The organism is Acidovorax sp. Leaf160 (assembly GCF_001424265.1).
Classification (GTDB): Bacteria; Pseudomonadota; Gammaproteobacteria; order Burkholderiales; family Burkholderiaceae_C; genus Paracidovorax.
The window spans coordinates 1-51396 of record NZ_LMOV01000013.1; the positions used below are offsets into that span (position 1 = coordinate 1).

At 69.9% G+C, this 51396-nt stretch carries 50 protein-coding genes; 26 read left to right on the top strand and 24 right to left on the bottom strand.

Annotation, left to right across the window (positions count from 1 at the left end; translation table 11 throughout):
• From ASF94_RS22000 to ASF94_RS09540, 4 genes are all read right to left on the bottom strand, one after another.
• The coding region (locus ASF94_RS22000) for a transposase (RefSeq protein WP_369818642.1) at positions 1-78 on the bottom strand (78 nt) is incomplete at its 3' end.
• A 128-nt stretch (positions 79-206) separates the two neighbouring features.
• A complete protein-coding gene (locus ASF94_RS09530; RefSeq protein ID WP_056664990.1) occupies positions 207-1631 on the bottom strand; it encodes an ammonium transporter in 1425 nt (474 codons plus the stop codon).
• Between the two features lie 47 nt (positions 1632-1678).
• Positions 1679-2017 carry a P-II family nitrogen regulator gene (gene glnK, locus ASF94_RS09535; RefSeq protein WP_056664993.1) on the bottom strand — a complete coding sequence of 113 codons (339 nt, stop codon included), beginning with the start codon at positions 2015-2017 and terminating at the stop codon, positions 1679-1681.
• A gap of 51 nt (positions 2018-2068) precedes the next feature.
• On the bottom strand, positions 2069-2800 hold the full coding sequence (locus tag ASF94_RS09540) for a TorF family putative porin (protein ID WP_056664996.1): 732 nt from the start codon (positions 2798-2800) through the stop codon (positions 2069-2071).
• Between the two features lie 216 nt (positions 2801-3016).
• On the opposite strand from ASF94_RS09540, the gene ASF94_RS09545 reads away from it, so the two are divergent.
• Together ASF94_RS09545 and ASF94_RS09550 are read left to right on the top strand one after the other, a co-directional pair.
• Positions 3017-4564: a YifB family Mg chelatase-like AAA ATPase gene (locus ASF94_RS09545; protein WP_056664999.1), complete on the top strand. Its 1548-nt coding sequence runs from the start codon at positions 3017-3019 to the stop codon at positions 4562-4564.
• A gap of 209 nt (positions 4565-4773) precedes the next feature.
• Positions 4774-6582 (top strand): methyl-accepting chemotaxis protein, encoded by a 1809-nt coding sequence (locus tag ASF94_RS09550; protein WP_056665002.1) that lies wholly within the window; start codon positions 4774-4776, stop codon positions 6580-6582.
• A 143-nt stretch (positions 6583-6725) separates the two neighbouring features.
• On the opposite strand, the gene ASF94_RS09555 is transcribed toward ASF94_RS09550, so the two are convergent.
• Positions 6726-7541, bottom strand: coding sequence for an SDR family NAD(P)-dependent oxidoreductase (locus tag ASF94_RS09555; protein ID WP_082493129.1), 816 nt, complete (start codon positions 7539-7541; stop codon positions 6726-6728).
• 118 nt (positions 7542-7659) lie between these two features.
• Between ASF94_RS09555 and ASF94_RS09560 the strand changes: the two genes are divergently transcribed.
• Entirely contained in the window at positions 7660-8619 is a 960-nt protein-coding gene (locus ASF94_RS09560) for a LysR family transcriptional regulator (RefSeq protein WP_056665005.1), read from the top strand.
• 90 nt (positions 8620-8709) lie between these two features.
• On the opposite strand, the gene ASF94_RS09565 is transcribed toward ASF94_RS09560, so the two are convergent.
• A complete protein-coding gene (locus ASF94_RS09565; RefSeq protein ID WP_056665008.1) occupies positions 8710-10164 on the bottom strand; it encodes a sensor histidine kinase in 1455 nt (484 codons plus the stop codon).
• The gene (locus ASF94_RS09570; protein ID WP_369818658.1) at positions 10151-10825 is read right to left on the bottom strand and encodes a response regulator transcription factor; all 675 of its coding nucleotides are present in this window, start codon (positions 10823-10825) and stop codon (positions 10151-10153) included. The genes ASF94_RS09565 and ASF94_RS09570 overlap by 14 nt, the downstream gene beginning before the upstream one ends.
• A gap of 168 nt (positions 10826-10993) precedes the next feature.
• Here ASF94_RS09570 and phnD point away from each other — a divergent pair, with 168 nt between their 5' ends.
• The 4 genes from phnD (at position 10994) to phnE (ASF94_RS09590) (ending at position 14417) form a co-directional block, all read left to right on the top strand.
• The gene (gene phnD / locus ASF94_RS09575) at positions 10994-11992 is read left to right on the top strand and encodes a phosphate/phosphite/phosphonate ABC transporter substrate-binding protein (RefSeq protein ID WP_056665010.1); all 999 of its coding nucleotides are present in this window, start codon (positions 10994-10996) and stop codon (positions 11990-11992) included.
• A 10-nt stretch (positions 11993-12002) separates the two neighbouring features.
• Entirely contained in the window at positions 12003-12788 is a 786-nt protein-coding gene (gene phnC, locus ASF94_RS09580; RefSeq protein WP_056665013.1) for a phosphonate ABC transporter ATP-binding protein, read from the top strand.
• Positions 12785-13594 (top strand): phosphonate ABC transporter, permease protein PhnE, encoded by an 810-nt coding sequence (gene phnE / locus ASF94_RS09585; RefSeq protein WP_056665015.1) that lies wholly within the window; start codon positions 12785-12787, stop codon positions 13592-13594. The genes phnC and phnE (ASF94_RS09585) overlap by 4 nt, the downstream gene beginning before the upstream one ends.
• Before the next feature lie 73 nt (positions 13595-13667).
• Positions 13668-14417 carry a phosphonate ABC transporter, permease protein PhnE gene (gene phnE / locus ASF94_RS09590; RefSeq protein ID WP_235505324.1) on the top strand — a complete coding sequence of 250 codons (750 nt, stop codon included), beginning with the start codon at positions 13668-13670 and terminating at the stop codon, positions 14415-14417.
• A gap of 21 nt (positions 14418-14438) precedes the next feature.
• On the opposite strand, the gene ASF94_RS09595 is transcribed toward phnE (ASF94_RS09590), so the two are convergent.
• The 4 genes from ASF94_RS09595 to ASF94_RS09610 are packed head-to-tail and all read right to left on the bottom strand — an operon-like array spanning position 14439 to position 19123.
• The gene (locus ASF94_RS09595; protein WP_056665018.1) at positions 14439-15176 is read right to left on the bottom strand and encodes an ABC transporter ATP-binding protein; all 738 of its coding nucleotides are present in this window, start codon (positions 15174-15176) and stop codon (positions 14439-14441) included.
• Complete coding sequence (locus ASF94_RS09600) at positions 15173-15958, bottom strand: ABC transporter ATP-binding protein (protein ID WP_056665021.1); 786 nt, start codon at positions 15956-15958, stop codon at positions 15173-15175. Before ASF94_RS09600 ends, ASF94_RS09595 begins: the two co-directional genes overlap by 4 nt.
• Positions 15955-17865 (bottom strand): ABC transporter permease, encoded by a 1911-nt coding sequence (locus ASF94_RS09605; protein WP_056665024.1) that lies wholly within the window; start codon positions 17863-17865, stop codon positions 15955-15957. The genes ASF94_RS09600 and ASF94_RS09605 overlap by 4 nt, the downstream gene beginning before the upstream one ends.
• A gap of 25 nt (positions 17866-17890) precedes the next feature.
• Positions 17891-19123, bottom strand: coding sequence for an ABC transporter substrate-binding protein (locus tag ASF94_RS09610; RefSeq protein WP_056665026.1), 1233 nt, complete (start codon positions 19121-19123; stop codon positions 17891-17893).
• 217 nt (positions 19124-19340) lie between these two features.
• On the opposite strand from ASF94_RS09610, the gene ASF94_RS09615 reads away from it, so the two are divergent.
• Positions 19341-20114, top strand: coding sequence for a ferredoxin--NADP reductase (locus ASF94_RS09615; RefSeq protein WP_056665029.1), 774 nt, complete (start codon positions 19341-19343; stop codon positions 20112-20114).
• A 142-nt stretch (positions 20115-20256) separates the two neighbouring features.
• Here ASF94_RS09615 and ASF94_RS09620 read toward each other — a convergent pair whose 3' ends face one another.
• Both ASF94_RS09620 and ASF94_RS09625 read right to left on the bottom strand, forming a co-directional pair.
• Entirely contained in the window at positions 20257-21066 is an 810-nt protein-coding gene (locus tag ASF94_RS09620; RefSeq protein WP_056665032.1) for a glycine zipper 2TM domain-containing protein, read from the bottom strand.
• A 241-nt stretch (positions 21067-21307) separates the two neighbouring features.
• On the bottom strand, positions 21308-22294 hold the full coding sequence (locus ASF94_RS09625) for a YihY/virulence factor BrkB family protein (protein ID WP_082493134.1): 987 nt from the start codon (positions 22292-22294) through the stop codon (positions 21308-21310).
• Between the two features lie 151 nt (positions 22295-22445).
• Here ASF94_RS09625 and ASF94_RS09630 point away from each other — a divergent pair, with 151 nt between their 5' ends.
• The gene (locus tag ASF94_RS09630; protein ID WP_056665035.1) at positions 22446-22964 is read left to right on the top strand and encodes a shikimate kinase; all 519 of its coding nucleotides are present in this window, start codon (positions 22446-22448) and stop codon (positions 22962-22964) included.
• A gap of 60 nt (positions 22965-23024) precedes the next feature.
• Positions 23025-24431, top strand: coding sequence for a GntP family permease (locus ASF94_RS09635; protein WP_056665038.1), 1407 nt, complete (start codon positions 23025-23027; stop codon positions 24429-24431).
• 151 nt (positions 24432-24582) lie between these two features.
• On the opposite strand, the gene ASF94_RS09640 is transcribed toward ASF94_RS09635, so the two are convergent.
• The 7 genes from ASF94_RS09640 to ASF94_RS09660 form a co-directional block, all read right to left on the bottom strand.
• Positions 24583-24945 (bottom strand): HdeA/HdeB family chaperone, encoded by a 363-nt coding sequence (locus tag ASF94_RS09640; RefSeq protein ID WP_056665041.1) that lies wholly within the window; start codon positions 24943-24945, stop codon positions 24583-24585.
• Between the two features lie 193 nt (positions 24946-25138).
• The gene (locus tag ASF94_RS09645; RefSeq protein WP_056665044.1) at positions 25139-25519 is read right to left on the bottom strand and encodes a PH domain-containing protein; all 381 of its coding nucleotides are present in this window, start codon (positions 25517-25519) and stop codon (positions 25139-25141) included.
• 76 nt (positions 25520-25595) lie between these two features.
• Positions 25596-25937: an energy transducer TonB gene (locus ASF94_RS09650; protein ID WP_056665045.1), complete on the bottom strand. Its 342-nt coding sequence runs from the start codon at positions 25935-25937 to the stop codon at positions 25596-25598.
• A gap of 128 nt (positions 25938-26065) precedes the next feature.
• A complete protein-coding gene (locus tag ASF94_RS21225; RefSeq protein WP_156382489.1) occupies positions 26066-26497 on the bottom strand; it encodes a hypothetical protein in 432 nt (143 codons plus the stop codon).
• 43 nt (positions 26498-26540) lie between these two features.
• On the bottom strand, positions 26541-27017 hold the full coding sequence (locus ASF94_RS21230; RefSeq protein WP_156382490.1) for a HEAT repeat domain-containing protein: 477 nt from the start codon (positions 27015-27017) through the stop codon (positions 26541-26543).
• Positions 27018-27791: 774 nt separating this feature from the next.
• A complete protein-coding gene (locus ASF94_RS09655; RefSeq protein ID WP_056665105.1) occupies positions 27792-29216 on the bottom strand; it encodes an FAD-binding oxidoreductase in 1425 nt (474 codons plus the stop codon).
• Between the two features lie 292 nt (positions 29217-29508).
• On the bottom strand, positions 29509-30435 hold the full coding sequence (locus tag ASF94_RS09660) for a LysR family transcriptional regulator (RefSeq protein WP_056665048.1): 927 nt from the start codon (positions 30433-30435) through the stop codon (positions 29509-29511).
• A 187-nt stretch (positions 30436-30622) separates the two neighbouring features.
• Here ASF94_RS09660 and ASF94_RS09665 point away from each other — a divergent pair, with 187 nt between their 5' ends.
• The 7 genes from ASF94_RS09665 (at position 30623) to ASF94_RS09695 (ending at position 36959) form a co-directional block, all read left to right on the top strand.
• Complete coding sequence (locus tag ASF94_RS09665) at positions 30623-31348, top strand: orotate phosphoribosyltransferase (RefSeq protein WP_056665051.1); 726 nt, start codon at positions 30623-30625, stop codon at positions 31346-31348.
• Entirely contained in the window at positions 31345-32604 is a 1260-nt protein-coding gene (locus tag ASF94_RS09670) for a hydantoinase/carbamoylase family amidase (RefSeq protein WP_056665054.1), read from the top strand. Before ASF94_RS09665 ends, ASF94_RS09670 begins: the two co-directional genes overlap by 4 nt.
• Before the next feature lie 302 nt (positions 32605-32906).
• Positions 32907-33707, top strand: coding sequence for a GntR family transcriptional regulator (locus ASF94_RS09675; protein WP_255355248.1), 801 nt, complete (start codon positions 32907-32909; stop codon positions 33705-33707).
• A gap of 47 nt (positions 33708-33754) precedes the next feature.
• On the top strand, positions 33755-34564 hold the full coding sequence (locus tag ASF94_RS09680) for a transporter substrate-binding domain-containing protein (protein WP_056665061.1): 810 nt from the start codon (positions 33755-33757) through the stop codon (positions 34562-34564).
• Positions 34565-34845: 281 nt separating this feature from the next.
• Positions 34846-35508 (top strand): amino acid ABC transporter permease, encoded by a 663-nt coding sequence (locus ASF94_RS09685; protein ID WP_056665064.1) that lies wholly within the window; start codon positions 34846-34848, stop codon positions 35506-35508.
• Between the two features lie 13 nt (positions 35509-35521).
• Positions 35522-36178, top strand: a complete 657-nt coding sequence (locus ASF94_RS09690) for an amino acid ABC transporter permease (protein WP_056665067.1) — start codon at positions 35522-35524, stop codon at positions 36176-36178.
• Positions 36162-36959 (top strand): amino acid ABC transporter ATP-binding protein, encoded by a 798-nt coding sequence (locus ASF94_RS09695; protein WP_082493139.1) that lies wholly within the window; start codon positions 36162-36164, stop codon positions 36957-36959. Before ASF94_RS09690 ends, ASF94_RS09695 begins: the two co-directional genes overlap by 17 nt.
• A 145-nt stretch (positions 36960-37104) precedes the next feature.
• On the opposite strand, the gene ASF94_RS21235 is transcribed toward ASF94_RS09695, so the two are convergent.
• Entirely contained in the window at positions 37105-37446 is a 342-nt protein-coding gene (locus ASF94_RS21235; RefSeq protein WP_156382491.1) for a hypothetical protein, read from the bottom strand.
• A 159-nt stretch (positions 37447-37605) separates the two neighbouring features.
• Between ASF94_RS21235 and ASF94_RS09705 the strand changes: the two genes are divergently transcribed.
• Positions 37606-38169 (top strand): cob(I)yrinic acid a,c-diamide adenosyltransferase, encoded by a 564-nt coding sequence (locus ASF94_RS09705; RefSeq protein WP_056665073.1) that lies wholly within the window; start codon positions 37606-37608, stop codon positions 38167-38169.
• A 46-nt stretch (positions 38170-38215) separates the two neighbouring features.
• Here ASF94_RS09705 and ASF94_RS09710 read toward each other — a convergent pair whose 3' ends face one another.
• The gene (locus ASF94_RS09710) at positions 38216-39241 is read right to left on the bottom strand and encodes a YihY/virulence factor BrkB family protein (RefSeq protein WP_056665076.1); all 1026 of its coding nucleotides are present in this window, start codon (positions 39239-39241) and stop codon (positions 38216-38218) included.
• A gap of 414 nt (positions 39242-39655) precedes the next feature.
• Here ASF94_RS09710 and ASF94_RS09715 point away from each other — a divergent pair, with 414 nt between their 5' ends.
• From ASF94_RS09715 to ASF94_RS09735, 5 genes are read left to right on the top strand one after another with little or no spacing between them, the layout of a single operon-like run.
• Entirely contained in the window at positions 39656-40348 is a 693-nt protein-coding gene (locus tag ASF94_RS09715) for a glycosyltransferase family 2 protein (RefSeq protein WP_056665079.1), read from the top strand.
• A gap of 14 nt (positions 40349-40362) precedes the next feature.
• The gene (locus ASF94_RS09720; protein ID WP_156382492.1) at positions 40363-41487 is read left to right on the top strand and encodes an acyl-CoA dehydrogenase family protein; all 1125 of its coding nucleotides are present in this window, start codon (positions 40363-40365) and stop codon (positions 41485-41487) included.
• Positions 41475-42332: a PIG-L deacetylase family protein gene (locus ASF94_RS09725; RefSeq protein ID WP_235505322.1), complete on the top strand. Its 858-nt coding sequence runs from the start codon at positions 41475-41477 to the stop codon at positions 42330-42332. Before ASF94_RS09720 ends, ASF94_RS09725 begins: the two co-directional genes overlap by 13 nt.
• Positions 42333-42339: 7 nt before the next feature.
• Positions 42340-43059: a methyltransferase gene (locus tag ASF94_RS09730; RefSeq protein WP_082493142.1), complete on the top strand. Its 720-nt coding sequence runs from the start codon at positions 42340-42342 to the stop codon at positions 43057-43059.
• A 42-nt stretch (positions 43060-43101) separates the two neighbouring features.
• Entirely contained in the window at positions 43102-43710 is a 609-nt protein-coding gene (locus ASF94_RS09735; RefSeq protein ID WP_056665084.1) for a sugar O-acetyltransferase, read from the top strand.
• Between the two features lie 156 nt (positions 43711-43866).
• Here ASF94_RS09735 and ASF94_RS09740 read toward each other — a convergent pair whose 3' ends face one another.
• Positions 43867-44289, bottom strand: coding sequence for a hotdog fold thioesterase (locus tag ASF94_RS09740; protein ID WP_056665115.1), 423 nt, complete (start codon positions 44287-44289; stop codon positions 43867-43869).
• Positions 44290-44519: 230 nt separating this feature from the next.
• On the opposite strand from ASF94_RS09740, the gene ASF94_RS09745 reads away from it, so the two are divergent.
• Positions 44520-45290 (top strand): zf-TFIIB domain-containing protein, encoded by a 771-nt coding sequence (locus ASF94_RS09745; protein WP_056665087.1) that lies wholly within the window; start codon positions 44520-44522, stop codon positions 45288-45290.
• Positions 45291-45357: 67 nt separating this feature from the next.
• On the opposite strand, the gene ASF94_RS09750 is transcribed toward ASF94_RS09745, so the two are convergent.
• Positions 45358-46641, bottom strand: coding sequence for a solute carrier family 23 protein (locus ASF94_RS09750; protein WP_056665090.1), 1284 nt, complete (start codon positions 46639-46641; stop codon positions 45358-45360).
• Between the two features lie 355 nt (positions 46642-46996).
• Between ASF94_RS09750 and ASF94_RS09755 the strand changes: the two genes are divergently transcribed.
• Both ASF94_RS09755 and ASF94_RS09760 read left to right on the top strand, forming a co-directional pair.
• Positions 46997-48337, top strand: coding sequence for a hypothetical protein (locus ASF94_RS09755; RefSeq protein ID WP_056665092.1), 1341 nt, complete (start codon positions 46997-46999; stop codon positions 48335-48337).
• 56 nt (positions 48338-48393) lie between these two features.
• Positions 48394-51003 (top strand): PAS domain-containing protein, encoded by a 2610-nt coding sequence (locus ASF94_RS09760; RefSeq protein ID WP_082493143.1) that lies wholly within the window; start codon positions 48394-48396, stop codon positions 51001-51003.
• The last annotated feature ends 393 nt before the right edge of the window (positions 51004-51396 follow it).

The following is a 51396-nucleotide window of genomic DNA, read 5'->3' on the forward strand; positions in this document are numbered from 1 at the left end:
GTCCATCAGGGTCAGGTACGGCGCAGCGAAGCTCCATTCTTCGTCGCTGACATCTGTCGGGTAGGGCTTGCGGGGCATCTGCAAACTCTACCCTTGGCTTCGTGATCAGGGAGCAAAGTTCATAACACGCTCTAGCAAAATCAGGGAGGGAGCCATCCGCCCTGTCCCGGTGCCACCAGACACCAGGGACGGGGCGGCTCCGCCTGTCAACGGTGGTAGGCGGTCTCGCCGTGCGAGCTGATGTCGAGGCCTTCGCGCTCGGCTTCTTCGCTGACACGCAGGCCCACCAGCAGGTCGGCGATCTTGTAGGCGATGAAGGCCACCACGCCCGACCAGACGATGGTGAACAGCACGCTCTTGACCTGCACCCAAACCTGGGCACCCATGTTGAACGTGTCGGGCGTCAGGCCACCCGTGCCGCCCAGGCCCTGCGATGCGAACACACCGGTCAGGATGGCACCCACGATGCCGCCCAGGCCGTGCACGCCGAACACGTCGAACGCGTCGTCGGCGCCCAGCATGCGCTTGAGGCCACCCACGCCCCAGAGGCAGACCACACCGGCGATCAGGCCCATCACGATGGCGCCCATCGGGCCGACGAAGCCGGCCGCAGGGGTGACGGCCACCAGGCCGGCGACGGCGCCGGAAGCGGCGCCCAGCATGGAAGCCTTGCCCTTGGACAGCGCCTCGCCGGCGATCCAGGACAGGGTGGCGGCGGCCGTTGCCAGCACGGTGTTCACGAAGGCCAGGCCGGCGTTGGCGTTGGCGGCACCCGCAGAGCCGGCGTTGAAGCCGAACCAGCCCACCCACAGCAGCGAAGCGCCCACCATGGTCAGCGTCAGCGAGTGGGGCGTGAAGGCTTCCTTGCCGAAGCCGATGCGCTTGCCCACCACATACGCGCCCACCAGGCCGGCGATACCGGCGTTGATGTGCACCACGGTGCCGCCGGCGAAGTCCAGCGCGCCGTCGGCCGCCAGCAGGCCGCCGCCCCACACGATGTGGGCCATGGGCACGTAGCTGAAGGTGAACCACAGCGCCGAGAAGATCAGCACGGCGGAGAACTTCATGCGCTCGGCGAACGAGCCGACGATCAGCGCCACGGTGATGGCGGCGAAGGTGCCCTGGAAGGCGAAGAACACGTATTCGGGGATGGTCGCCAGGGCGCCGAAGGTTTCCTGGTTCACGCCCTTGAGGAACACCTTGTCGAAGCCGCCGAAGAACTTGCCTTCGCCGGAGAACGCCAGGCTGTAGCCGTAGATGGCCCAGAGCAGCGAGACGAGCGAGAAGATCACGAAGACCTGCATCAGCACCGACAGCATGTTCTTGGAGCGGCCCAGGCCGCCGTAGAACAACGCCAGGCCCGGCAGCGTCATCAGGATGACCAGCAGCGTGGAGGTCAGCATCCAGGCCGTGTCGCCGGAGTCGATCTTGGGCGTGGGAGCGGCTGCGGCGGCTGCCGGTGCGGCGTCGGTCGCAGCGGCGGCGGCGGGGGCGGCGGCAGGGGAGGCTGCCGCCGGGGCGGAGGCGACCGCGGCGGCGGGCTCGGAGGCAGCGGGCGCCTGGGCCAGCACGGCAGAGCCGGCGGTCAACAGGCTCAAGCCCAGCAGGCAGGAAGCAAGCAGTTTTTTCATGGCAATACTCGAAAGGTGTATCGGGGTGGAATGCCGGGGGGTGCGCCTTACAGGGCTTCCTTGCCGGTTTCGCCGGTGCGGATGCGCACCACCTGCTCCAGATGGCCCACGAAGATCTTGCCGTCGCCGATCTTGCCGGTGCGCGCTGCGCCTTCGATGGCCTCGATCACGCGCTCGACCAGGTCATCGGACACCGCCGCCTCGATCTTCACCTTGGGCAGGAAGTCGACCACGTACTCGGCGCCGCGGTACAGCTCCGTGTGACCCTTCTGGCGGCCGAAGCCCTTCACCTCGGTCACGGTGATCCCTTGCACGCCGATGTCCGACAGGGCTTCACGCACCTCGTCGAGCTTGAAGGGTTTGATGATGGCTGTCACCATTTTCATGTTGCGTTTCCTCCGATGGGGCGCTGGGCGCCCGCGGTGATGGGTAGTGGATTAAAGGGTCTTGGTCAGCGTGACGATGAGGCGTGACTTGTTGACGTCGCCGAAGAAGTTCTTCTTGTTGGCGCCGACCACCGCCGCGCCGAGCGACAGGCCCGAGCCGAAGTCATAGGCGCCGCCCAGGCTGTAGTCGATGTAGTTGGGAACGCCCAGGTCCTTGATGTCGCTGGCGAACCGGGTGAAGCCGACCGACGCCTTCAGCGTGGTCTTGGGTGCCACTTCCTGGGCGAAGGCCAGGTTCAGGTAGCCGGTGTTGCGGCCGCGGCTGCTGGAGGTCTTGGCGCCGGCCCAGCCGAAATAGTCTTTCGACACCGTGTGCGAATACTTCGCTGTCAGCGGGCCGTAGGTGGCGGCGCCGTACAGCTCGGTGGTGTTGCCGGCGGTGTTGCCGGGGTAGACATAGGTCAGGGCGCCCACGTCCAGATCGACGTCGCCAGCCTTGAATTTGTAGCCGCCGTAGAAATCCATCTCGATGGAATTGCCCGGCAGCCAGTCCACGCTCGAGTTCCAGTTGCCGAGGTAGAAGCCGCTGTCGCCGAAGGCGTAGTCCAGACCGCCCTGGATGGCGGGCTTCACGGCTTTCGACTTGCTCGCGTCCTGGTCCTGGCCGCGGAACTTATAGTTCGTCGTCAGGGCGACGTTGCCGGTCAGCTGGGCACTGGCCAGGGTGGGCAGCATGGAAGCAACAGCAGCGAGCGCAAGCGCTGGAAGAGCGGTCCGGATCATGTAATTCCCCCGAAGGATGGTGTGAGAACACAGCCCTCAAAGCATGGACCGTGCCATCCGCGTTGCCCGTGTTGCAGCAACCAGCGTACAGTTCCGCGCGGAACCATGGCGTTACACCCCATGCAAGTGGTAACGCGAAGCACCAGCCTGGTGCGTGGTCCGACAGAACGATGGGGTGCGCCAAAGTCGTGCACCTGCCTGGGGAGGGTTGAATCGATGAGTCTTGCTTTGGTGCAAAGCCGCGCGCTGCTGGGGCTGCAGGCGCCCCCTGTGACCGTGGAGGTCCATCTGGCCAACGGGCTGCCCAGCTTCACGCTGGTGGGCCTGGCCGAGGTGGAAGTCAAGGAAGCGCGGGAGCGCGTGCGCTCGGCGCTGCAGAACGCGGGGCTGGAGTTCCCGGCGAACAAGAAGATCACCGTGAATCTGGCGCCGGCCGATCTGCCCAAGGATTCCGGGCGGTTCGATCTGCCCATCGCCATCGGCATCCTCGCCGCCAGCGGGCAGATCGATGGCGCGCGCCTGGCGGGCTACGAGTTCGCGGGCGAGCTGTCGCTGTCGGGCGAGTTGCGCGCCGTGCGCGGTGCGCTGGCCACCAGCCTGGCGCTGGGCGCGCTGGAGGGTGCGCGGCCCCGCATGGTGCTGCCGCCCGGCAGCGCCGAAGAGGCCGCGCTGGTGCCGGGCACCGAGATCTACCGCGCGCGCCATCTGCTCGACGTGGTGCGGCAGTTCCTGCCCGGCGGCCCGGCGGCGGCGGACGGGGTGGCACCGGAAGGCGACGGCTGGGCCCGCATGCAGCCCGCCGCCCGCCCGGCGCAGCCACCGGCGGCCGACCTGGCGGACGTGAAAGGCCAGGCCACGGCCAAGCGCGCGCTCGAGATCGCGGCGGCCGGCGGCCATGGCCTGCTGCTGGTGGGCCCGCCCGGCTCCGGCAAGTCCATGCTGGCGCACCGCTTTGCCGCCCTGCTGCCGGCGATGACCGTTCAGGAAGCGCTGGAGAGCGCCGCCGTGGCCAGCCTGGCCGGCCGTTTCGAGGCCGACCGCTGGATGCAGCGCATCACCGCCCACCCGCACCACACCTGCAGCGCCATCGCGCTGGTGGGCGGTGGATCGCCGCCGAAGCCGGGTGAGATCTCCATCGCGCACGAAGGCGTTCTTTTCCTCGACGAGTTTCCGGAGTTCGCCCGCTCTGCGCTGGAGGCCCTGCGCGAGCCGCTGGAGACCGGCCGCATCACCATCGCCCGGGCAGCGCAGCGCGCGGAATTCCCGGCGCGCTTCCAGCTCATCGCCGCGATGAATCCCTGCCCCTGCGGCTTTCTCGGCTCGGCGCAGCGTGCCTGCCGGTGTACGCCGGACCAGGTGGCGCGATACCAGGGCAAGCTGAGCGGGCCGCTGCTCGACCGCATCGACCTGCATGTGGAAGTGCCCGCCATGCCGGCCGAGGAACTGCTGGGCGCGCCGCCGGGCGAGCCCAGTGCCGCCGTGCGCGAGCGGGTGGAAGCCGCGCGGGCGCGGGCCGTGCACCGCCAGGGCAAGCCGAACCAGGCGCTGCAGGGCCGCGAGATCGACGCCCATCTGGCGCTGCAGGAGGACGCCGGCCGCTTCCTGCAGGCCGCGGCGCAGCGCCTGGGCTGGTCGGCCCGCAGCACGCACCGGGCGCTGAAGGTGGCGCGCACCATCGCCGATCTGGCGGGGGAGGCTCGCATCGGCGTGGCGCACGTGGGGGAAGCGGTGCAGTACCGGCGGGTGCTGCGCAGCGCTGGCTGAAGGGGCCAGGGCGCGCCACGCTGGCGGTGGCGGTGGCGGTGGCGGTGGCGGTGGCGGTGGCGACGACTTTGCGCTCCACGGAAAGTTCTGGAAGGGGACCGCCTGGATGCTCAAGTTTGGTGCGTGCCCGGTCGATATCGGGGCGTTCCCCAAAGACCTGGCTCCCCTCGCCGGACCCCGGTCGTTCCCCCTATCCAGAGACTTTTTCCATGAACAACCTGAAGATCGGCGCTCGCCTGGGCGGGGGCTTCGCCCTGGTATTGATGTTGATGGCCCTGATGACGGCCTTCGGCGTCTGGCGGCTGCACACCGTGGCCCAGGCCACCAGCGAGATGACGCAGCAGCCGCTGGCCAACGAACGCATGATCAGCGACTGGTACCGCTACGTGTACAGCGCCGCGCGCCGCACCAGCGCCATCGTCAAAAGCAGCGACCCGTCGCTGGGCCAGTTCTTCGCAGCCGACATCGCCACCACCACCAAGGAGGCCGCGCAGCTGCAGCAGCGCATCGAGCCGCTGCTGGACAGCGCGGAAGAAAAAGCGCTGTGGGGCGAGATCCAGAAGGCCCGCACGCTCTACCTGTCGTCGCGCGACCAGGCCGTCAAGGCCAAGGCCGACGGCCAGGCGGAAGAAGCCGACCGTCTGCTCACCCAGGTCTTCCTGCCCGCGACCGACCAGTACACGGCGCTGATCCAGCGGCTGCTGGACATGCAGCGCGGCAGCATCGACGCCACGGCACGCGACATCGACAACGTCTTCCGCCAGAGCCGCCTCTGGCTGATCCTGCTGGGCACGGCCGCGCTGGCGCTGGGCGCGGCCTGCGCCTGGTGGCTGACGCGCGGCATCGTGCGGCCACTGTCGCAGGCCGTGCGCGTGGCGCGGGCCGTGGCCTCCAGCGACCTGACCAGCCAGGTGACGGTCAGCTCGACCGACGAGACGGGCCAGCTGCTGCAGGCGCTCAAGGACATGAATGCCAGCCTGGCGCAGGTGGTGGGCCGCGTGCGCTCGGGCACCGACAGCATCGCCACCGCCTCCGGCCAGATCGACGCGGGCAACCAGGACCTGTCTTCGCGCACCGAGCAGCAGGCCAGCGCCCTGGAAGAAACCGCCGCCTCGATGGAGGAGCTGACCAGCACCGTCAAGCAGAACGCCGAGAACGCGCGCCAGGCCAACCAGCTGGCCGCCTCGGCGTCGCAGACCGCCGCCCAGGGCGGCCAGGTGGTGGCCGGCGTGGTGGACACCATGAAGGGCATCAACGATTCCAGCCGCAAGATCAGCGACATCATCGGCGTGATCGACGGCATTGCCTTTCAGACCAACATCCTGGCGCTGAACGCGGCCGTGGAAGCGGCCCGCGCCGGCGAGCAGGGCCGGGGCTTCGCGGTGGTGGCGGGCGAGGTGCGCGCGCTGGCGCAGCGCAGCGCCTCCGCGGCCAAGGACATCAAGGGCCTGATCGGCGATTCCGTCGCCAAGGTGGAAGAAGGCTCGCAGCAGGTCGCCCAGGCGGGCCGCACCATGGACAACCTGGTGCAGAGCGTGCAGCGCGTGAGCGACCTGGTGGCGGAGATCAGTGCCGCCAGCCAGGAACAGAGCGCCGGCATCGACCAGGTGCACCAGGCGATCTCGCAGATGGACTCCGTCACGCAGCAGAACGCCGCGCTGGTGGAGGAGGCCGCGGCCGCCACCGGCTCGCTCAAGTCGCAGGCCAGCCAGCTGGCGGCGGCGGTGAGCGTGTTCCGCATCGACGCGGGCAGCCAGCAGGCGGCCGCGCAGGCACTGCGGGCAGCGGCTGCGACGGCATCGGTCGCCCCGGTCGCCCCGCGGGCCGTCACCGCGCTGCAGCGCGCGCCAGCGGTGGCCGCACCCGCACCGCGCCCTGCGGCCGCAGCGCCTGCGGCCAAACCGGCCGCTGCCCACCCAGCCGCCAGCCGGCTGGCGCCACCGGCCAAGCCCCGCGCTGCGGCCACGCCTCCGTCGCCTGCAGCGCGCGGCAGCGACGACGACTGGGAAACGTTCTGACCGGCGGCGCAATCAACCGGGTGCGTCCTATTGCTATCAAATAAATAGCTAGCAGCCCAGGTGGAACAAGCGCTGGAAGGTGATTTGACCCCAATTCCCCGCGCAGGGCCGGCGGCCCCGGGCCACCGCCGCCTGGCGGCGCATCAGACGAACATGCCGCCCGAAGCCTCGATGCGCTGGGCATTCACCCAGCCCGTGCCCGGCTGCAGCAGCGCGGCGACGGCGCCGCCGATGTCGTCCGGCAGGCCCACGCGGCCCAGCGCGGTCTGCCCGGCGATGAAGCCGTTGAGCTGCGCGTTGTCGCGCACGGCGCCGCCGCCGAAGTCGGTTTCGATGGCGCCGGGCGCCACCGTGTTCACGGCGATGCCGCGCGCGCCCAGCTCCTTGGCCAGGTAGCGGGTGAGCACCTCCACGCCGCCTTTCATCGCGGCATAGGCGGCGTAGCCCGGCAGCGCGAAGCGCGTCAGGCCTGACGACACGTTGAGGATGCGCCCGCCATCGTTCATCAGCGGCAGCAGCTTCTGCGTGAGGAAGAACGTGCCCTTCAAGTGGATGGCGACCATCTGGTCGAACTGCTCCTCGGTCGTCTCCATGAAGCCGGCATGCGCGCCGGAGCCCGCGTTGTTCACGAGGAAGTCGAAGCGCTCGCGCTGCCAGTGCGAGGCCAGCGCGCCGCGCACCTGCGCCGCAAAGTCCGCGAAGGTGGCGCTGACCGCCACATCGAGCGGCAGCGCGACCGCACGGCGGCCGAGCGACTCGATCTCCGCGACCACGGCCTGCGCCTCGGCGGCCTGGCTGCGGTAGGTGAGGATCACGTCGATGCCCGAGCGCGCCGCGTGCAGTGCGGCGCTGCGGCCCAGGCCCCGGCTGCCGCCGGTGACGAGCGCGATGGCCGGCTGGCGGGCAGAGGCGTCAGCGGTCGGGGTGGACGGGGTGGTTTGCGATGCGGTGGTGGTCATGGCGGGTTCCTTTTTTCCAGGGAAGGGGGGAGGGTGAAACGATGGAATGCAGTCTATTGATCGGTCGCAATCCCATAAACCACCGAAAATGGATTGCACTGTTCATCTAAAAAGAACAATGAACCCTTTCGACCGCATGCATATCTTCATCCGCGTGGCAGAGCTGGCCAGCTTCACGCAGGCCGCCGAGGCGCTCGGCATTCCCAAGGCCAGCGCCTCCACCGCCGTGCAGCAGTTGGAAACGCAATTGGGCACCCGCCTGCTGCACCGCACGACGCGGCGCGTGCAGCTGACGCAGGACGGGCAGGCCTATTACGAGCGCTGCAAGGATCTGCTGGCCGATGTGGACGAACTGCAGTCGATGTTCCAGCACGCCGACGGCGCCGATGGCGGCAATGGGCTGCGGGGCCGCGTGCGCGTGGACATGTCCACCGGCATGGCACGCAACGTGGTCGTGCCGCGCCTGCCGGAACTGCTGGCGCGGCATCCGGCGCTGGAGCTGGAACTGAGCAGCACGGAGCGGCGCGTGGACGTGGTGCGCGAAGGCTTCGACTGCGTGCTGCGCACCGGCGCCGTGATGGACAGCGGCCTGGTCGCCCGCCCGCTGGGGCTGGCGCGGCTGGTCAACTGCGCCAGCCCCGGCTACCTGCGCGCCCACGGCATGCCGCGGGTGCTGGCCGACCTGCCCGGCCACCGGCTGGTGCATTTCGTGAGCACGCTGGGCGCGCGTGCGGCCGGCTTCGAGTCTGTGGTGGACGGTGCGCCGGCGGTTCTTGCCATGCAGGGCGCGGTGACGGTGAACAACGCCGAGGCCTACATGGCCGCGTGCCTGGCGGGGCTGGGCATCATCCAGGTGCCGCGCCTGGGCGTGGTCGACCTGCTGGAGCGCGGCGAACTGGTGGAGGTGCTGCCCGAATGGGCCGCCCCGGCCATGCCGCTGACGCTGATGTACGCCAACCGGCGCAACGTGCCGCGGCGCGTGCGGGCGGTGATGGACTGGCTCGCAGAGGTCGTCACGGCGCACCTGGCGGCGGACGATGGCGCGGCGCTGCCACCCGCCGGGGATGCCGGCCGCTGAGCGCCGCTGTCCACTGCCTGCTACCTGCTGCCTGCTGCCTGCTGCCCGACGCTCCGACGGCCGCGCCCCGGCACCCGGGCGCTCGGGCGATCAGGCGTTCGCAGGCAACCGCAAGGTGGCGTTCAACCCCGCCACGCGGCCTGCGTGCAGCCGGTTCTCCACCTCCAGCCGGCCGCCACAGGCCTGCGCCATCTCGTGGCAGATGGCCAGGCCCAGGCCGGTGCCCTGGTGGTGCGGGTCGCCGCCCACGAAGGGCACGTACAGGTTCTGCAGCAGCGGCTCGGCGATGCCGGGGCCATCGTCCTGGACGGTCAGCGCCACGCTGCCGGGCTCCACCGCCATGCGAATGCCCAGCGCGCCGCCCTCGGGCGTGTAGTGCAGCGCGTTGTGCAGCAGGTTGACAAGGATCTCGCGCACCATCCAGGCCGGCCCGGTCCAGCGGCACGGCGCGGGGTCGAACTGGAAGTCCTGGTGCCGGGCCGAGATCAGCGGCGACAGCTCGACGGCGACTTCTTCCGCCAGCGCGACCAGATCCACCGTCTCGATCTGCCCGGCGGACACATCCGCGCGGGCGCGGTTCCAGGTCAGGAGCTGCTGCACCACCCGGCTGGTGCGGCGCGTGGTCGCCGCCACCTGCTGCAGCGCCTCGTGCGCCGGCACGTCGCCGCACAGGCCGGCATGGGCCTGCAGCTGCAGCACCGCCAGCGGCGTGCGCAGCTGGTGCGATGCATCGGCCACGAAGCGCTGCTGCAGCGCCTGCGCGCGGCCGGCCAGGCCCAGCAGCCGGTTGAAGGCGTTCACCAGCGGCAGCAGTTCGCGCGGGGTCTGCGGCACCACCACCAGCGGGTCGAGATGGGTCGCCGGGCGCGCTTCCAGGCCCCGCGCGAACACGCGCAACGGCCGCAGCGCGACGGTGATGGCGGCCCACACCAGCACCAGCAGCACCACCAGCAGCAGCGCCTGCCGGCCCAGCGTCTGCCACAGAATGCCCTGGGCGATGCGGTCGCGGTAGGCCGAGGGCTCGCCGACCTGCACCACCACATAGCGCAGGCCGTCCTCGGTTTCCACCGGCTGCCAGAGCGCGGCGATACGCAGCGGCTCGGTGCCCTGCAGCGTGTCGTACAGCGCGAGCCGGGCGCCGTAGCGCGGGTGCACGGCCGCCACGCCGCGGTAGGGCTCCAGCGCGCTGTCGCCCGCCAGATAGGCGCCGTCCAGGTAGCTCACGCGGTAGATCATGCGGCTGCGGGTGCCCTGGTCTTGCTGGCGTTCGCCGCCGTGGTCGCTGTCGTACAGCTCCAGCGCCGCATGCGGCAGGCTGATCTGCAGCTGCCCCTGTTCGAGATGGATCATGTCCGCCAGGGCGTGGGCCGACGTGACCAGCAGCCGGTCGAACGCGCGCTGCGCCGTGCCCAGCGCCGCGTGGTACGACGCCCAGGCATCCACCAGCATGAAGATCGCCACCGGCAGGCACAGGCCCAGCAGCAGCCGGTGGCGCAGCGAGAAGCCGCCTTCGAGGGGCCCAGCCGACCCGTCAGTCGGCGGCACGGCGTTCCTTGACCAGGTAGCCCAGCCCGCGCAGGGTGGCGATCTCCACGCGCGTGGCCGCGAGCTTCTTGCGCAGCCGGTGGACCACCACCTCCACGGCGTCCGGCTGTTCCGGCGCGTCGGCGCCGAAGACCAGCGCGGCCAGCCGCGCCTTGGTGACCGCGCGCCCGGGCTGCTCCATCAGCGCGGTCAGCAGGGCGCCTTCGCGCGGCGTGAGCTCCAGCGCCTGCTCGTCCGCATAGAACGCGCCTGCGGCCCGGTCCATGCGCAGATCGCCGCAGTGCGGCTCGTCCTGGAAGCCCGCGCGGCGCGCCAGGGCGCGCAGGCGTGCCTCCAGCTCGTCGGGGTCGAACGGCTTGCCCATGTAGTCGTCCGCGCCGATGTTGAGGCCCGCCACCCGGTCGCCCACCCCGCCGCGCGCGGTGAGCACCAGCACCGGCATGCGGTGGCCGCGGTCGCGCAGGCGCTGCAGCAGCTGCAGCCCGTCCATGCCCGGCAGGCCCAGGTCGAGCACGACCAGCTCGAAGGCCGATTGCTGCAGCGCCTGCAGCGCCGAGGTGGCGTCGCCGCAGTGCGTGGCCAGGAAGCCCCGGCGGGTCAGCAGGCGCATGAGCGCGCCGCTCAGGTCGAAGTCGTCTTCGACGACCAGCACCCTCATCATGCGGGGCTGCGGACCGACCGCGACCGAGGGTTATTCCGTGGGCAAATGCAAGGCAATTGAAAGCTCGCTGAAGGACGGTTGAAAGGCTGGCTCCCCGCGTGCGGGAGCGATTCCTATAGTACCGGCAGTCCTTTCAAGACGCCTTCCAGAACCACACAGGAGACCCTCATGCCGTCCATCCGCCGCCTGCCGCTGCGCCTTGCCTTCCTTGCCCTCGCCGGGTGCGGCGCCGCCGGCGCGCACGCCCAGGACGCCTGTGCCTACCGCGGCGACCTGGACGCGCAGTACTGCGATGCCAACCGCGATCTGGTGGCCGACACGCCCACCGACCCCAAGCGCCTGAAGGACCCGAGCACGCTGGTGTTCGCCTTCACGCCGGTGGAAGACCCCGCAATCTACGAAAAGCTGTTCCGCCCGTTTATGGGCCACCTGTCGCAGTGCGTGGGCAAGAAGGTCGTCTTCTTCCCGGTGCAGTCCAACGCCGCGCAGATCGAGGCCATGCGCTCGGGCCGCCTGCACATCGCCGCGTTCTCGCCCGGCCCGGTCAACTTCGCCGTGAACCTGTCGGGTGCCGTGCCCTTCGCCATCCGCGGCAACGAGCAGGGCCCGGTGGGCATGAACCTGAAGATGATCGTGCGCAAGGAAAGCGCGTTCCAGAAGCTGGAAGACCTGAAGGGCAAGCGCATCGCGCACACCTCGCCCTCGTCCAACTCGGGCAACCTGGCGCCGCGCGCGCTGTTCCCGAAGATCGGCCTGACGCCCGACACCGACTACAAGGTGGTCTATTCCGGCAAGCACGACCAGTCCATCCTGGGCGTGAAGACGGGCGACTACGACGCCGCCCCGGTGGCCAGCGACGTGCTGCAGCACATGACGGACCGCGGCGTGGTCAAGGCCGACGACTTCCGCGTGCTCTACACCAGCGAGATGTTCCCGACGGACGCCTACGCCTACGCCTACAACCTCGAACCCGCGCTGCAGACCAGGATCAAGCAGTGCTTCTACGACTACAAGGTGCCCGCCGAGATGGCCAAGGGCCTGGGCGGCGACCGCTTCCTGCCCATCACCTACCAGAAGGACTGGGCGCTGGTGCGCACCGTCGCCGCCTCGGCCGGCGAGCTGTTCACCCGCGACGCCTTCGACAAGGCCGCATCGGGCAAGAAGTAACCCGCTTCCCATGCAGACCTCCGGCACATCAGGCGCATTGCGGATCGAGCGCCTCGTCAAGGAATACCGCGCCGGCACGCCGGTGCTGAGATCCATCGACCTGACCATCGCCAGCACGGGCCTCACCAGCATCATCGGGCCCTCGGGCACCGGCAAGTCCACGCTGATCCGCTGTATCAACCGGCTGGTCACGCCCACCTCGGGCCGCATCCTGATGCGGCTGGCGGGCGAAGAGGTGGACATGGTGCAGCTGCACGGCCGCGCCCTGCGCCGGGCGCGCCGCCACATCGGCATGGTGTTCCAGGAATACAACCTGGTCGAACGGCTGACGGTGATGGAGAACCTGCTGACCGGCCGCCTCGGCTATCTGTCCGCCTGGCGTGCCTGGCGCCGCAAGTTCGAACCCGAAGACATCGCCCACGCGCACCAGCTGCTGGCGGTGGTGGGCCTGTCGCAGTTCGCCAACCAGCGCGCCGATGCGCTGAGCGGCGGGCAGCGCCAGCGCGTGGGCATTGCCCGGGCGCTGATGCAGCAGCCCTCGGTGCTGCTGGCCGACGAGCCCACCTCGTCGCTCGACCCCAAGACCTCGGTGGAGATCATCCAGCTGCTGCGCGACCAGGGCGTGCAGCGCAACATCCCGGTGATGGTCAACATCCACGACGTGGAGCTGGCACGCCGCTATTCCGACCGCATCGTCGGCATGACCGGCGGCCACGTGGTCTACGACGGCCCGCCCGCGGGGCTGACCGAGGAACACCTGCACACCATCTACGGCGGCAAGGCATGGATGGAATGAACACCACCAGCACCACCGCCACCGCCACATCGGCCGCGTCCCAGGCCTTCCGCTGGAGCACCGGCCAGAAGGTCGTGGCGCTGGCCGTGGCGGCCTACTTCGTCTGGATGATGGCGAACCTGGGTGTATCGCCCGAGCGCCTGGCCGTGGGCTGGGAGCAGGGCGCGCGCTTCATCGGCCGCATGTTCCCGCCCGAGCTGGGCAAGATGGACGAGCTGGCCCAGGGCATCAAGGAGACGCTGCAGATCGCCGTGCTGGCCACCGCGCTCGGCCTGCTGCTGAGCCTGCCCGTGGGCCTGATGGCGGCGCGCAACCTGTCGCCCGCGCCGCTGCGGGTGGCGGGCCGGGCCTTCATCGCCGCCTGCCGCGCGCTGCACCCGGTGATCAGCGCCATCCTGTTCGTGAAGGCGGTCGGCTTCGGGCCGCTCGCCGGCATCCTGGCGCTGGTGGTGGCCACGGTGGGTTTCGTCGGCAAGCTCTTTGCCGACGCCATCGAGGAGATCTCGCCCAAGCCCATCGAGGCCATGCGCGCCACCGGCGCCTCGTTCGCCAACGTGGTGCTGTTCGGCGTGCTGCCGCAGGTGGCTTCGCGCTTCGTGGGCTTTGCCACCTACCAGCTCGACTCGAACCTGCGCAACTCCACCATGGTCGGCATCGTGGGCGCGGGCGGCATCGGCGGGGCGCTGTTCGCGGCCTTCCTGCGCTATGAATACAGCTTCGTGTGCACCATCCTCGCTACCGTGATCGCCATCATCGTGGCGGGCGAGCTGATCGTGAACGCCGTGCGAAAGGCCCTCCATGTCTGACGCCGCCGCCGTGAAACCCCTGGGCCCGGCCACACCGCCGCTGGGCCTGCCGACCCGGCCGTTCGGCCAGCGCATGCTGCGCTATGCGATCTGGCTCTTCAGCGTCTGGGCCATCGTGCAGTCGGCCCGCTACGTCGAGGTGATTCCGGAGTTCCTCTACGACGCGCCCGAGCAGATGGGCGACATGCTGCAGCGCATGTGGCCGGTGGACTGGGGCTACTACCGCGACGGCGTGCATGCGGCGCTGATGGAAACGCTGCACATGGCCACGCTCGGCACGCTGCTGTCGCTGGTGCTGGCGTTTCCGCTGGGCGTGCTGGTGGCGGCCAACGTCACGCGCAACCGGCTGCTGAACTTCATCGCGCGCGTGGTGCTGGTCGCCAGCCGCTCGGTCAACTCGCTGGTGTGGGCGCTGCTCTTCGTGGCCATCTTCGGCCCCGGGCCGCTGGCGGGCATGCTGGCCATCGCGCTGCGCTCGGTGGGCTTCGTCGGCAAGCTGGTGGGCGAGGCGCTGGAGCAGGCGCCGCGCGGCCCCATCGAAGCCCTGCAGGCGGCCGGCGCGGGCAAGCTGGCGCAGATCTGGTACGGCTACTGGCCGCACATCAAGCCGGCCTTCTGGTCGGTGGCGCTGCTGCGCTGGGACATCAACGTACGTGAATCGGGCGTGCTGGGGCTGGTGGGGGCGGGCGGCATCGGCGTGGTGCTCAATACCGCCATCGACCTGTTCCACTGGAACCGCGTGGCGCTGGTGCTGGTCACCATCTTCGCCGTGGTGGCGGCCGCCGAGCTGGTGGTGCTGCAGATCCGCAAGCGGCTGCTGTAGCCCGCCCGCTGCGCAGGCGGCCTAAATGCCCAGGTAGGCCCGCCGCGCCGCGCCATCTGCGGCCAGATCGGCCATCGGCGCGGCATGCACGATGCGGCCCTTTTCCAGCACGTAGGCGCGGTCGGCCACGGCTTCGGCCAGGGTCAGGTTCTGCTCGCTGAGCAGAATGCCGATGCCCTCGGCCTTCAGCTGCACGATGGTGTCCGCCATCTGCTCCACGATGATCGGCGCCACGCCTTCGGAGGGCTCGTCCAGCAGCACCACCAGCGGCTGGCCCATCAGCGTGCGGGCCACGGTCAGCATCTGCTGCTCGCCGCCGCTCATGCGACCGCCCGGGCGGCGCGGCATTTCGCCCAGGTTGGGAAACAGCGTGAACAGGCGCTCGGGCGTCCAGAGCGGGGCGGGGCGGCCGTCCGGCCAGCGGCGCTGCGGCTGGCGGCCGACTTCCAGGTTCTCCAGCACCGTCAGGTCGGTGAAGATGCGCCGGTCCTCGGGCACCCAGCCCAGGCCGCGCCGGGCCAGGTCGTGCGGCGCCAGGCGCGACACGTCGTCGCCCAGGAACTGCACCCGCCCTTCGCGCCGCGCGATCAGCCCGGCAATGGCCTTGAGCGTGGTCGACTTGCCCGCGCCATTGCGGCCCATCAGCGCCACGACCTCGCCCGCGCCCACCTGCAGGCCCACGTCGAACAGGATCTGCGCGGCGCCGTACCAGGCCCGCAGGCCGTCCACCTGCAGCAGCGGCGGGTGGGGCGCGCTCATGGCGTGGCCTCCGCCGGGGCGGGCTGGTGGCGCGCCCGCAGGCTGCCGCTGCCCAGGTAGGCCGCCTGCACCCGCGCGTCGCCCTGGATGGCGGTGGGCGGGCCTTCGGCCAGCACCCGGCCGCGCACCAGCACGGTCACCCGGTCGGCATGCTGGAAGACCACGTCCATGCTGTGCTCGGTGAACAGCACGCCCATGCGGCGCTCCTGCGCCAACTCGCGCGTCAGCGCCATCAAGGCCAGCCGCTCGGCCGGAGCCATGCCGGCGGTGGGCTCGTCCATCAGCAAGAGGCGCGGGGCATGGGCCAGCGCCATGGCGAGCTCCACCCGCTTGACGTCGCCGTAGGCCAGCTCGCTGCAGGGCCGCCCGGACTGGGCGCGCATGCCCACGCGTTCCAGCAGCGCGAGGGCGTCCTCGACGCGGTGCAGGTGTGCGGGGCGCCAGAAGCGGAAGACGCGCCGGTCGGCCGACAGCAGCGCCATCTGCACGTTCTGCAGCACGCTGAGCGATGCGAAGGTTTCGGCGATCTGGAAGGTGCGGCCCACGCCGCGCCGCCAGATGGCACGCGGCGGCAGGCCGGCGATGCTCTGGCCATCGAGCAGGATGGAGCCCGCATCGGGCGCGAGCTGCCCGCCCACCAGGTTGAAGGTGGTCGATTTGCCCGCGCCGTTCGGCCCGATCAGCGCCAGCAACTCGCCGGGCGCCACGGCAAAGCCCACGCCGTCCACCGCGCGCACGCCGCCGAAGGACTTGGCCAGGCCGCTCACCTGCAGCAGGCTCATGGGCGCGCTCCTTCGTTTGCTCTGTTTTTGATAGCTAGAAGCCCCCGTATCTGCTGCGCAAAGCCCGCAATTCCCTGGGGAAACAGCAGCGCCAGCACCAGCATGGTGGCGCCCAGCAGCGCGCGCCAGTAATCGGTGTGGCGGGCGATGGTGTCGTGCAGCCAGGTGAAGGCGGCCGCGCCCACCAGCGGGCCGGCCAGCGCCTGCACGCCGCCCAGCAGCACCATGACGAGTCCGTCCACCGATTTGCCCACCGACAGGGTCTCCGGCGACACGCCGCCCTTGGAGAGGGCAAACAGCGCGCCCGCCAGCCCCGCCACCATGCCGGCCGCCACGAAGCCGGCCCAGCGCAGCCGGTGCACGTCGATGCCGATGGCGTCGGCCCGCAGCGCCGAGTCGCGCGCCGCGCGCAGCGCCAGGCCGAAGGGCGCATGCAGCAGCCGGCGCAGCCAGCCCACGCCCAGCACGGCCGAGGCCAGCGCCAGCCAGTAGAACGCCGGCCCCTCGGCCAGCCAGCCCTGGGGCCAGACACCGGTGATGCCGTTGCTGCCGCCGGTCACCGCGTCCCACTGGAAGGCGATGGCCCAGGTGATCTGCGCGAACGCCAGCGTCAGCATGGCCAGGTACACGCCCGAGAGGCGCACGCAGAACCAGCCGTAGGCCAGCGCGAAGGCGCCGGCCGCGAGCGGCGCCAGCACCAGCGCCACCGGCGCGGGCAGTCCCGCCGCACGCACCCCCAGCGCGACGGCATAGGCCCCCACGCCGAAATACGCCGCGTGCCCGAACGAATGCATGCCGGCCGGGCCCATCAGCGCGTGCAGGCTGGCGGCGAACAGGGCGGCGATCAGCACGTCCTGCATCAGCACCGTGGCATACGGCCAGACGCCGGCCGCCGCCGGCAGCAGCGCCAGCGCCGCCACGGCGGCCAGCCAGCCGGCCCGGCCGGCGCGGGTGGCGGGGCGCGGCGGGGCCTCGGCGGCGCCCGCCATGCGCGGCGGCGGCAGGGGCCGGCCCAGCAGGCCCCAGGGGCGCCACACCAGCACGGCCGCCATGACCAGGAATTCGACCACCAGCGTGAGCTTCGGGAAGGCGATGGCCACGCCCGCCACCTCTACCACGCCCAGCCAGATGCACACCGCCTTCAGCTCGGCGATCAGCAGCGCCGCCACGAAGGCGCCGGGCATCGACCCCATGCCGCCCACCACCACCACCACGAAGGCGGCGCCGATGGTGGTCATGTCCATGTCGAGATGGGCCGGCTCGCGCGGCAGCTGCAGCGCGCCGCCTAGGCCGGCCAGCAGCGCGCCCAGCGCGAACACGGCGGTGAAGAGCCACGCCTGGTTCACGCCCAGCGCGCCCACCATCTCGCGGTCCTGCGTGGCGGCGCGCACCAGCGTGCCCCAGCGCGTGCGGTGCAGCAGCAGCCACAGCAGGCCCAGCACCAGCGGCCCCACGGCGATCAGGAACAGGTCGTAGGCCGGGAACTGCCGGCCCAGCAGCGGCACGGCGCCTTCCAGCCCCGGCGCGCGCGGGCCGAAGAGTTCTTCCGGGCCCCAGGCCCAGAGCACCGCGTCCTTGATGACCAGCACCAGCGCGAAGGTGGCCAGCAGCTGGAAGAGTTCAGGGGCGCGGTAGATGCGGCGCAGCAGCGTCAGCTCGACCAGCGCGCCCAGCAGGCCCACGGCGACCGGCGCCAGCAGCAGCGCGGGCCAGAAGCCGATGGCGCCCGCGAAGCGTTCCACCAGCGAATAGGCGATGTAGATGCCCAGCATGGTGAACGAGCCATGCGCGAAGTTGACGATGCGCGTGACGCCGAAGATCAGCGACAGGCCCACCGCCACCAGGAAGAGGGTGGACGCGCCGGCCAGCCCGTTCAGCAGCTGCAGCAGCAGGCCGGAGAAGTCCACGGTCGAGGCGTGCGAGCGAGCGGAGTCAGGGCGCCGCAGGCCGCAGCTGGCGCACCTGGACGTCGGAGGGCTGGAACTTCGCCCCGTCCATGTAGCGGAAGTCCACCATCACGCCGCGGCCGTTCTCCAGCCGGGTCTTGCCGACGAAGGCGCCCATGGTGGACTGGTGGTCCTGCGCGCGGTAGGTGATGGGGCCGAAGGGCGTGTCCAGCTGCAGGCCACGGAAGGCCGCGATCAGCCGCTCCGTGTCGGCCGAGCCGGCGCGCTGCAGCCCGGCGGCCAGCGACAGGATGGCGTTGTAGCCCACCACCGAGCCGGCCCGCGGGTAGTCGCCAAAGCGCTTCTGGTAGGCGTCGACGAAGGCCTTGTGTTCCGGCGTCTGGATGGCCTGCCACGGGTAGCCGGTGACGATCCAGCCGTCCGGCGTCTCGCCCTTGAGCGTGTCCAGGTACTCGGGCTCGCCCGACAGCAGGCTCACCACGCCGCGGCCCTGGAACAGGCCGCGCGTGTTGCCTTCGCGCACGAACTTGGCGAGATCTGCCGCGAACAACACGTTGAAGATGCCGTCCGGCTTGGCGTCGGCCAGCGCCTGCACGACGCTGCCCGCATCCACCTTGCCCAGCGGCGTGGCCTGCTCGGCGACGAATTCCACATCGGGCTGGGCCGCCTTCATCAGCGTCTTGAAGGTGGCGACGGCCGACTGGCCGTATTCGTAGTTGGGGTAGACCAGCGCCCAGCGCTTCTTGCGCAGCTGCACCGCCTCGGGCACCAGCATGGCGACCTGCATGTAGGTGGAGGGGCGCAGCCGGAAGGTGTAGCGGTTGCCGTTCTCCCAGACGATCTTGTCGGTCAGGGGCTCGGCCGCCAGGAAGAACACCTTCTTTTGCCGCGCGAAGTCGGTCATGGCGAGGCCCACGTGCGACAGGAAGGTGCCGGTCAGCACGTCCACCTTCTCGCGGGCCAGCAGTTCCTCGGCCGCCCGCACGGCATCGCCAGGGTTGCCGTTGTCGTCGCGGGTGACCAGCTGCAGCTTCTTGCCGCCGATGCCGCCGCCCGCATTGACCTGCTCCACCGCCAGCTCCATGCCCTTCTTGTAGGGCTCCAGGAAGGCGGGCTGGGCCTTGTAGCTGTTGATCTCGCCGATCTTGTAGACCGACTGTGCCTGTGCCTGCGCCTGGCCGGGCAGCAGGCTTGTGGCAAGGACGAGGGAGGCAAGGTTGGCAAGGGCTGCCAGGGAGGTACGGCGATTCGAAGGCATGGTGTGTCGTCCTGGGGGCGGAACCGGGTGCATAAGCTTCTGCAATATGGGAATGTACCCGCGCCGCCGGTTTGCCCGACAATACTGGGGTTTGCCCGCATGGCAGGGGGCAGCTTCAGAACGTCGCCCCGGCCCGTTCCGGCCACCGGCCCTGCCACCCGAGACGGGTTGACCGTCATCGTCGTCGAATCTTTTCTAATCCGGACACTGCCATTCCATGAGCGCCTTTCTCGAAGAACGCGTTTTGACCGTTCACCACTGGACCGACCGCCTGTTCTCCTTCACCACCACGCGGGACCCGGCCCTGCGCTTCTCCAACGGCCACTTCACCATGATCGGCCTGAAGGTGAACGACAAGCCGCTGCTGCGCGCCTATTCCATCGCCAGCCCGAATTACGAGGAACACCTCGAATTCCTGTCGATCAAGGTCGAGGACGGCCCGCTGACGTCGCGCCTGCAGCACATCCAGGTGGGCGACACCATCATCGTCGGCAAGAAGCCCACCGGCACCCTGCTGATCGACTACCTGCTGCCCGGCAAGAACCTGTACCTCATCGGCACCGGCACGGGGCTGGCCCCCTGGCTGGCCGTGGCACGCGACCCCGAAACCTACGAGCGCTTCGACAAGGTCGTCGTGGTGCATGGCGTGCGCCAGGTCGAAGAGCTGGCCTACCAGGACCTGTTCGAGAAGGAACTGCCGGAGCACGAACTGCTGGGCGACATCGTGCGGGACAAGCTGGTGTACTACCCCACGGTCACGCGCGAGCCCTTCCGCAACCAGGGCCGCATCACCGACCTGATCGAGAACGGTACCTTCCCGGCCAACATCGGCCTGCCCGCGTTCGACCCGGCCGTGGACCGCGTCATGCTGTGCGGCAGCCCCGCCATGCTGGCGGACCTGAAGGAAATGCTGGAAAAGCGGGGCTTCCAGGAAGGCAACACCAGCACGCCCGGCGACTTCGTGGTCGAACGCGCCTTCGTGGAGAAGTAAGCGCTGCACCGGCGCCGCAGCGCCGGCGTCTGCCGCATGCCCATGACAAAGGCCGGCCCGGAGAATTCCGGGCCGGCCTTCGTTTTTGTGGGGTGGCTCCGGTCTGCCTGGCGTAGGGCCCGGGCCGACCTGCCGTCCGACGTCAGTAAGCGTTCACCACGCGCACCGGCTGGCCGTTGCCGTAGCGGGCGTCACCGCCCTGGTCCACGCGGAACGAACGGCCGTCGACGCGCACCTGCGTGCCCTCGGCCACGGGTTGCGAGCGGGTGAAGGTGCGCAGCGAACCGTCGTCCATCCGCACACGCACCTGGTAGGCGGTGGTGGTGCGGGTGCGCTGCTCCACCGTGTGGCCCAGATAGCCGCCGCCCACGGCGCCCAGCACCGTGGCTGCCGTGCGGCCATTGCCCTTGCCCACCTGGTTGCCCAGCACGCCGCCCAGCACGCCACCGGCAACCGCGCCGATGCCGGTGGCCGGCGCCGCCTGCTGCACGGCCTGCACCGACTCCACCCGGCCGCAGCTGGCGCAGACGGGCTGGCTCGACACCGGGCGGGAATACTGGGGCGATGCGTAGCCACCGCCGCCCGGGGCATAGCTGCCGCCCTGGGCATAGTCTTCACGCGCGGGGGCCGTGGCCGGTGCGCGGCTGGCCGTGGAATGGGCGGCTGGCTGCGCGCGCTGCACCGGCGCTGCGGGTGCCTTGGCGGCGGTGTTCTCGTCTGCCAGTGCCATGCGGCCGGCCGCGCCTTCAGGCGCCGCGGTGGCGACCGCCACGGGCTGCACGGCAGCGGCATTGCGGCCCGACTGCTGCACCGCCAGAGTGGCACCCAGCGCCACCACGCTCACGCCCAGGGCGCCGACTGCGGCCCAGAGCCATTTGGTGGATGCACTGGCGGGAGCCGCGTGGGTCTGCGCCGGGAACAGCGGGTTGGGGGATCGGACGATGTTGCCCATGATGTAAGTCCTCCTTGGAGTAGTCGTCGGCAGAGTACCTGGGAGGCTGCTTTACAAGGCGAGGCCAGTTGTAACGGCCGTAAGAAGGCGTCGTGCGGAGGCCTCGGTTTGTAGGAGTGCGTCCAGCCGGGGCGCGAGCCGGCGGCGGGTCTCGCCCGTGCCTGCCCTTGATCGGAGACCAACGCTCGGTGCGTCACGCAACCGTGGACGGGCAGGCAGGGCCCGGGCAATGGGCTGGAGATCACCCGCTGACCGGCTTGCGCTGGCGGGGCGGCGCGGCTCCGCCGGCCCCAGGGGGGGCGTCTTCGCGCGGCAGCCCGGTGTGCTGGGCATTGGCTTCGCGCACTTCCTGCAGGGCGCGGGCGCAGGCGGCCGAGAACAGCAATACGGCCGAGGAAAAGAAGATCCACATCAGCAGCACCACCAGCGAACCCGCAGCGCCATAGGCCGACACCACTGCCGCCGTGGACAGATACAGCGCCAGCAACTGCTTGCCCACGGTGAACAGGATGGCACCCACCACGGCGCCGAACACCAGGCAGATCATCGAAGGCTTGGGGCCACCCCCGATGCGCATCAGGCCCACGAACAAGCCCACGGCGATGGCGAACGCCACCAGCTCGTTGACCACCAGCAGCAGCGTGCCCGAACCCATCGGCAGCGCGCCGCTGGCCCAGTGGCCCACCATGTTGATGCCGGTGGACACTACCAGCGACACCAGCAGCAAAAAGCCGATGGCCAGCACGTAGCCCAGCCCGCGTAGCCGCAGCGACGCCATGCGCCACCACGCCTTGGTCGTCTGCGGCGCCGGGGGCTGGCCGCCGAGCCAGAGGCGCTCCAGCGCCGACTGCAGCTCCACGAACACCCCGGTCGCGCCGGACAGCAGCAACGCAAAGCCGAACAGCGAGGCGAGGCGGCCCTGCGAAGGCTCCTGCGCACTTGCGAGCGCCACGCGGATCGCGTCCGCGCCCCGATCGCCCACCACGTGCTGCACCTGGGCGATGAGGTTGGTTTCCAGGTACGCCTTGTCGATCCACCAACCCATCACGCCCACCAGCAGCAGCAGCAACGGGGCCAGGCTCAGCATGCCGTAGAACGACATGGCCGCGCTCATGCGCGGGCCATCCACATCCATCCACAGATTGGCCGCGCGGATCAATGGGGCGATGGGCCGCAGCATGCGCTGGGCGCGGTCGGCCACACGTTCCTTGAAAGAAGAAAGTGCCATGCCCGATTGTCGGCCACGCAGGCCGGCGCAACTGTCAGTTGATGCCGACAGGCCGGCTGCGGCGTCCCATGTCCTGCCAAGGCAGAGTGCGGGCCGTACACTCCACGGCTCCCATCGCACCCACCGACAACGACAGGACAGGACACAAAGAATGCAGACGCGCTGCGCACTGGTCGGCATGCCAGGCTCGGGCAAATCCACGGTCGGCCGTCATCTGGCGCGGCGGCTCGACGTGCCCTTCGTGGACCTGGACCAGCGGATGGAAAGTGCCTTGGGCACCAGCATCCGCGCGTACTTCGAGCAGCACGGCGAAGACAGCTTCCGCGAGCGCGAAACCGCCTTGATGGCCGAGATCGCCGCCGAGCCCGGCGACATGGTGCTGTCGACCGGCGGCGGCATCGTGCTGCGCCAGCCCAACCGCGCTGCGCTGCGCGACTTCGGCCACGTGCTGTATCTGCGCGCCTCGCCCGACGAGATCTTCAAGCGCGTGCGCCACGACAAGGCCCGCCCGCTGCTGCAGGTGGCCAACCCGCTGGAACGCCTGCGGGAGCTCTATGCCGTGCGCGACCCGCTCTACCGCGAAGTCGCCCATTTCACCGTCGAAACCGGCCGGCCCAGCGTCGGCACGCTGGTCAACATGATCATCATGCAGCTGGACATGGCCGCCTGAGCGGCCCGTTCGCAGCGCCTGCCACTTCCCCCTTTTTCCGCTCCTCCGGGCTTTGCTGACATGACTCCCCACGACATCCAATTGCTGGTCACCGCGCTGGTCAGCGTGCTCTGCCTGGTGGCGCTCATCGTGTCGCGGCTGCGGGTACACCCGCTGCTGGCGCTGCTGATCGTGTCGGTGGGCGCGGGCCTTTTCACCGGCATGCCACTGGACAAGCTGGTCGCCGCCATCTCGGGCGGCGCGGGCAAGACGCTGGGCGCGGTGGGGCTGGTGGTGGCCCTGGGCGCCATGCTGGGCAAGGTTCTGGCGGACTCCGGCGTCACCGACAGCCTGGCCAGCGCCATCCTCGACCGCGCATCCCGCAAGGCACTGCCCTGGGCCATGGCGGGCGTGGCCTTCATCGTCGGCATTCCGATGTTCTTCGAGGTGGGGCTGATCGTGCTGCTGCCGCTCATCTTCGGCGTGGCCCGCAAGCTGGAGGCCGAGCAGAAGGGCAGCGGATCGGCCTACGTGTACGTGGGCGTGCCCGTCATTGCCGCGCTGGCCGCCATGCACGGCATGGTGCCGCCGCACCCCGGCCCGCTCACCGCCATCGCCACGCTCAAGACCAGCGTCGGCGCCACGATGATCTACGGCTTCATCGCCGCACTGCCGGCCATCGTGCTGGCCGGGCCGGTGTACGGCAGCTTCATAGCCAGGCGGCTGACGGTGCGCCCGGACGACGCGCTGATCGCGCAGTACGCACCCGATGCTGCGGCGGCCAAGGAAGCAGCCCACGGCGCGCCGGCCACGCACAGGGCGCCGCCCGGCCTGGCGCTGGGCGTGCTGGCTGCACTGGCACCGGCGCTGCTCATGCTGATGCATGCGGTGGGCGAGATGCTGCTGCCCAAGGGCTCCGCGCTGCTGCACTTCACGGCCTTCGTCGGCCACCCCATCATCGCCATGCTGCTGGGCGTGATCTTCGCCGTGCTGGCGCTGCGCCCCGGCCAGCCCGAGGCCGTGCGCAAGGCGCTCAGCGACAGCATCAAGCCCATCGCCAACGTGCTGCTCATCATCGCGGGCGGCGGCGCCTTCCAGCAGGTGCTGACCGACGCGCGCGTGGGCGACGCCATCGTCCACCTGAGCCAGCAACTGCCCGTGTCGCCTCTACTGCTGGGCTGGCTGATTTCCATGCTGCTGTCGGTCTCCACCGGCTCGGCCACCGTCGGCATCGTGGGCGCCGCGGGGCTGCTGGCGCCGCTGGCTGCATCCGGCAACGCCGTCAACCAGCCGCTGCTGGCGCTCTCCATCGGCTGCGGCTCGCTGTTCTTCAACTACGCCAACCATGCGGGCTTCTGGCTGGTGAAGGAATCGTTCGGCATGAGCCTGGGCGAAGCCACCAAGACCATCTCGGTCGTGCAGTCCATCGTCGCGCTGGTGGGGCTGGGGATGGTGATGTTGATGAACCTGCTGCCGCCGCTGGCCTGACGGCCTCTCCCCCGCGCGGTGGCGAAGGCGCCCACCCCGACACTCGTACCTGTACCCGTACCCGTACCCGTACACGTACCCGTACAACGAGGAGCCCCGCACTGCCATCGCGCAGTGCGGGGCTCCTTTTTTTGGGGCCCAGCGCGGTCGCTTACTTGACGGTCTTCGGTGCGTGGCCGTGCTTGCTGCCCACCGGGTCGGAGGCCATGCTGCTGGCCATGACCTGGTCATAGGCCGACTTGGTCAGATTGACCGCGCAGTACTGGTCCAGCTCGGGCTTGATCTTCTCGATCGCATCTTCCTCGAACACCACGTCCTTCGCGCCCTTCTTGGTGTGGCCCACCGCGTAGTAGATGAACTTCGGCTTGACGGTTTCGTTCAGCGCCACGTAGTCCGCGCAGGTGGTCTTGACCACAGGCCTGGCAGGCGCAGCCGGGGCGGGTGCCTGGGCCAGGGCGGCGGTGGCGGTCACGGCAGAAACCGTCAGGGCGGTGAGACAGGAAAGAACTCGCATGGTGTCACTCCTTCATTCAGTGGTTCGTCTGATTCGGCGCCGGCACTGCTTGCATGCCATGCCATGCCGGTGTCGGTGCCTTGACGCTGGCGGCGCATCGGGGAATCGGCAGCGACGACTTCACTGTAGGAACCGTGACTTAGACCATGCCTAAAAGAACAAAGAGGTGGCCCGCGCCCGGTCCGCCCTGCGCTCACCCCCGCAGCACATAGCTGGCCAGCACCGCCTGCACCTCGTAGATGCTGAGCTTCTTGTTGAACTGCTTTTGCACCGGCACGGGCGAGCCGGAGATCCAGATCTTCAGTTCCGCATCCAGGTCGAACGTGCCGGCGGTTTCCACGCTGAAATGCGTGATGCTGCGATAGGGAATCGAGTGATAGGCCACCTTGCTGCCGGTGATGCCTTGCTTGTCCACCAGCACGAAGCGCTTGTCGGTGAAGACGAAATAGTCGCGGATCAACTGGTAGGCATGCTCCACCTTCTCGCCCGGCGCGAGGATCTGTGCGAAGTCCCGCTGAATGGCTTGCGGGTCGATCTTGGAAGCATTGCCGAGTACGCCGTCGAGCAGGCCCATGGGGGTTGTCCTTGGAGGAATGGTTGGGGGGATGAAGGATATCGACTCGACCTTCGCCGTTCGATCACCCGAGACATCATTCGAGAACGAACCGGTAGGGAACCGACCCGCAACTGCGAACCCGGCGCCCCGAGAGCGTCTGCGCTGGCCGGAACGTCGACCGCCTGACCGCGTCGACGGCCGCAGCGTCGAGCAGCGCGCTGCCCGAGCTTTGCCGCGCCTCCACATCCTCCACACGACCGTCGGGCAGCACGCAGAAGTGCACGCGCACATTGCCTTCGATGCCGTAGCGCCGAGCAGCCAGCGGATAGCTGGGCACGACAGCCTGGATGCTGGCAACGGGCTGGGTGATGGGGTCGGATGGCGTGGCACATGCGGTCAGCAGTCCGGTGGCGAGCGTGGTGAGAAGCGGGCGCATGCGATGCATCGTGCGTGCAGTCTGGATCGTGAGTGCAGGTGTCCACTGGGCCAAACAGGAAGGCCGGTGATGGAAGCGCGGTTCGACGTGCCGAGTTTTTTTCGATGCCCTATGGAGTGCAGCGCGTGTCAGTCACCCCAAAGAACAAAGATGGAAGTGCCCTGATCGGCTGCTTGGGTCAGAAAATCTGAAAGGCTTTCGAAAAGCCATATATCGCTCTTGCTTCCGGACTTCTGGAGAATGTCCTCAAAATAGTCACGCCCAAGCCGGCCCAACTCATGCGCCACCAGAGCGACTGACGAATTGTTGAGGTACGCAATGTGAGGGTCGCCGCTGCCATCTTCAGCGCTCTTTCTGTCGCCACGAAAGAGCTTGCCAACCACTGCATCGGGCGCATGGGCTTCAAGCGCATATTGCCAAGCAGGGAAAGAATCTTCGCCATCAAGCATAGGAGAAGATTCGGCTCCAATTTTTTCCAGCAATTGATACCAGTCGCTTTTTGAGACCGCCTGGTCAACAAATTCTTCGGGCGCCTGGGTTGCATAAATAATGCTAGGCATATATGAGACCTCGTGAATCAACAGCGTGGCTTGCAGGTAATTATCAGCCGCCGTTGCGTGCGCCCAAACCGTCCAGTGTCTCCCTCGCACGTGCTTGAGCCTGTAATTCTGCATTGCCCAGGTCGCTGCTCACCTGTTCTTGCAGCTGAACAAGAGGCGCATCACCCGCAATGCCGGCCAGCAGTTGCCGAATCCGGGGCGAATCATAAGCAGCGGCATGGATGGCCCAGGCAGCGTCGTACCTGACCCAAGCGGAAGAGTCTTCAAGCCTGCGAGTGAAAGCCTCTTTCAGAGAGGGTGCGTCAAAAGCTTCTGAGCGGCGGCAGGCATTGACTGCAATGCGCCTGACATGCATGTCGGGGTGGTCAAACAGTTCCGCGACAAGGCGTTCTACCACCTGCTCGATATCCGGAAGCTCTGCGAATGCCACAGCCAGTCGTACCTCGTCGATCGGCATGATGGGAAAGCTCTTGCCAAGCGCGATCGATCTCTTCTTGAGTTTTTCGAAGTCTGATGACATGGAATATGAGGGCTAACGAGACTTGGACGGCAGACATCCTACTGCTGGCAGTCCGTCAATACAACGAGCCTGAGTGCATCTCGCCGCAAACCAAAGATCACAGCGTTGAGGAAAACCTGAATTTTCGCGAATGAAATCCATGCTGAATCCACCATTTGATTCGTTGGCCTAGCGGCCCCCACCCCAGCTGCTGGATTGAATGCGCGTGCACCTTCGCATGCGGCATTCCAGCATTGGTGCCGGGCACGCCATATCGACGGGGCTCGCCGCTTCATTCTCTTGCACGGGGTGAAGGCAAGGGCCGCAAGGACCCGAAGTCGGTGCAGCGCGCGGTACGACAGGGTGCCCCGCGTGCGGGCATCGACAAGCCGGTATCGCCGCAGCTGCTGCGGGATTCTTTCGACACCCGGCTGCCGTGGGCGGCCAACACCTTCGCACGCTGCAGGAACTGGTCGGCCCCACGGACGTGAGCACAACCATGCTCTGTACGCACGTGCGGAAGCAGGGCGGGCGCGGTATCTGGAGTCCGCTCGACGCGCCGTGCATCCGCGAACTTCCGGCCGAGGCGCGTGCTTGATGGATTGCGCCACGCTACCCCTGTTCGTGCTGCGTGCGTGCAACGGCGGATTACAGAACACGCCTTGGGTTCGACAAGCTCAGCCCCCACGGTAGAGGGGCGGTTGAGACATATTGCTGGTGGTCGGGCCAAACCCGCTTGTAGCGCCCGCCGATCCAGCGCAGGTTGCTATCCAATACATAGCGGCCAACGCGAGGTCACATCGCGAAGATCTTCCCCGGATTCAGGATGTTCTTCGGGTCCAGCGCCTGCTTGATCGCCCGCATCATCGCCACCGCGCCGGGGCCCGTCTCGTCCAGCAGAAACCCCATCTTGTGGATGCCCACGCCGTGCTCGCCGGTGCAGGTGCCGCCCAGTGCCAGGGCGCGGGCCACCAGCTGGTGGTTCAGCGCTTCGGCCTTCTGGCGTTCTTCCGCGCTGTTCGGGTCGATCAGGTAGCCGAAGTGGAAATTGCCGTCGCCCACGTGGCCGACGAGGAAGTACGGAATGCCGCTGGCGTCGGCTTCGGTCACCGAGTCGAGCAGGCAGTCCGCCAGGCGGCTGATGGGCACGCAGGTGTCGGTGCTGATGGCGCGGCAGCCGGGGCGGCTCTGCACGGCGGCAAAGTACGCGTTGTGCCGCGCGGTCCAGAGGCGGGTGCGCTCCTCGGGCGTGGTCGCCCATTCGAAGGCGTTGCCGTTCCATTCCTGCGCCAGGGCCTGCACGGTCTCGGCCTGTTCCTGCACGCCGGCCGGTGAGCCGTGGAATTCCATCAGCAGCATGGGTTCTTCACGCAGGCCCAGCTTGCTGTGGGCGTTCACCATGCGCACGGTGTGCTGGTCGATCAGCTCCACGCGGGCAATCGGCACGCCCAGCTGGATGGTCTGGATGACGGTGCGCACGGCCTCTTCGATGCTGGGGAACGAGCAGATGGCGGCGCTCACCGCTTCCGGCAGCGGGTAGAGGCGCAGCGTGACTTCGGTGATCACACCCAGCGTGCCTTCGCTGCCCACGATCAGGCGCGTCAGGTCGTAGCCGGCGGCGCTCTTCTTGGCCCGGGTGCCGGTGCGAATGACCTCGCCACTGGCGGTGACCACTTCCAGCGCCAGCACGTTCTCGCGCATGGTGCCGTAGCGCACGGCGTTGGTGCCGCTGGCGCGCGTGGCGGCCATGCCGCCGATGCTGGCGTCGGCGCCCGGGTCGATGGGGAAGAACAGGCCCGTGTCCTTGATCGCTTCGTTCAGCTGCTTGCGGGTGATGCCGGGCTGCACCGTGACCGTGAGGTCGTCGGCATCCACGCGCAGCAGGCGGTTCATGCGGCTCACGTCGATGCTGATGCCGCCCTGGATGGCGAGCAGGTGCCCTTCCAGCGACGAGCCGGCGCCATAGGGGATGACGGGTACACCGTGCTCGGCGGCCAGGCGGATGGCATCGGCCACGTCCTGCGAGCTCTCGGCGAACAGCACGGCCGAGGGCGGCGGCGCCTGGATGGAGCCTTCGTCGCGGCCGTGTTGTTCACGCACCGCCAGCGCGGTGGACAACTGCGCGCCGAAGCGTGCCGCGAGCGCATCGAGCATCGCAGGGGGCACCGGGCGCAGGGGCACGTCGGGCAGCAGATGGGTGGCGGTGACGGGAGCGTTCATGGCGGCGGTCTTTCGGCGTTGTTCGGCGAGTCGCAAACGGCGGGTTGCATCCAGCGTGGCATCGCCCGCTTGGGTGCGCAAGAAAGAGGCGGGCACTAAGGAGCGTTTGCACGCACACACTGCGGCAGTGGCAGCGCCGGCGTAACCCGCGCATCCCATGCAGACGGTCTACAAATTCTTGAAGGAGATCGCTTCATTCTAGAAGCCACCGCGCACGGATGCACGCGGGTCGGCGCTTTGCCCCGACAGGCGGGACGACACACCGCGTGCTTGCCGGCCGGAGCCGTGGCGCTCAGGGCTGCTGCTGCGGCGTGACGTGGTCCGCGAAGCGCTGCGCCGCCACGGGCAGGTCGGCGAACCGCAGCGCGTACAGGTTCAGCTCGCGGTCGGCCCAGGCATCGGTCAGTGCGACGGCGCGCAGCTGCGTGGCCTCGCCCAGCGCGCGGAAGGCGCCTTCGGGCATCACGCCCAGGCCCAGGCCGCTTTCCACCATGCGGCACAGCGCGCTCAGGCTGTCCACCTCCATGCGGCGGGCCAGCACACGGCGGGTGGCGCGGGCTTCCTGCGCCAGCGACTGCTGCACCGTGCTGCTGTCGCGCAGGCCGATCTGCGGATAGGCCAGCGCGCGCTCGTAAGGCACCTGCTTGAGCCGCGCCAGCGCGTGGCCGCGCGGCACCACCAGCACCAGGCGCTCGCGCCGGTAGGGGCGCGACTCCAGCCCCAGCACCTCGTCGCTGGCGCCGCAGATGCCGATGTCGGCCGCGCCTTCGCGCACCGCCTGCGCCACGGCGCGGCTGGCCGCCTGGCGCAGGTCGATGCGGATGTCGGGATGGCGCTGCATGAAGCCGGCCATCTCCGCCGGCAGGAACTGCTCCACCACCGATGCGCTGGCGCACACCCGCACATGCCCGCGCACGCCGCGCGCGAACTCGCCCAGGTCGGCGTGCAGCTGCTCCACCGCCAGCAGGATGGCGTGCGCGTGCTGCAGCAGCTGCTCGCCGGCCGGGGTGGGGCGGGCCCCGCGCGCGTGGCGCGCCAGCAGCGGCGCCTGGGCCAGGGCTTCCAGTTCGGCGATGCGCTTGCTCACCGCAGAAGGCGCCATCTGCCCGCGCTCGGCGGCGCGCGCGATGCTGCCGGCTTCGCAGACCATGATGAAGAGATCGAGCGTGCCCAGATCGAGCTGGCGCAGAAAGCTGCGGGATGACAGAAGGCGGGACATGGGGGAAATCGATGGGGAGGAAAGCGCTGTCGGCAAGCGGCAACCCATGCAAGAGCCGAGCCACGCGGCGGCGGTGCAGTGGGCCGGCGAGCCATCGCGTTTCGGAACGGCTGGCGGAGATTTTTGCACTTCTCCCCACCCGCGCCTCTGCCTACAGTGCATCACTTGCTCATTCAGCAGGTTGCCGATGGTCTTCTCACCCTCCGATGCGGCGCGCACCGCCCGCGCCCTGGTTGCCACCGATGCCGTGCGCATCGCGGGCGACACGCCCTTCTTCTACACTTCCGGCTGGGCCAGCCCGGTCTATGTGGACGTGCATGCGCTGCTGAGCGACGTCGCCTGGCGCACCGACCTGATGGACGCCGCCGCGCGGGCGGCGGCACCGCTTGTCAACCAGCAGGGCATCACCGCCGTGGTGGGTTCCGAAAGTTCAGGCATCGCCTTTGCCGCCTGGCTGGCCGACCGCCTCGCGCTGCCGATGCTGTATTTGCGCAAGCGACCCATCGGCTGGGGCGTGCAGGCGCAACTGCAGGGGCGGCTGCCGCAAGCGGGCGCCAACGTGCTGCTGGTGGACGACGTGACCACCGACGGCCGCTCCAAGCGGGCCGCCGCCGCTGCCCTGCGCCAGGCCGGCACGCAGGTCACCGATGCGATCGTGCTGTTCGACTACGCCATCTACCCGCACGCCGCCGCCGAGGCGGCCGCGCAGCAGGCGCTGCAGCTGCACGCGCTGGCGTCGTGGCCGCACCTGCATGCCGCGCTGATCGCATCGGGTCGCCTCACCGCGCAGCAGTTGCGCACGCTCGCCGACTTCACCGCGTCGCCCACGCAGTGGTCTGTGGCCCACGGGGGTACGGGCGGACCGGGCGGTACGGGCGGTACGGGCGGCGCGCCCGTGGAAGGTGCCGCATGAACACCGCTGCATGGCGCAGGCAGGCCGAGGCGCTGCTCACCGAGGTGGCCGACGCCACCCGCGACGGCCCCGGCATCACCCGCGAAAGCTACGGGCCTGGCGAAGATGCCGCCCTGCAGGTGCTGGAGCGGCATGCGGCCGCGTTGGGGCTGGCCTGCGAATACGACGGCGCACGCAACCTGTGGATGCGCCTGCACGAAGACACGCGCCCCGGTCCGGTGATCGTCATCGGCTCGCATGTCGATTCCGTGCCCCAGGGCGGCAACTACGACGGCCTGGCCGGCGTGGTGGCCGGCATGCTGGTGCTGGCCGCGCTGCGCGGCAGGCATGAAGGCAGCGCACCGCTGCGGGTGCTGGCGCTGCGCGGCGAGGAAAGCGCCTGGTACGGCCGGGCCTACATGGGGTCGATGGCGCTGCTCGGGCGCTTGCCCGCCGCTGCGCTGCGCCTGCCGCACCGCGCGGGCGGCGGCACGCTGGGTGACGCCATGGCACGCTGCGGCGCCGACGTGGAGGCCATCGCGCAGGGCACGCCCCTGCTGCCCGAGCCCGTGGCGGCCTATCTGGAACTGCACATCGAGCAGGGCCCGGTGATGGTTGCGCGCGGCTGGCCCGTGGCGGCCGTCACGGGCATTCGCGGAAACGTGCGGCACAACCGCGTGCGCTGCATCGGCGAGACCGGGCATTCCGGCGCCGTGCCGCGCTGGCTGCGCAAGGACGCGGTGCTGGCCGTGTCGCAGCTGCTGTCGCGCATGGACGAACACTGGCGCGTGCTGCTGCAAATGGGCATGGACCTGGTGATGACCAGCGGCATCTGCACCACGCCGGCGCAATCGCACGCGGTGTCGGTCATTCCCGGCGAGGTGCAGTTCAGCTTTGAAGCCCGCAGCCAGGACGCGGCCACGCTGGAGCGGTTTCACCAGCTGATGCAGGCCGAGTGCAGCGCCATCGCGGCCGACCGGGGCGTGCGGTTCGAGTTCGACGAGCGCCTGACCACCGCTCCCGCCACCATGGACGAGGGCTGGATCCAGCGTTTCGAGGCCGTGGCCGCGCGCGCCGGGCAGACGCTGGAGCGCATCCCCAGCGGCGCGGGCCACGATGCGGCCGTGTTCGCCGCTGCCGGCATTCCGGCGGCGATGCTGTTCGTGCGCAACGCCCACGGGTCGCACAACCCGCAGGAAGCGATGGACATCGACGATTTCCTGCTGGGGGTGCAGTGGCTGGCCGAAGGGCTGGTGGAGCCGCCGCACGCCGGCTGAGGGGCTGAGGCGATGCCGGGCCGGCGGCATGCCGTGCCCCGCCCGTGGGCGTGGGCGGTGCATGCGGCGCCACCTTGGTGCGCCGCCGGCCCAGGAGCCCCACCCCAGCGCGCCGTGTGGTCTGGTATGGCGGTCTGACTGAACCACCTCTGTGCACGGTGCTTGAATACAAGCGGGCACGGTTCCTGCTGAACCGTGGCATGGCTCCCGCCGCATCCGTGCCTCCCACCTCTTCGTCGCCCGCTTCCGCCGGCCCCGCCGCTGCGGGGGCTGCTCCATCCGCTGCGTCCTCCGCATCCGCCATCAGCGATCGCATCATGGAAGCCGTGATGGCGCAGAAGCTGCCCCCTGGCACGCGCCTGGGCGAGCAGCAGCTGGCGGCGCTCTTCGACTGCAGCCGCACGGTGGTGCGCGAAGCGCTGATGCAGCTGTCGGTGCGCGGCATCGTCACCGTCAGCGCACGGCGCGGCTGGTACGTGGTGGAGCCGTCGCAGGACGAAGCCCGCGAAGCCTTCGAGGCGCGCCGCGTGATCGAGCTGGGCCTCATCCGGGGCATGAAGCAGCCGCTGGCCAAGCCGGCGCTGCAGTCGCTCAAGGCGCACCTGCGGCGCGAGAAGGCCGCCGTGCGCGGCACCGACGTGGCCGCGCGCAGCTTTCTGCTGGGCGACTTCCATGTCTGCCTGGCCGAGTGCCTGGGCAACCACCTGCTGGCGGACACGCTGCGCGATTTCACGGCCCGCACCACGCTCATCGCCATGCTCTACCAGTCCTCGCACGATGCGGCGCAGTCGTGCGAAGACCACGTGCGCATCGTGGCGGCGCTGGAGTCGGGCGATGCCGCAGGCGCCGAGGCGCTGATGGAAGAGCACATCGGCACCGTGCAGGCCCATTTGCGCCTGCCGGCGCTGGCCGATCCGCTGGCCCGCCTGCGCGGCGCGCTGGCGCCGCTCGCCGCGGCCGGCGCAGCGCCCCAGGCCGCGTCCAAGCGCACTGCGGCACAGCCCTTGCATTCCCCGCTGGCGCGCAGCAAGCCGCGCCGCGCATCCACGCGGCCTGCGGCCTCGACGGCCCGGGTGCCGCCTGCCGTCGATCCGCTGCCCTGACTTCACCCACCCCACCTCACCTCACCTTGCACTGGAGCGCTCCTGCCATGACCCACTCGTTCTCGCTTTCCCGCCGCCACCTCGCCCTGGCCGTCGCTGCCGCATCGCTGCTGGGCAGCACCGTTGCCCACGCGCAGACGGCGCTCGACAAGATCACGCAGTCCAAGACCATCAAGATCGCCGTGCCGACCGACTACCCGCCGTACGGCTTCGTCGGCCTCGACCTGAAGCCCCAGGGCCTGGACATTGCCATGGCCGAGCTGATCGCCAAGCAGATGGGCGTGAAGCTGGAGATGGTTCCCGTCACCAGCGCGAACCGCATTCCCTACGTGCAGACCAAGCAGGTCGACCTGGTGATCTCCACGCTGGGCAAGAACCCCGAACGCGCCAAGGTGATCGACTTCACCCACGCCTACGCGCCGTTCTTCCAGGGCGTGTATGCGCCCAAGAGCCTGTCCATCAAGTCGTTCGACGACCTGGCGGGCAAGACCATCGCCGTGGCCAAGGGCGCCATGGAAGAGCAGGAGCTGGCCAAGGTCGGCCCCGCCTCCATGCAGTTCAAGCGCTACGAAGACCAGGCTGCGTCCACCGCCGCCTTCGTCGCGGGCCAGGCCCAGGTGCTGGCCACCAGCGTGTCCAACGCCGGCCTGATGGCGCAGAAGAACCCGCAGCTGGGCGCCGAATACAAGCTGCTGATCAAGGACAGCCCGTGCTTCGTGGGCGTGGCCAAGGGCGAGGACGCGCTGCGCGCCAAGGTCAACGAGATCATCCTGGCCGCCAGGAAGGACGGCACGCTGGACGCCATGGCCAAGAAGTGGCTGGCCCGTCCTGCGGGCGATCTGCCGCTGAGCGAGTGAACACCCTCCTTAGCGGCTGCGCCGCTCCGGACCACCGGCAGAGGCGGCGGCTCTTCGTGCACGTCCAAGCCTGCGCAGGCAGGCTTGGAGCCGCGGCACTCAGCCCCCGCTCTCTCCGCGCTGCGCGCTACGGGCAGGGGGACGACGCCAGTGGCCGGGCGAAGCCCGTTCCACGGCGTCTGCTGGCTTGGCCTGCTCCGCGGCCTTCTGAAAGTTGAGGCCGTGACTGTTTCAGGGAGCCGGCGCGGGTCATCGACAGCGTTCGGCAATGAGTGATTGATATGCAAATCCAACTCGATTTCGCGGCCGTGCTGGTGCAGTGGCCGTTTCTGCTGCGCGGTGTGCTGTGGACGCTGGGCCTGACGGCCGTGTCCATGGCCATCGGCATGGTGGTGGGCATCGCCTGCGCCTGGGCGCGGGCCAGCGGGCCGATGGCGCTGCGCGTGGTGGTGGGCGCCTATGTGGAGCTGATCCGCAACACGCCGTTCATCGTGCAGCTCTTCTTCATCTTCTTCGGGCTGCCGTCGCTGGGCGTGAAGCTGGGGCCGGAGGTGGCCTCGGTCATCGCCATGGTGCTGAACCTGGGCGCCTATGCCACCGAGATCATCCGCGCCGGCATCGAGAACACGCCCCGCGGGCAGATCGAGGCGGCGCAGAGCCTGGCGCTCAACCGGGTGCAGGTGTTCACCCGCGTGGTGCTGCCGCCCTCGCTCAAGCGGGTGTGGCCGGCCATGGTCAGCCAGATCATCATCGTCATGCTGGGCTCGGCCGTGTGCGGGCAGATCTCCACCGAGGAGCTGAGCTACTCGGCCAACGTGATCCAGGCGCAGAACTTCCGCACGTTCGAGGCCTACATCGTCGCCACCGGCATCTACCTGCTGCTGTCCATCGCCGTACGCCACCTGCTCCACTGGGCAGGGCCCCGGTTCATCTTTGGCCGCTGAAGGGAGCATCGCCATGGTCGAATTCACCTTCTGGGACATCTTTCGCAACCTGCTGCTGGCCGCCCGCTGGACGGTGGTGCTCTCGCTCATCGCCTTCATCGGCGGCGGCCTGGTCGGCGCGCTGCTGCTGGTGGGCCGGCTCACCCGCATCGGCTGGCTGGACCGCGCCATCGCCGGCTACGTGCAGCTCTTCCAGGGCACGCCGCTGCTGATGCAGCTTTTCCTCGCCTACTTCGGCATCGGCCTGTTCGGCATCAACGTGTCGCCATGGGTGTCGGTCACGCTGGCGCTCACGCTCTACACCAGCGCCTTCCTCGCCGAGATCTGGCGCGGCTGCGTGGCCGCCATTCCGAAGGGGCAGTGGGAGGCCGCGCAGAGCCTGGCGCTGTCCTTCGGCGAACAGCTGCGCCATGTGGTCTTTCCACAGGCGCTGCGCATCGCCATTCCGCCCACCGTGGGTTTCATGGTGCAGGTCATCAAGGGCACGGCGCTCGCGTCGGTGGTGGGCTTCGTGGAGCTGACCCGTGCCGGCAACATGATCTCCAACGTCACCTACCAGCCCTTCACCGTGTTCGCCTGCGTGGCGCTGATGTACTTCGCGCTCTGCTACCCGATCAGCCTCTACGCCAAGTTCCTCGAAAGGAAGATCTCCCATGCCAACCGTCGCTGAAACCCCGCTGGCAGGGGGCCGCCCCGCCGCTGCGCCCGTGTCCGGCGCACCCATCGTCAACATCACCGCCCTGCGCAAGTCCTATGGCGCCAACGAGGTGCTCAAGGGCATCGACCTGCAGGTGGCGCGTGGCGAGGTCATCGCCATCATCGGCAAGAGCGGCTCGGGCAAGAGCACGCTGCTGCGCTGCATCAATGGGCTGGAGCAGTTCCAGGACGGCGCGCTCACCGTGGACGGCAAGCCGCTGCTGCACGAAAGCGCCCTGGCCATGCGCGAGCTGCGCCAGCGCGTGGGCATGATCTTCCAGAGCTTCAACCTGTTCCCGCATCTGTCCGTGGGCCGCAACGTCATGCTGGCCCCCACGCTGGTCAAGAAGACCGACAAGGTCGATGCGGCCGAGCAGGCCCGCCGCCTGCTGCTGCGCGTGGGCCTGGCCGAGAAGTTCGACGCCATGCCCGACCAGCTCTCGGGCGGCCAGCAGCAGCGCGTGGCCATCGCCCGGGCCCTGGCCATGGAGCCGGCGGTGCTGCTGTGCGATGAGATCACTTCGGCGCTCGACCCCGAACTGGTGGGCGAGGTGCTGCGCGTGGTGGAGAGCCTGGCCGACGAAGGCATGACGCTGCTGATGGTGACGCACGAGATGAGCTTCGCCCGCAAGGTGAGCGACCGGGTCATCTTCATGCACCAGGGCCGGGTCCACGAGATGGGCCCGCCGGCCGAGATCTTCGGCGCGCCCAGGACGCCCGAGCTGCAGCAGTTCCTGTCGTCGCTGCACGATTGAGTGCGCGGCGCGGCGCGGCGTGCCTGCACCTCGGTGCAGCGACGCGAAAAGCCCGCCGGGCCCTCAAGAGAGGCGAGGGGCGGGCGGGCTCGTTGTGGGCGAGCCGGGCTGCGCCGGCTTTCACGTCAGCCGGGGGGAGTCGATGTCAGAGCGCCTGTCCTCCCCCACTGCGGGCCTGGGCGATCGGGGCGGGCGTGGCGGCCGAAGCGCCAGGGTTCGTCGAGGAGGCCGGGGAGGCCGAGGGGCTGGTGCCCCCGAACACGGCCCGTGGTGCCGCCCTGGAGGCGGCAGAAGATGTCCGCTGCGCCGCACCCGTCGCAGGGCTGCTGGCGCCCTGGCCGCGCGTGGCAGTGGCGGACGTCTTGGCGGCGGACTTGGAGGCAGGGCTTTGCGCATGCGCTCCGAAGCCGCTGACTGCGATGGCCGCGAACAGCACCACACTGCGCGCATCGAAGGGGTACGACCGGTTGCGTCGGGCTTTTGACATGGAATCGGGCTCCTGAAAAGCGTTGAACAGGCGGCCATTGCACCGCCAACGCGCGGGCGGCGCCAGCACTCTTGCCACTGGTTGCTTGCCTCCACAATTGGGCATGGGCTGTAACGCACAATCGGGGCCGCCAACGCCAATCGAGGAGATACCGACCCCATGGGAAACCGACTGACACAAATCGCCACCCGCACCGGAGACGACGGCAGCACCGGCCTGGGCGACAACACGCGCGTCTCCAAGGCGAGCCTGCGCCCCCACGCCATGGGCGACGTGGACGAGCTCAATTCGCACATCGGCCTGCTGCTGTGCGAGCCGCTGCCGGACGACGTGCGCACCCTGCTGGGCGACGTGCAGCACCAGCTGTTCAACCTGGGGGGCGAACTGTCCATTCCCGGATTCGAACTCCTCAAGGACGACGCCCTCGCGCAACTCGACGAGGCCCTGGCGCACTACAACGCCGCCCTGCCGCGGCTGGCCGAATTCATCCTGCCCGCCGGCACGCGGGCCGCGTCCCAGGCCCATGTCTGCCGCACCGTCGCCCGCCGCGCCGAGCGCGCCGTGGTCGCCCTGGGCGAGCAGGAAACCCTGCGCGCCGCACCGCGCCGCTACCTCAACCGCCTGTCGGATCTGATGTTCGTGCTGGCCCGCGTGCTCAATCGCATGGAGGGGGGCGACGACGTCTACTGGAAGAGCGAGCGCATGGCGCAGGCCACGCCCTGAATGCGCCTGGCGTGGTGCGGGCAGCGGCGGGGAAGCGGCCGGGTCTTCAGGCCGCAGGCGCTGAACCGGCTGCCGAAGGCCGCGCGGCGGATGCAGTGGCGGACGGGGTGAGTGCCCCATCGCCCCCGGGCCCCGCCAGGCCGTCGGCTGCGCGGGGGTTCTGAGGCGGCGTGGCACCCTCGGGCGGCGCCGGCCTGTCCTTGGCCCGGCCGCGCTCGTGCAGCACGCCGTTCACTTCCGCCCCGAAGATCAGCGTCGTTGCGCTGATGTAGAGAAACACCAGCGTGGCCACCACGCCCGCGAAGCTGCCATACACCAGTGCCAGTTTGCCCGCGCTGCGCAGCGTGTACGACAGCGTGGCCGCCGCGGCCACCCAGAAGGCTGCGCCCACGATGGCGCCCGGGATGACCGTGCGCAGGCGTTGCCGCAGATCGGGCAGCCAGCCGTAGAGCAGGGCATACAGGACGGTCAGCACCAGGAAGGCCGAGCCATAGCGCACGCTGTTGCGCAGCCAGGGCGCGTCGGCGTCGACCATGGCGCTGTTTTCCAGCAGCTGCCAGATGTAGGGCATCACGATCACCGAGCTGAAGGCCGCGACGATGCCGCCGCCCACCACCACGGTGAACAGCGTGACCTTGATGCGCGCCTTCCAGAAAGGCAGGCCGCGCTGGATGCCGTACGACCGATTCAGCGCCGTGCGCGCCGCCTGCATGCCCGATGACGCCGTCCACAGCGTGACCAGCACGCCGATGGTCACCAGCGCCTGGTTGCGCTGCGCCATCACCTGCTCGATCACCGGCTGCATGGCCTCGCGCACCAGCGGCGGCGCGTAATCCATCACCCGCTGGGCCAGCGCGGCGGCATCGCCCGGCTCGCCGATGTAGGCCGCCGTGGCCGACAACAGGATCAGCAGCGGGAACATCGCCAGCACCGACGAGAAGGCCATGCTGCCGGCCTGGTTCGCGCTCTGGTGCAGCACGTAGTTGCGCACGGCGTACACCAGCACCGGCAGGCCGGGCAGTGCCATCGCCTTCTGCCGTACACGCTGCCATGTGGCGGTCCAGGGGCTCATGATGCAGGTACGGTGGTTGGAGGGGAAAAAGGGGAGGGCGGCGGCTGTGGGGGGTGCCGCCCGCTAATGTGCTCGATGGGCGGCGTGGACCCTGTAGGACGCCAGGATCAAGCAGGACGAGGCAGGACGAAGCAGAACCAGGCGGGACGAAGCAGCACGAAGGCCATGCATCGCAGCCCCCGTGCGCCGCGCCCGTGCCCCTGGCGTGCGGCGGGACGCCCGGGTTCTTATGGATGAGCTAGCTTTCTTCCTACGAACCCACGGCAGCAGCGGCCTTAGGTTGGAAGCTCCGAACCCGAGGGAGCCTTCCATGGCCAGACCATCCGTGCGCGCCGTCGACCACGACCGCAGTACCGCGCAGCCCATCCGTCATGCCCAGCCGTCACGGCCCTGTCCAGCAGCGGGAGCGCGACCATGATCGGCGTCGTCGTTCCGGCCCACGACGAAGAGGCCGTGCTGAATGAGTGCCTGCAGTCCTTGCAGGTGGCTGCACGCCACCCCGGCTTGCGGGGTGAGCCGGTGCAGATCGTGGTGGCGCTGGACGCCTGCTCCGACCGTTCCGAGGACATCGCCCTGCAACGCGGCGTGCAGACGGTGCGGGTGAACCGGCGCAACGTGGGCGCAGCGCGCTCGGCCGGGGTCGATCGGGCGCTGCATGCGGGCGCGCGCTGGCTCTGCTTCACCGACGCAGATTCCGCCGTGGCACCCGACTGGCTGGTGCAGCACCTGCGCCTTGCAGACGATGCGCAGTGCGACGCTGTCTGCGGCACCGTCGAAGTGCGGCACTGGGGGATCTACGGCCGTGCGGTGCAGCAGCTCTACCACGCGGGCTACAGCGACGAGCCCGGGCATCGGCACATCCACGGCGCCAACCTGGGCGTGAGCGCCCATGCCTACCGGCAGGTCGGAGGGTTCGCCGAACTGCGCACCGGCGAGGACGTGGCGCTGGTTGGCGCGCTGGAAGCGGCCGGCCTCCACATCGCCTGGACCAACGCGCCCCGGGTGGTCACCAGCGCGCGCTGCCACTTCCGCGCGCCGTCGGGCTTCGGTGCGCACCTGGCCGGGCTGGTGGTGCCGGCAATGCGGGTCGCGGGTGCGGCCGCATGACGGGCATGACGAGCATGACGCTTCCCGCGGCCGACGAGGGCACTGAATTCGAGGCGCTGCAGCAGGCGCTGGCCGGCAGCCGCCATCTGGGCGCGGGCGTGCGCATGGAGCAACTGGTGGCCGGCGGCCACGCCCGGCTGCCGCTGCCGGGCCAGGGGGCCACCTTGCAGCGCTGGCGCGCGCTGGCCGAGGTGTCCCGGCACGACCTGTCGCTGGCCAAGCTGTACGAAGGGCACACGGACGCCGTCGCCATCCTGCGGGAGTTGCACGCCCCGGACGGCGTGGCCGGCAGCGGGGCAGAGTCGCTCTGGGGAACGTGGGCGTCGGAAGCGCCGGGAGGGCGCGTGACCTTCGCCGAAGAAGATCGTTCCGGTGACAGCGGCGCGAGCGGGCCCGACCCCCGCCCCGCCGGTGCTGCCGACCTGGGGCACGCCGACGTCCGCACGGTCTGGATCACCGGCACCAAGGCCTGGTGTTCCGGCGCGGAGCATGCCTCGCATGCGCTGCTGACCGCCTGGCGGACCGACGGGCGCGGCCCGCAGCTGGTGGCGGTGGATCTGCTCCAGCCCGGCGTGACCGTCTCCACCCAGGCATGGCGCGCCATCGGCATGGCCGACAGCGCCAGCGCCGAAGTGACGTTCCAGCACGTGCGGGCGGTGCGGGTGGGGGACGAAGGCGACTACCTGAACCGGCCGGGCTTCTGGCACGGTGGTGCCGGCATCGCCGCCTGCTGGTGGGGCGGCGCGCTGGCGCTGGGCCACGCGCTGCAGGCGGCGGTGGCGAATGCGCCCGCCGCGCAGCGCACGCCGTTCCGCCTGGCCGCCCTGGGCCGGGTGGATGTGGCGCTGGGCGCCACCGCCGCCCTGCTGAAAGACACGGCGGACTGGATCGACCGCCAGCCTGCGGACGATGCGTTCGCGCCCGCCCTGCGCGCGCGGCAGGCCGCCGAAGCCTGCGCGCGCCGCGTGCTGGACGAAACCGGCCGCGCGCTCGGTGCCACACCTTTCTGCCGCGATGCCGACTTCGCCCGCATGTCGGCCGACCTGCCGGTGTTCATCCGCCAGAGCCATGCGGACCGCGACGACGCAGCGCTGGGCGAGCGCCTGGCCACGCAGGAGGGCACGCCGTGGTCGCTGTGACGCCGTTCCTGCCCGATCGGCCCGATCGGCCCGACCTGCCCCGGCTGCCCGGCCGCGGCGCGGCGGACGGCCTGCCGCCGCGCCACATCGGCCCGCACCCCCGCCATGCACCGGGCGTCTGGCAGGAATGGCTGTCCGGCCGCGCGGTGCCCAGCGTGGCGGCGGCGGACATCGTTCCCGCGTCGGGCCGACTGGTCGTGGTGGCGCCCCATCCGGACGACGAACTGCTCGCCTGCGGGCTGCTGCTGCAGGCGCATCTGCAGCAGGGCGGCCGGGTGCATATCGTCGGCGTGACCGATGGCGAGGCCAGCCATGCGGGCGACCCGGGCTGGCCGGCATCCGCCCTGGCTGCCACACGGCGGGCCGAGCGCCGCTCCGGCATGCGCGCGCTCGGGCTGCACACCGCGCCGCTGCTGCGGCTGGGGCTGCCCGACGGGGGCGTGGCCGCGCACGAAGCGGCGCTGGCGCGCACGCTGCGCGAAATGCTGCGGGCAGACGACGTGGTCGTCAGCACCTGGCGGCTCGACGGCCATCCCGACCACGAAGCCTGCGGCAGGGCTGCGGCCGACGCCGCCCGCGCCGCAGGCGCCACGCTGTGGGAGGCGCCGGTGTGGATGTGGCACTGGGCCGATCCCTCGAACGGGGAGATCCCGTGGCATCGGCTGCGCACCTTGCGGGCCGGCGCTGGAGCGCCCCGCGGCCAGGCCGCAGCGCGCAAGGCAACCGCGCTCGCCTGCCACCTGTCGCAGCTGGCCCCCCGCGCCGGCGGCGAAGGCCCGGTGCTGGACGACGCGATCCGTCAGCGCGCCCGCTGGCCCTTCGAAACCTTCCTCGCCCCGGCGTGAGCAGAGCATGAGCACCAGCCCTCCCGACACTGCGCACGACACCGCAGCCGACGCCGCCCAAGAAACCGCAGCCGACGTCGCCCAAGACACCGCAGCCGACGCAAGAGCCGACGCCGGCACCCCTGCGCCGCCCACCGCGCATGATTTCGACGCCCTCTACGCCCGCAGCGACGACCCCTGGCATTTCGACGGCAGCTGGTACGAAGCGCGCAAGCGCCGCCTGCTGCTGGCCAGCCTGCCGCATGCCCGCTATGCCCGGGCCTTCGAGCCCGGCTGCGCCACCGGCCTGTTGACGGCGGAGCTGGCCCCGCGTTGCGACCAGCTGCTGGCGAGCGACGGTGCCGAGCGGGCGCTGGCCACGGCGGCCGCCCGCCTCGCGGACCAGCCGCAGGTGGCCTTCGCCCGGCTCTGGTTGCCCGGCGACTGGCCCTCCGGCCGTTTTGACCTGATCGTGCTGAGCGAATTCGTCTACTACCTCGCACCCGCGGACATCGACCGGCTGGCCGAATGCGTGCGCGAGTCGCTGGTGCCCGGTGGCGTGGTGGCGGCCTGCCACTGGCGCCGCCCCATCGACGGGTGCGCGCTGGCCGGCGACGCCGTGCAGGAGCGGTTGCACGCCCGGATGGGGCTGCGCCAGGTGACCGACGTGCGCGATGCCGACTTTCGCCTGGGCGTGTGGACCAGCGCGGCCAGCGCCTCGGTGGCCGACTCGGAGGCGCGCGGCTGACGCGCAGGCGGGCTGGCCGGTTGCGCACCCTATGCTCTGCCCATGAACCCTTCCGATGCCCCGCCTTCCCCACCGACCGAAAAGCAGAAGATGCTGGCCGGCGCGCTCTACCGGGCCAGCGACCCCGAGCTGCGCGCCGACAGCGAGGCCGCGACGCGCTGGCTGGCCCGCTACAACGACGCGGCTGCCCATGCCGCGCTCGACGCCGCCGGCCGCCACGCGCTGCTGGCCGAGGGCTTGGGCGCCTTGGGCGAAGGCAGCGTGGTGCGTCCGCCGTTTCACTGCGACTACGGCTTCAACCTGCGCATCGGCGCTGGCGTGTTCCTCAACTTCAACTGCGTGGTGCTGGACGTGGTGGAGGTCACCATCGGCGACGGCACGCAGATCGGGCCGGGCGTGCAGATCCTGGCGGCCGACCATCCGCGCGATGCGGCGGTGCGCGCCACGGGGGCCGAGTTCGGCCGGCCGGTGCGCATTGGCCGTGACGTGTGGATCGGCGCCGGGGCGCTGCTGATGCCCGGGGTGACGGTGGGCGACGGCGCGCTGATCGGCGCCGGCAGCGTCGTCACCCGCGACGTGCCGGCCGGGGTGACGGTGGCCGGCAACCCGGCGCGGGCCTTGCCGCCGCGGCGCCCGGCGGTGCAGGCCTGATCACGGTCGATTGCTATTAAAATAATAGCTAAAAGTCCTTTATGGACAAGCGCTCAGGGCCGATTTGGCTGAAAATCGGACCGTCCCGACCTGCTGATCTGCCGGCCTGTTGGCCTGTTGGCCTGCCGACCTGCCGGCCTGCCGACCGTTCGGTCCTCAGCCGCGCGGCGCCAGCATGGCCATGGTGATGCGCGACACGCAGGTCAGTTCGCCGGCATCGTTGACCATGTCGATCTGCCAGACCTGGGTGGTCTTGCCGATGTGGATGGGCCGGGCGGTGCCCGTCACCCAGCCCTGCGTGGCGGCGCGCAGGTGGTTGGCGTTGATGTCCAGCCCCACGGCACGCCAGCCTTCGGGCGAGGAAAACACCGCGCCCACGGAACCCAGCGTCTCGGCCAGCACCACGCTCACGCCGCCGTGCAGCAGCCCGTAGGGCTGCTTGGTGCGGTCGTCCACCGGCACGCGGCCCCGCAGGAAGTCGTCGCCCACCTCGGTGAATTCGATGCCCAGGTGGGTGATGGCGTTCGGCGCGCCGCTGTTGAGCTGCGCGAGGTCGATGGGGCGTTTCCAGATGGGCATGGTGGCGGAGTGGGATGGGAGTGGAAAGGTGAGGGCGGAGCACCGGCGGGCCACGGCGCGCAGGCTGCATTCGGTCAGGGCCCGGAGCATCGAAGGCCGCCGGGCCACCAGGCAGAGGCTGCGCCGGATGGTAGCAGCGGGGTTTGCATCGTGCAGTCGCGTCTGGCTCGCCGGGCACCCCGGCCACCACGGCCACCACCACGGCTACACCCGCTACCATTTGGCCACCCATGTCCACGTCACCACACTCCACTGCGGCTTCGTCGCCCCGCGCGGCATCGCCGTCGCCGTGCGCTTCCTGCCGCCAGCCGGCCGAGGTGCACCGCTTCGCCGCGCACGGTGGCGGCACGGTGGATCTCGACCTGTGCTTCGCCTGCCAGGGCCTGTGGTTCGATCCGCAGGAAAACACCCGCCTCGCGCCGGCCGGCGTGCTGGCGCTGTTCGAGCTGTTGCACGACCACCGGGGCGACGCCCACCGGCCCATCGCGCAGCGGCTGCAGTGCGCCCGGTGCCCGCGTACGCTGGAAGGCGGCTTCGACGTGGCGCTGGGCGGGCGCTACCGCACCTACCGATGCGCGGCGGGCCACGGGCGCTTCAGCACCTTTGGCTCGTTCATGGTGGAAAAGGGTTTCGTGCGCCACCTCTCGCCCCGCGAGATCGAGGCGCTGGCCGACCGGGTGGGCACCATCCAGTGCACGCATTGCGGCGGCACGGTGGACATCCGCAGCGACCACGCCTGTCCCTACTGCCGCTCGGCGCTATCGCTGCTCGACCCCCAGGCGGTGGACGCCGCGCTGCAGCGCCACCGGCAGGCCGCGCGGCGCGCCGAGGAGCCGGTCAGCCCGCCCGCGCTGGCCGATGCGCTGGTGGCGCTGGAACGCGAGCGCAACCGCGAGGAGCGCCGGCGCCAGCAGGAGCGCTTCACCGACTCCACCACCTCCGACCGCTTCGATCTGCTCGCGGCCGGGGTGGAGCTGGTCTGGTCGATGCTGCGGCGCTGACCGCTGACCGCTGACCGCTGACCGCTGACCGCTGACCGCTGACCGCTGACCGCTCCGGCGGGTCCGTTCAGCGCCGGCGGTTCAGCAGCGCGTACAGGATGATGGCGCCGAAGGTGGCGGTGCCGATGCCGCCCAGCGCGAATTCGCCGAACTTCAGGGTGAAGTCGCCCGTGCCCAGGATGAGGGTGATGGCGGCCACGATGAGGTTCTTGTTGTCGGAAAAATCGACCTTGTTGTCCACCCAGATCTTGGCGCCGGCCACGGCGATCAGGCCGAATACCACGATCGAGACGCCGCCCATCACCGGCAGCGGAATGGCCTGGATCAGCGCGCCGAACTTCGGAGAGAAGCCCAGCACCAGCGCGATCAGCCCGGCCACCAGGAACACGGCGGTGGAATAGATCTTGGTGGCGGCCATCACGCCGATGTTCTCGGCGTAGGTGGTCACGCCCGTGCCGCCGGCGCTGCCGCTCACCATGGTGGCGATGCCGTCGCCGATGAAGGCGCGGCCCATGTAGCGGTCCAGGTTGTGGCCGGTCATGGCCGTCACGGCCTTGATGTGGCCCAGGTTCTCTGCCACCAGGATGATCGCCACCGGCGCGATCAGCAGCATGGCGGGGCCGCTGAAGACCGGCGCGGTGAAGGACGGCATGCCGACCCAGGCCGCCGCGGCGATGGGCGACAGGTCCAGCGGCTTGCCCCAGCCCAGCAGGTTGGTGAACACGGCGTAGATCACGCTGGCGGCGATCAGCCCCAGCAGGATCAGGAGGCGCTGCGCCATGCCGCGCGTCAGCACGGCGACCAGGCCCACGCAGACGAAGGTCACGGCCTGCATCCAGCTCTCGAAATTGTTGGCCGCCATGTTCTTGATGGGAATGCCGGCCAGGTTCAGCCCGATCACCGCCACCACCGCGCCCGTCACCACGGGCGGCATGAAGCGCTCGATCCAGCCGGTGCCGATGGCCTGCACCAGCGCGCCGATCAGCGTGTAGACCAGGCCGCAGGCGATGATGCCGCCCAGCGCCACGCCCATGTTGGCGTTGGGCCCCTTGCCGGCATAGGCCGACGCGGCGATCACCACGCCGATGAAGGCGAAGCTCGAGCCCAGGTAGCTGGGCACGCGCCCGCCCGTCACCACGAAGAAGATCAGCGTGCCCAGGCCGCTCATGAGGATGGCCACGTTCGGGTCGAACCCCATCAGGATGGGCGCCAGCACCGTGGCGCCGAACATGGCGATCACGTGCTGCACGCCCATGACGGCGGTCTGGCCCCAGGGCAGGCGTTCATCGGGCGCGACGACAGCGCCCTCGGTGGCGCGGGTCTCGCGCCAGCGCGGGAAATAGGTGGACAAGGCAGTGCTCCTCGGTGAGGGAAGGAATGAAAGAAGGAAGGAAGAAAGTGACCGGTTCGCGGTGTGCGGGACGGCGCGAAGTGTAGGGGCTCCCCGCCGGCTGCGGCACAGGGTGCGGCCCGGATTTCAAGCCTTTGGCGCACAGGGGCTGTAGGCGCGCACCCACGGGGTGCTGCCGGGCGGGCCGGTATGGTCGTTTCAGCTCCGGCCGACGGCCTCGCTGATCGGCATGCTCCCCGTCTCCAAGCCCCCCGGCGCCCGACCGAAATTCGCTGGCTTCGGGGCCGCTCCGTCCGCCCCCGGCCTCCGGCCCGGACCCCTTTCTCTCTTTCGCAGTCCATCCACCGGTGTTCTCATGCCCCAACGCCGTACTGTCCTGATCGCCTCGGGCACTGTCGCAGCCCTGTTGCTGCTGGCGGCGCTCGCGGTCTGGGCATGGCTGCCCACCGAGGAAGAACTGGCCCAGCGCGTGGAAGCCGAAGCGTCCGACAAGCTGGGTGTGCCGGTCACCGTGCACCGTCTGCACTGGAGCCTCTGGCCCGTGCCCCGGGTGGTGCTGGAAGGCGTGGCCACCGAGCAGCCCGACCCGCTCACCGCCGCGCGCATCACCGCCGAGGCGCAGTGGTCCGACCTGCTGCGGCTGCGCCTGGCCCTTACCCGCCTGTCGCTGGAAGACGCCTCGGTGCCCCAGCGCTCGCTGTCGGGCTTCCAGATCGCCGCAACGGATGCGGGCCAGCGCTCCGGCACGCCCTTCGAGCTGGCGGAGGTTCCGGTCCAGCATGTGGAATGGCGCAACGTGCGCTGGGTTTCCCGCACCGGCCGCGCGCTCGCCTATGCCGGCGAGGCGCAGTTCGATACCGCCTGGCGTCCCCGCCACGCGCGCATCGAGCGCGAGGGCGCCTCGGTGCCGGCGGCGCTGGACATCACCCGGGAGGGCGCGGAGGATCGCTGGCGCGCCGAGGTCACGGCGGGCGGCCGCACCGAGCGGGGCGAGCTGCGCTTGCAGACGATCGAAGGGCGCTACCGGGTCACCGGCGCGGTCGACTTCACCGGGGTGGACATCGTGGGCCTGATGTCCGCCTTCGAGCGCCGGGCCATCGTGGCCGGCAAGGCCGATGGCCACACCGACCTCATCGCCGAAGGTGCCGACCCGGCCGAGGCCCTGCGCGCGTTGCAGACCCGCACCCGCTTCGCCGTGCGGCGCGCCCGGCTGCTGACCTTCGACCTGGAGCGGGCGGTGAAGAGCGCCGGCCAGAACCACCAAGGCACCACCCCCCTGGACCAGCTGACCGGCATCGTGCGCACCGAGGCCGACCGGGAGGGCACCATCGTGCGCTATTCCGACCTGAAGGCGACGTCGGGCGTGCTCACCGCCACCGGCAGCGCGGTCATCCAGAACCGCCAGGTGCGCGGCAATGTCGCGGTGGACCTGGTGGAGGGCGTGGTCGGCGTGCCGCTGGAATTCGGCGGCACGGTGTCGGACCCGTCGCTCAGCCTGCCGCCCGCCGCCCTGGCCGGGGCCGCCGTGGGCACCGCCGTGGCGCCCGGCATCGGCACCGCCATCGGCGCGCGGCTGGGCGAAACGCTGCGGCGGCTTTTCGGCGCAGGCACCAGCGATGCCGGCGGCGCGGGTGACCGGCCCGCGTCCCCCGCGCGCGGTGGGCGGGCCACGCCGGCCCCCGTCATCCGGGACTGAACGCCACTACGCGATCGCCGTGAACCTCGCACCGCCATCCGTCAGAATCCCCCGCCATGTCGTGCCCTGATCGCCTGCCGCTGCCCCTGCCGCAATCCCGCTCCGGCGTGCCGCCTTTTCTGCGTGGCGGCGGCCCCATGGCCACCCTCATCGCCCAATTCGACTGGGCGGCCACGCCGCTGGGCGCCATCGATCGCTGGCCCGCCCATCTGCGGCTGGCCGTCTCCAGCATGCTGCGCTCCCACGTGCCCATTGCCACGCTGTGGGGCGAGCAGGGCATCCTGATCTACAACGCCGCCTACGGCGAATTCAGCGGCCAGCGCCACCCCGGCCTGCTGGGCATGCCCATCCGCGATGCCTGGCCCGAGGCGCGTGCGTTCAACGACCGCGTGGTGTGCGAGTGCATGGCGGGCGGCACGCTCGACTTCCGCGACACGGCGCTGCAGCTGAACCTGCGTGGCGTGCCGGAGACCGTCTGGTTCAACCTCAGCTACTCGCCCATTCCCGACGAGGAAGGCGCCATCGCCGGCGTGCTGGCCATGGTGACCGACAACACCGCCAAGGTGCGCATGGAGCAGCGCCTGATCGCCGAGCGCGAGCAGTTCGCGCAGCTGTTCGAGCAGTCGCCCAGCTTCATGGCCATGCTGGAGGGCCCCTCGCACCGGCTGACCCTGGCCAACCCCGGCTACCGGCGGCTGGTGGGCACGCGCGAGCTGATCGGCCTGACCGTGGCGCAGGCCCTGCCCGAGGCGGTTCAGCAGGGCTACGTGGACCTGCTCGACCAGGTCTACCGCAGCGGCGAGGCGCTGACCGCGCACGGCGCGCGTTACGACTCGCCCGAGGGCGAGCACTACGTGGACTTCGTCTTCCAGCCCATCCGCGACGCGCACGGCGCCGTGACCGGCATCTTCGTGGAGGGCGTGGACGTCACGGGACGCATGGCCGCCGAGGCCCGCCGCAACGCGCTGGCGGAGTTCACCGACCTGCTGCGCTCGCTCACCTCGGCCCATGCCATCTGCGCGGCCGCCGCCGAACTGCTGGGCCGCACGCTGCGCATCAGCCGCGCCGGCTATGCGCACGTCGACCACGCCAGCGACGATGTCGAGATTCCGTGCGACTGGACGCAGCCGGGCGTGGCGTCGATCGCCGGCACGTTGAACCTGCGCCACTACGGCAGCTTCGTGGACGACCTGAAGGCCGACCGGGTGGTGAGCATTGCCGACGTGCGGCACGACCCGCGCACCCGCGACGCGCTGGACGCCATCGGCAAGCGCGGCGTGGCGGCCCTGCTCAACCTGCCGGTGATGGAACAGGGCCGGCTGGTGGCGCTGGTGTTCGCCAACCATGCGCAACCGCGCACCTGGTCGCAGGAAGACGTGGCCTTCATGCGCGAGGTGGGCGGGCGCACCCGCACGGCGGTGGAGCGCGCCCGCACCGAGGCCCAGCTGCGCGAGATGAACGAGCTGCTGGAGCGCAAGGTGGCCGAGCGCACCCAGGAGCTGATGGACGTGGAAGCGAAGTTCCGCCAGGCGCAGAAGATGGAGGCCATCGGACAGCTCACCGGCGGCATCGCGCACGACTTCAACAACCTGCTGGGCAGCATGAGCGCCAGCCTGCAGGTGCTGGAAAAGCGCCTGGCCGCGCAGCGCTTCGAGAACGCCGAGCGCTACATCGGCATGGCCCAGTCGTCCGTGCGCCGCGCCGCGTCGCTCACCCAGCGGCTGCTGGCCTTCTCGCGCCGCCAGACGCTGGACCCCAAGCCCACCGACATCAACCGCCTGGTGAGCGGCATCGAGGAGATCGTGCGCCGCACCGTCGGCCCGTCCGTCGAGCTGGAGGTGGTCGGCGCGGGCGGGCTGTGGCTGACCCGGGTGGACGCCTCGCAGCTGGAAAACGCGGTGCTCAACCTGTGCATCAATGCCCGCGACGCGATGGCGCCCCACGGCGGCCGCCTGACGATCGAGACCGCCAACGAATGGCTGGACGAGCCCGCCGCCAGCGAGCGTGAACTCCCGCCCGGCCAGTACGTGACGATCTGCGTGACCGACACCGGCGCCGGCATGACGCCCGACGTGGTCGCCCGGGCGTTCGACCCCTTCTTCACCACCAAGCCCATGGGGCAGGGCACCGGCCTGGGGCTGTCGATGGTGTATGGCTTCGTGCGCCAGTCGGGCGGCCAGGTGCGCATCAGCTCGGTACCGGGCGAGGGCACGAGCATGTGCCTCTACCTGCCCCGCCACCAGGGCGACGCCGAACCCGACATGGAGCAGGAACGCAGCCTCTATGCGCACCAGGCCGACGGCGAAGTGGTGCTGGTGATCGAGGACGAGGCCTCCATCCGCAGCCTGGTCACCGAGGAACTGCAGGACATGGGCTACCAGGTCATTTCCGCCGCCGACGGGCCGGCGGGGCTGCACGTGCTGCAGTCCGAGCGGCGGGTGGACCTGCTGCTGACCGACGTGGGACTGCCGGGCGGGCTGAACGGGCGCCAGGTGGCGGACGCGGCGCGGGTGTCGCGGCCGCACTTGAAGGTGCTGTTCATCACGGGGTATGCAGAGAACGCGGCGGTGGGCAATGGCTTGCTGGAGCAGGGGATGGAGGTGATCACCAAGCCGTTCGACATGGGGGTGTTGGTGGGGCGGGTGAAGGAGATGATCGGGCACTGAACGCCGGTGCTGGCGGGAAGGCGCGCCGACCGGCCTGCGTGCCCACCGTTCGCCTGGGGAAGGCATCCACCACCGTTCGGCGGTGACGGTTCGTTCTTCACGGGTCGGGCTGAGCTTGTTGGAGGCTTGAAGTACTGCGGGCGCGGTGCGGGGGCGCTGCGGGGGCGGTGCTGGCGGGTGCTGGGTCTTTGCTTCCCGGGGCCGGGATTTCGCCCCGGCGGGCGAGGTCCTTTTCTTTGCTTCGCCAAAGAAAAGTACCGGCGGAGTCAAGTCCGAAGTGCAACACATGGGCTACTGCAGAGAGGCTGTGCTGCCGCCGGCCTGGCTGAGAGCGAGCGCAAAGACCTGAAGGGGTGTTCGCCAGTCCAGTGTCTGACGCGGCCGGGTGTTGAG

Coding starts and splice junctions, on each gene's coding strand:
- ASF94_RS09530 (WP_056664990.1), bottom strand. CDS start 1,631: ATGAAAAAACTGCTTGCTTCCTGCCTGCTGGGCTTGAGCCTGTTGACC.
- glnK (WP_056664993.1), bottom strand. CDS start 2,017: ATGAAAATGGTGACAGCCATCATCAAACCCTTCAAGCTCGACGAGGTG.
- ASF94_RS09540 (WP_056664996.1), bottom strand. CDS start 2,800: ATGATCCGGACCGCTCTTCCAGCGCTTGCGCTCGCTGCTGTTGCTTCC.
- ASF94_RS09545 (WP_056664999.1), top strand. CDS start 3,017: ATGAGTCTTGCTTTGGTGCAAAGCCGCGCGCTGCTGGGGCTGCAGGCG.
- ASF94_RS09550 (WP_056665002.1), top strand. CDS start 4,774: ATGAACAACCTGAAGATCGGCGCTCGCCTGGGCGGGGGCTTCGCCCTG.
- ASF94_RS09555 (WP_082493129.1), bottom strand. CDS start 7,541: ATGACCACCACCGCATCGCAAACCACCCCGTCCACCCCGACCGCTGAC.
- ASF94_RS09560 (WP_056665005.1), top strand. CDS start 7,660: ATGAACCCTTTCGACCGCATGCATATCTTCATCCGCGTGGCAGAGCTG.
- ASF94_RS09570 (WP_369818658.1), bottom strand. CDS start 10,825: ATGATGAGGGTGCTGGTCGTCGAAGACGACTTCGACCTGAGCGGCGCG.
- phnD (WP_056665010.1), top strand. CDS start 10,994: ATGCCGTCCATCCGCCGCCTGCCGCTGCGCCTTGCCTTCCTTGCCCTC.
- phnC (WP_056665013.1), top strand. CDS start 12,003: ATGCAGACCTCCGGCACATCAGGCGCATTGCGGATCGAGCGCCTCGTC.
- phnE (WP_056665015.1), top strand. CDS start 12,785: ATGAACACCACCAGCACCACCGCCACCGCCACATCGGCCGCGTCCCAG.
- phnE (WP_235505324.1), top strand. CDS start 13,668: ATGCTGCGCTATGCGATCTGGCTCTTCAGCGTCTGGGCCATCGTGCAG.
- ASF94_RS09595 (WP_056665018.1), bottom strand. CDS start 15,176: ATGAGCGCGCCCCACCCGCCGCTGCTGCAGGTGGACGGCCTGCGGGCC.
- ASF94_RS09600 (WP_056665021.1), bottom strand. CDS start 15,958: ATGAGCCTGCTGCAGGTGAGCGGCCTGGCCAAGTCCTTCGGCGGCGTG.
- ASF94_RS09610 (WP_056665026.1), bottom strand. CDS start 19,123: ATGCCTTCGAATCGCCGTACCTCCCTGGCAGCCCTTGCCAACCTTGCC.
- ASF94_RS09615 (WP_056665029.1), top strand. CDS start 19,341: ATGAGCGCCTTTCTCGAAGAACGCGTTTTGACCGTTCACCACTGGACC.
- ASF94_RS09620 (WP_056665032.1), bottom strand. CDS start 21,066: ATGGGCAACATCGTCCGATCCCCCAACCCGCTGTTCCCGGCGCAGACC.
- ASF94_RS09625 (WP_082493134.1), bottom strand. CDS start 22,294: ATGGCACTTTCTTCTTTCAAGGAACGTGTGGCCGACCGCGCCCAGCGC.
- ASF94_RS09630 (WP_056665035.1), top strand. CDS start 22,446: ATGCAGACGCGCTGCGCACTGGTCGGCATGCCAGGCTCGGGCAAATCC.
- ASF94_RS09635 (WP_056665038.1), top strand. CDS start 23,025: ATGACTCCCCACGACATCCAATTGCTGGTCACCGCGCTGGTCAGCGTG.
- ASF94_RS09640 (WP_056665041.1), bottom strand. CDS start 24,945: ATGCGAGTTCTTTCCTGTCTCACCGCCCTGACGGTTTCTGCCGTGACC.
- ASF94_RS09645 (WP_056665044.1), bottom strand. CDS start 25,519: ATGGGCCTGCTCGACGGCGTACTCGGCAATGCTTCCAAGATCGACCCG.
- ASF94_RS09650 (WP_056665045.1), bottom strand. CDS start 25,937: ATGCGCCCGCTTCTCACCACGCTCGCCACCGGACTGCTGACCGCATGT.
- ASF94_RS21225 (WP_156382489.1), bottom strand. CDS start 26,497: ATGCCTAGCATTATTTATGCAACCCAGGCGCCCGAAGAATTTGTTGAC.
- ASF94_RS21230 (WP_156382490.1), bottom strand. CDS start 27,017: ATGTCATCAGACTTCGAAAAACTCAAGAAGAGATCGATCGCGCTTGGC.
- ASF94_RS09655 (WP_056665105.1), bottom strand. CDS start 29,216: ATGAACGCTCCCGTCACCGCCACCCATCTGCTGCCCGACGTGCCCCTG.
- ASF94_RS09660 (WP_056665048.1), bottom strand. CDS start 30,435: ATGTCCCGCCTTCTGTCATCCCGCAGCTTTCTGCGCCAGCTCGATCTG.
- ASF94_RS09665 (WP_056665051.1), top strand. CDS start 30,623: ATGGTCTTCTCACCCTCCGATGCGGCGCGCACCGCCCGCGCCCTGGTT.
- ASF94_RS09670 (WP_056665054.1), top strand. CDS start 31,345: ATGAACACCGCTGCATGGCGCAGGCAGGCCGAGGCGCTGCTCACCGAG.
- ASF94_RS09680 (WP_056665061.1), top strand. CDS start 33,755: ATGACCCACTCGTTCTCGCTTTCCCGCCGCCACCTCGCCCTGGCCGTC.
- ASF94_RS09685 (WP_056665064.1), top strand. CDS start 34,846: ATGCAAATCCAACTCGATTTCGCGGCCGTGCTGGTGCAGTGGCCGTTT.
- ASF94_RS09690 (WP_056665067.1), top strand. CDS start 35,522: ATGGTCGAATTCACCTTCTGGGACATCTTTCGCAACCTGCTGCTGGCC.
- ASF94_RS09695 (WP_082493139.1), top strand. CDS start 36,162: ATGCCAACCGTCGCTGAAACCCCGCTGGCAGGGGGCCGCCCCGCCGCT.
- ASF94_RS21235 (WP_156382491.1), bottom strand. CDS start 37,446: ATGTCAAAAGCCCGACGCAACCGGTCGTACCCCTTCGATGCGCGCAGT.
- ASF94_RS09705 (WP_056665073.1), top strand. CDS start 37,606: ATGGGAAACCGACTGACACAAATCGCCACCCGCACCGGAGACGACGGC.
- ASF94_RS09710 (WP_056665076.1), bottom strand. CDS start 39,241: ATGAGCCCCTGGACCGCCACATGGCAGCGTGTACGGCAGAAGGCGATG.
- ASF94_RS09715 (WP_056665079.1), top strand. CDS start 39,656: ATGATCGGCGTCGTCGTTCCGGCCCACGACGAAGAGGCCGTGCTGAAT.
- ASF94_RS09720 (WP_156382492.1), top strand. CDS start 40,363: ATGACGCTTCCCGCGGCCGACGAGGGCACTGAATTCGAGGCGCTGCAG.
- ASF94_RS09730 (WP_082493142.1), top strand. CDS start 42,340: ATGAGCACCAGCCCTCCCGACACTGCGCACGACACCGCAGCCGACGCC.
- ASF94_RS09735 (WP_056665084.1), top strand. CDS start 43,102: ATGAACCCTTCCGATGCCCCGCCTTCCCCACCGACCGAAAAGCAGAAG.
- ASF94_RS09740 (WP_056665115.1), bottom strand. CDS start 44,289: ATGCCCATCTGGAAACGCCCCATCGACCTCGCGCAGCTCAACAGCGGC.
- ASF94_RS09745 (WP_056665087.1), top strand. CDS start 44,520: ATGTCCACGTCACCACACTCCACTGCGGCTTCGTCGCCCCGCGCGGCA.
- ASF94_RS09755 (WP_056665092.1), top strand. CDS start 46,997: ATGCCCCAACGCCGTACTGTCCTGATCGCCTCGGGCACTGTCGCAGCC.
- ASF94_RS09760 (WP_082493143.1), top strand. CDS start 48,394: ATGTCGTGCCCTGATCGCCTGCCGCTGCCCCTGCCGCAATCCCGCTCC.